The sequence below is a fragment of the Stenotrophomonas sp. YJH_SMC_36 genome, assembly GCF_059369935.1.
On the sequence record NZ_JCAFTD010000003.1, the window covers coordinates 1 to 56,906 of the forward strand.

47 protein-coding genes, 1 rRNA gene and 1 riboswitch (1 of these 49 running past the window's edge) are annotated in these 56,906 nt (G+C 67.4%); of the genes, 35 read left to right on the forward strand and 13 right to left on the reverse strand.

Annotated features, from left to right (window positions below; genetic code table 11):
* Positions 1-15 precede the first annotated feature (15 nt).
* A 5S ribosomal RNA gene (gene rrf, locus AC5P76_RS06600) occupies positions 16-130 on the forward strand.
* A gap of 67 nt (positions 131-197) precedes the next feature.
* Here rrf and AC5P76_RS06605 read toward each other — a convergent pair.
* Together AC5P76_RS06605 and hemH are read right to left on the reverse strand one after the other, a co-directional pair.
* Positions 198-1,052 carry an alpha/beta fold hydrolase gene (locus tag AC5P76_RS06605; RefSeq protein WP_253119081.1) on the reverse strand — a complete coding sequence of 285 codons (855 nt, stop codon included), beginning with the start codon at positions 1,050-1,052 and terminating at the stop codon, positions 198-200.
* Positions 1,049-2,011, reverse strand: coding sequence for a ferrochelatase (gene hemH, locus AC5P76_RS06610; RefSeq protein WP_253119083.1), 963 nt, complete (start codon positions 2,009-2,011; stop codon positions 1,049-1,051). The genes AC5P76_RS06605 and hemH overlap by 4 nt, the downstream gene beginning before the upstream one ends.
* A gap of 166 nt (positions 2,012-2,177) precedes the next feature.
* Here hemH and AC5P76_RS06615 point away from each other — a divergent pair, with 166 nt between their 5' ends.
* The 4 genes from AC5P76_RS06615 (at position 2,178) to tatC (ending at position 4,621) form a co-directional block, all read left to right on the forward strand.
* The gene (locus AC5P76_RS06615; RefSeq protein WP_053517681.1) at positions 2,178-3,071 is read left to right on the forward strand and encodes a lipid-binding SYLF domain-containing protein; all 894 of its coding nucleotides are present in this window, start codon (positions 2,178-2,180) and stop codon (positions 3,069-3,071) included.
* 75 nt (positions 3,072-3,146) lie between these two features.
* Entirely contained in the window at positions 3,147-3,374 is a 228-nt protein-coding gene (gene tatA / locus AC5P76_RS06620) for a Sec-independent protein translocase subunit TatA (RefSeq protein ID WP_053517682.1), read from the forward strand.
* 15 nt (positions 3,375-3,389) lie between these two features.
* On the forward strand, positions 3,390-3,875 hold the full coding sequence (gene tatB / locus AC5P76_RS06625) for a Sec-independent protein translocase protein TatB (RefSeq protein ID WP_065181400.1): 486 nt from the start codon (positions 3,390-3,392) through the stop codon (positions 3,873-3,875).
* On the forward strand, positions 3,872-4,621 hold the full coding sequence (gene tatC / locus AC5P76_RS06630; RefSeq protein ID WP_010482410.1) for a twin-arginine translocase subunit TatC: 750 nt from the start codon (positions 3,872-3,874) through the stop codon (positions 4,619-4,621). The genes tatB and tatC overlap by 4 nt, the downstream gene beginning before the upstream one ends.
* Before the next feature lie 43 nt (positions 4,622-4,664).
* Here tatC and AC5P76_RS06635 read toward each other — a convergent pair whose 3' ends face one another.
* The 3 genes from AC5P76_RS06635 to AC5P76_RS06645 are packed head-to-tail and all read right to left on the reverse strand — an operon-like array spanning position 4,665 to position 8,179.
* Positions 4,665-5,576, reverse strand: coding sequence for a BPSS1780 family membrane protein (locus AC5P76_RS06635; protein WP_053517685.1), 912 nt, complete (start codon positions 5,574-5,576; stop codon positions 4,665-4,667).
* Between the two features lie 49 nt (positions 5,577-5,625).
* A complete protein-coding gene (locus AC5P76_RS06640) occupies positions 5,626-6,372 on the reverse strand; it encodes a glutamine amidotransferase (protein ID WP_053517686.1) in 747 nt (248 codons plus the stop codon).
* The gene (locus tag AC5P76_RS06645) at positions 6,344-8,179 is read right to left on the reverse strand and encodes a GspE/PulE family protein (RefSeq protein ID WP_111187173.1); all 1,836 of its coding nucleotides are present in this window, start codon (positions 8,177-8,179) and stop codon (positions 6,344-6,346) included. Before AC5P76_RS06645 ends, AC5P76_RS06640 begins: the two co-directional genes overlap by 29 nt.
* 83 nt (positions 8,180-8,262) lie before the next feature.
* Here AC5P76_RS06645 and glyQ point away from each other — a divergent pair, with 83 nt between their 5' ends.
* The 8 genes from glyQ (at position 8,263) to AC5P76_RS06685 (ending at position 24,516) form a co-directional block, all read left to right on the forward strand.
* Positions 8,263-9,174 (forward strand): glycine--tRNA ligase subunit alpha, encoded by a 912-nt coding sequence (gene glyQ, locus AC5P76_RS06650; protein ID WP_053517689.1) that lies wholly within the window; start codon positions 8,263-8,265, stop codon positions 9,172-9,174.
* Between the two features lie 85 nt (positions 9,175-9,259).
* Entirely contained in the window at positions 9,260-11,335 is a 2,076-nt protein-coding gene (gene glyS / locus AC5P76_RS06655; RefSeq protein WP_065181403.1) for a glycine--tRNA ligase subunit beta, read from the forward strand.
* A 176-nt stretch (positions 11,336-11,511) separates the two neighbouring features.
* Complete coding sequence (locus AC5P76_RS06660) at positions 11,512-13,308, forward strand: autotransporter assembly complex protein TamA (RefSeq protein ID WP_053517726.1); 1,797 nt, start codon at positions 11,512-11,514, stop codon at positions 13,306-13,308.
* Positions 13,305-17,162 (forward strand): translocation/assembly module TamB domain-containing protein, encoded by a 3,858-nt coding sequence (locus tag AC5P76_RS06665; protein WP_253119084.1) that lies wholly within the window; start codon positions 13,305-13,307, stop codon positions 17,160-17,162. Before AC5P76_RS06660 ends, AC5P76_RS06665 begins: the two co-directional genes overlap by 4 nt.
* 115 nt (positions 17,163-17,277) lie before the next feature.
* Complete coding sequence (locus AC5P76_RS06670; RefSeq protein ID WP_253119086.1) at positions 17,278-19,425, forward strand: S46 family peptidase; 2,148 nt, start codon at positions 17,278-17,280, stop codon at positions 19,423-19,425.
* Between the two features lie 136 nt (positions 19,426-19,561).
* Positions 19,562-23,020, forward strand: a complete 3,459-nt coding sequence (locus AC5P76_RS06675) for a hybrid sensor histidine kinase/response regulator (protein WP_053517694.1) — start codon at positions 19,562-19,564, stop codon at positions 23,018-23,020.
* Between the two features lie 138 nt (positions 23,021-23,158).
* A riboswitch (yybP-ykoY riboswitch) is annotated at positions 23,159-23,248 on the forward strand.
* Between the two features lie 88 nt (positions 23,249-23,336).
* Positions 23,337-23,912 (forward strand): manganese efflux pump MntP, encoded by a 576-nt coding sequence (locus tag AC5P76_RS06680; protein WP_065174245.1) that lies wholly within the window; start codon positions 23,337-23,339, stop codon positions 23,910-23,912.
* A 148-nt stretch (positions 23,913-24,060) separates the two neighbouring features.
* Complete coding sequence (locus tag AC5P76_RS06685) at positions 24,061-24,516, forward strand: REP-associated tyrosine transposase (RefSeq protein ID WP_253119088.1); 456 nt, start codon at positions 24,061-24,063, stop codon at positions 24,514-24,516.
* An 89-nt stretch (positions 24,517-24,605) separates the two neighbouring features.
* Here AC5P76_RS06685 and AC5P76_RS06690 read toward each other — a convergent pair whose 3' ends face one another.
* Both AC5P76_RS06690 and acs read right to left on the reverse strand, forming a co-directional pair.
* Positions 24,606-25,271 (reverse strand): response regulator transcription factor, encoded by a 666-nt coding sequence (locus tag AC5P76_RS06690; protein ID WP_005411662.1) that lies wholly within the window; start codon positions 25,269-25,271, stop codon positions 24,606-24,608.
* 95 nt (positions 25,272-25,366) lie between these two features.
* A complete protein-coding gene (gene acs, locus AC5P76_RS06695) occupies positions 25,367-27,310 on the reverse strand; it encodes an acetate--CoA ligase (RefSeq protein WP_253119090.1) in 1,944 nt (647 codons plus the stop codon).
* A gap of 245 nt (positions 27,311-27,555) precedes the next feature.
* On the opposite strand from acs, the gene AC5P76_RS06700 reads away from it, so the two are divergent.
* The 4 genes from AC5P76_RS06700 to xth all read left to right on the forward strand — a co-directional run bounded on the left by AC5P76_RS06700 (position 27,556) and on the right by xth (position 33,131).
* Positions 27,556-28,977 (forward strand): DcaP family trimeric outer membrane transporter, encoded by a 1,422-nt coding sequence (locus tag AC5P76_RS06700; protein WP_197571679.1) that lies wholly within the window; start codon positions 27,556-27,558, stop codon positions 28,975-28,977.
* Between the two features lie 94 nt (positions 28,978-29,071).
* A complete protein-coding gene (locus AC5P76_RS06705; protein ID WP_053517700.1) occupies positions 29,072-30,736 on the forward strand; it encodes an MFS transporter in 1,665 nt (554 codons plus the stop codon).
* 140 nt (positions 30,737-30,876) lie between these two features.
* The gene (locus AC5P76_RS06710; protein WP_495222710.1) at positions 30,877-32,283 is read left to right on the forward strand and encodes a coniferyl aldehyde dehydrogenase; all 1,407 of its coding nucleotides are present in this window, start codon (positions 30,877-30,879) and stop codon (positions 32,281-32,283) included.
* Positions 32,284-32,363: 80 nt separating this feature from the next.
* Positions 32,364-33,131 carry an exodeoxyribonuclease III gene (xth, locus tag AC5P76_RS06715; RefSeq protein ID WP_065174252.1) on the forward strand — a complete coding sequence of 256 codons (768 nt, stop codon included), beginning with the start codon at positions 32,364-32,366 and terminating at the stop codon, positions 33,129-33,131.
* Positions 33,132-33,207: 76 nt separating this feature from the next.
* Here xth and AC5P76_RS06720 read toward each other — a convergent pair whose 3' ends face one another.
* Positions 33,208-33,459: a GlsB/YeaQ/YmgE family stress response membrane protein gene (locus AC5P76_RS06720; protein ID WP_005411656.1), complete on the reverse strand. Its 252-nt coding sequence runs from the start codon at positions 33,457-33,459 to the stop codon at positions 33,208-33,210.
* Positions 33,460-33,543: 84 nt separating this feature from the next.
* Here AC5P76_RS06720 and AC5P76_RS06725 point away from each other — a divergent pair, with 84 nt between their 5' ends.
* The 8 genes from AC5P76_RS06725 (at position 33,544) to AC5P76_RS06760 (ending at position 40,730) form a co-directional block, all read left to right on the forward strand.
* Positions 33,544-34,143, forward strand: coding sequence for a 4'-phosphopantetheinyl transferase family protein (locus tag AC5P76_RS06725; protein WP_253119093.1), 600 nt, complete (start codon positions 33,544-33,546; stop codon positions 34,141-34,143).
* Positions 34,144-34,182: 39 nt separating this feature from the next.
* A complete protein-coding gene (gene rsmG, locus AC5P76_RS06730; protein WP_253119095.1) occupies positions 34,183-34,821 on the forward strand; it encodes a 16S rRNA (guanine(527)-N(7))-methyltransferase RsmG in 639 nt (212 codons plus the stop codon).
* Positions 34,822-34,932: 111 nt separating this feature from the next.
* Positions 34,933-35,730: a ParA family protein gene (locus AC5P76_RS06735; protein ID WP_053517712.1), complete on the forward strand. Its 798-nt coding sequence runs from the start codon at positions 34,933-34,935 to the stop codon at positions 35,728-35,730.
* A complete protein-coding gene (locus AC5P76_RS06740) occupies positions 35,730-36,653 on the forward strand; it encodes a ParB/RepB/Spo0J family partition protein (protein ID WP_053517713.1) in 924 nt (307 codons plus the stop codon). The genes AC5P76_RS06735 and AC5P76_RS06740 overlap by 1 nt, the downstream gene beginning before the upstream one ends.
* A gap of 29 nt (positions 36,654-36,682) precedes the next feature.
* A complete protein-coding gene (locus AC5P76_RS06745; protein WP_180876449.1) occupies positions 36,683-37,648 on the forward strand; it encodes an NAD-dependent epimerase/dehydratase family protein in 966 nt (321 codons plus the stop codon).
* A gap of 89 nt (positions 37,649-37,737) precedes the next feature.
* Positions 37,738-38,460, forward strand: a complete 723-nt coding sequence (locus tag AC5P76_RS06750; RefSeq protein WP_053517716.1) for a glycosyltransferase family 2 protein — start codon at positions 37,738-37,740, stop codon at positions 38,458-38,460.
* Positions 38,460-38,801, forward strand: a complete 342-nt coding sequence (locus tag AC5P76_RS06755; RefSeq protein WP_053517717.1) for a lipid-A-disaccharide synthase N-terminal domain-containing protein — start codon at positions 38,460-38,462, stop codon at positions 38,799-38,801. Before AC5P76_RS06750 ends, AC5P76_RS06755 begins: the two co-directional genes overlap by 1 nt.
* A 156-nt stretch (positions 38,802-38,957) precedes the next feature.
* Positions 38,958-40,730, forward strand: a complete 1,773-nt coding sequence (locus AC5P76_RS06760; protein ID WP_065174509.1) for a DUF885 domain-containing protein — start codon at positions 38,958-38,960, stop codon at positions 40,728-40,730.
* Between the two features lie 123 nt (positions 40,731-40,853).
* Here AC5P76_RS06760 and AC5P76_RS06765 read toward each other — a convergent pair whose 3' ends face one another.
* The 4 genes from AC5P76_RS06765 to AC5P76_RS06780 are packed head-to-tail and all read right to left on the reverse strand — an operon-like array spanning position 40,854 to position 46,921.
* On the reverse strand, positions 40,854-44,063 hold the full coding sequence (locus tag AC5P76_RS06765; protein WP_495222711.1) for an efflux RND transporter permease subunit: 3,210 nt from the start codon (positions 44,061-44,063) through the stop codon (positions 40,854-40,856).
* 10 nt (positions 44,064-44,073) lie between these two features.
* The gene (locus AC5P76_RS06770) at positions 44,074-45,279 is read right to left on the reverse strand and encodes an efflux RND transporter periplasmic adaptor subunit (RefSeq protein ID WP_111187182.1); all 1,206 of its coding nucleotides are present in this window, start codon (positions 45,277-45,279) and stop codon (positions 44,074-44,076) included.
* Positions 45,276-46,529 carry a TolC family protein gene (locus tag AC5P76_RS06775; RefSeq protein ID WP_253119097.1) on the reverse strand — a complete coding sequence of 418 codons (1,254 nt, stop codon included), beginning with the start codon at positions 46,527-46,529 and terminating at the stop codon, positions 45,276-45,278. The genes AC5P76_RS06770 and AC5P76_RS06775 overlap by 4 nt, the downstream gene beginning before the upstream one ends.
* A gap of 56 nt (positions 46,530-46,585) precedes the next feature.
* A complete protein-coding gene (locus AC5P76_RS06780) occupies positions 46,586-46,921 on the reverse strand; it encodes a hypothetical protein (RefSeq protein ID WP_053517722.1) in 336 nt (111 codons plus the stop codon).
* A 142-nt stretch (positions 46,922-47,063) separates the two neighbouring features.
* Here AC5P76_RS06780 and AC5P76_RS06785 point away from each other — a divergent pair, with 142 nt between their 5' ends.
* Positions 47,064-47,750, forward strand: coding sequence for a hypothetical protein (locus AC5P76_RS06785; protein ID WP_253119099.1), 687 nt, complete (start codon positions 47,064-47,066; stop codon positions 47,748-47,750).
* A 34-nt stretch (positions 47,751-47,784) separates the two neighbouring features.
* Here the strand turns inward: AC5P76_RS06785 and AC5P76_RS06790 are convergent, their stop codons facing one another.
* Positions 47,785-48,174 carry a RidA family protein gene (locus AC5P76_RS06790; RefSeq protein WP_053517723.1) on the reverse strand — a complete coding sequence of 130 codons (390 nt, stop codon included), beginning with the start codon at positions 48,172-48,174 and terminating at the stop codon, positions 47,785-47,787.
* Between the two features lie 107 nt (positions 48,175-48,281).
* Between AC5P76_RS06790 and AC5P76_RS06795 the strand changes: the two genes are divergently transcribed.
* The 9 genes from AC5P76_RS06795 to AC5P76_RS06835 form a co-directional block, all read left to right on the forward strand.
* The gene (locus AC5P76_RS06795; protein ID WP_065181416.1) at positions 48,282-49,175 is read left to right on the forward strand and encodes a LysR family transcriptional regulator; all 894 of its coding nucleotides are present in this window, start codon (positions 48,282-48,284) and stop codon (positions 49,173-49,175) included.
* A gap of 242 nt (positions 49,176-49,417) precedes the next feature.
* On the forward strand, positions 49,418-49,654 hold the full coding sequence (gene rpmB, locus AC5P76_RS06800; protein WP_005411638.1) for a 50S ribosomal protein L28: 237 nt from the start codon (positions 49,418-49,420) through the stop codon (positions 49,652-49,654).
* 10 nt (positions 49,655-49,664) lie between these two features.
* Complete coding sequence (gene rpmG / locus AC5P76_RS06805; RefSeq protein ID WP_169411268.1) at positions 49,665-49,832, forward strand: 50S ribosomal protein L33; 168 nt, start codon at positions 49,665-49,667, stop codon at positions 49,830-49,832.
* Between the two features lie 477 nt (positions 49,833-50,309).
* On the forward strand, positions 50,310-50,558 hold the full coding sequence (locus AC5P76_RS06810; RefSeq protein WP_053519934.1) for a hypothetical protein: 249 nt from the start codon (positions 50,310-50,312) through the stop codon (positions 50,556-50,558).
* A 118-nt stretch (positions 50,559-50,676) separates the two neighbouring features.
* Positions 50,677-52,095, forward strand: a complete 1,419-nt coding sequence (gene cls, locus AC5P76_RS06815; RefSeq protein ID WP_053519935.1) for a cardiolipin synthase — start codon at positions 50,677-50,679, stop codon at positions 52,093-52,095.
* Positions 52,096-52,164: 69 nt separating this feature from the next.
* Entirely contained in the window at positions 52,165-53,586 is a 1,422-nt protein-coding gene (locus AC5P76_RS06820; RefSeq protein WP_253119101.1) for an FAD/NAD(P)-binding protein, read from the forward strand.
* Between the two features lie 9 nt (positions 53,587-53,595).
* A complete protein-coding gene (gene uvrD / locus AC5P76_RS06825) occupies positions 53,596-55,788 on the forward strand; it encodes a DNA helicase II (protein WP_053519932.1) in 2,193 nt (730 codons plus the stop codon).
* A 125-nt stretch (positions 55,789-55,913) separates the two neighbouring features.
* Positions 55,914-56,468 carry a hypothetical protein gene (locus AC5P76_RS06830; protein ID WP_049433087.1) on the forward strand — a complete coding sequence of 185 codons (555 nt, stop codon included), beginning with the start codon at positions 55,914-55,916 and terminating at the stop codon, positions 56,466-56,468.
* A 162-nt stretch (positions 56,469-56,630) separates the two neighbouring features.
* A protein-coding gene (locus tag AC5P76_RS06835; protein ID WP_053519931.1) for a universal stress protein crosses the window boundary here: on the forward strand, positions 56,631-56,906 show its 5' portion. 171 nt of this gene lie beyond the right edge of the window; 276 of the gene's 447 nt are visible here — the first part of the coding sequence; the start codon lies at positions 56,631-56,633; the stop codon falls past the right edge of the window.

Here is a 56,906-nt window from a genome sequence, read left to right on the forward strand (position 1 = left end):
CTCTCCAAAAGCCTCCCTGGTGAAATTAGCGCTGTGGAACCACCCGATCCCATCCCGAACTCGGAAGTGAAACGCAGCTGCGCCGATGGTAGTGTGGCTCAAGCCATGCGAGAGTAGGTCATCGCCAGGGTTTATACCCAAGAACCCCGCTGCCCACGCAGCGGGGTTTTTCTTTGTGCGTTTCAGCAGCCGATGTTTCAGCCGGCGTTGCCGTGTCCCAGGAACGGCTGGATCACTGCCGCGATCTGGGCGGGCGCTTCCATATGCAGGTGATGGTTGCCCGGAAACACGGCCAGGCGCCCGTCGCGCAGGTGCTGCAGTCGCTCGCTGCGCATCGGCTCGGGATAGTACGACTGCGCGGGAGTCGCGTAGATCACCTGCGTAGGGCAGGCGATGGCCTGCAGCAGGTTGTCGATCTGGCCCTCGCTGAGCCGGATGGCGGTGGGCAGCATCAGGCGCGGATCGCTGCACCAGCGATAGCCGCCCTCCACAGGCTCGACCCCGCGCTCGACCAGCAGGCGCGCGCAGCCTTCGCTGAGCTGGTTGGTCATCATCCGCGCGCGGATTGGCGCGGCAAGATCGGGGAAGACCCTGAGCTGCTTGCGCGATAGCGCGCGCGTGGCAGTCACATGCTCACGCAGCCGATCCGCGGTGTCCTCTTCCGGTCCCCGCAGGCCGCCCAGCGCTTCGATGGCGACCAGGCGTTCAATGCGGTCACTGACCGCCGCCGTCAGGCTGGCGATGCCCGCACCCATCGAATGGCCGAGCAGGCTGAAGCGCTCCCAGCCCAGCGCGTCGGCCACGTCAAGGACGTGGCAGATCGCGGCAGCGGTGGTGTAGCTGGCGCCGGCCGGGAGATGGGCGCTGTGGCCATGGCCAGGCAGGTCGATGGCCACCAGATCCAGATGGGGCAGATGCGGCGCGAGTGGCACGAAGCTGGCGGCGTTATCCAACCACCCATGCAGGGCCAGCACACGCGGGCCCTCTCCGTGATTGCGCAGGCCGGCCACGCGCGCGCCGCCGACCTCGAGTTCGAACCCCTGCAGGCTCATGCCAGCGAGGCCACGGCCAGCCGTGCCAAGGCACGCGCGTGCTCGGATCCATCGTTGAGGCAGGGGATGTAACGCATCCGTGCGCCGCGTTCGGCGAGGGTTTCAGTGAATCCCATCTCGACTTCTTCCAGCGTTTCCAGGCAGTCGGTGGCAAAGCCGGGGCAGACCACGTCGATCTGCTTCACGCCGGCGTCGGCCAGCGCCCACAGGCTGGGTTCGGCATACGGCTGCAACCAGCGCTCGCGCCCGAAACGCGACTGGTAGCCGAGCTGCCACTCGCTCCATTCCAGGCCCAGCGCATTGGCGATCGCCTGCGCACTGGCCTCGCAGCGCTGCGGATAGGGATCACCGCCATCGGCCAGGCGCTGTGGAATGCCGTGGAAGGAGAACATCAACCTCTGGCCACGGCCATGCGCCTGCCAGTAGCGCTGGATGGAGGCTGCCACGGCTGCGACCCAGTCCGGGTCGACCGAGTAGTCCTGTACCAGGCTGACCGTGATGCCCGGATTCCTGCGCTGCCAGGCATCGACACGATCCTCCACCGATGCGGTGGTGGTGGTCGAATACTGGGGATAGAGCGGCAGCACGACGATGCGCCGCACGCCTTCCGCCGCCAGCCGGTCCAGTTCCGCGGTCAATGCGGGTTCGCCATAGCGCATCGCATGGCGCACGCGCAGGGTCGGCAGCAGAGCTTGCATCGCCTGCGCCAGCCGCCGGGTATGGACCATCAGCGGCGAGCCCTCGGGCAGCCAGACCTGGGCGTACTTGGCGGCCGAGCGGCCGCTGCGCAATGGCAGGATCAGGCCGCGCAGCAGCGGCTGCCACAGCAGCGCCGGAATCGACACCACGCGCGGGTCGGACAGGAACTCAGCCAGGTAACGGCGTACGGCGGGGGCCGTCGGCGTCTCGGGCGTGCCTAGGTTGACCGCCAGCACGGCGGTATCGGGTGCGTCGAGCATGGGTCTCATTGTCGCCGATCTGCCGCTGTATCGGGATGCAGGATCTGCATCGCAGGCATAGTCATCTCCGATGCGGGACCGATGACGCTCATTGCCGATTCATCACAACACTACTAATTTCAGTCACTTGCTATATCTTCCTATGGACTGACTTCTGGAGCCTGCCATGCGTCGCCCGATCCAAGCCCTGCTGATCGCCGCCAGCCTGCTGTCCAGCCAGGCCATGGCCGGGCCGCAGGAAGACCAGCGCGCCCGCAACGCGGTGCGTGTGCTGGCTGAAATCCAGGAAATCCCTGAACAGGGGATTCCGGACAAACTGCTCGACGAAGGCCGCGCGGTCATCGTCATTCCCGACACGATCAAGGCAGGCCTGGTCATTGGTGGCCGCCGTGGCCATGGCCTGATGTCGGTCCGCATGCCGAACGGCGCTTGGTCCAACCCGGTCTTCGTCAAGCTCACCGGCGGCAGCATTGGCTTCCAGGCCGGCGTGCAGTCGTCGGACGTGGTGCTGGTGTTCCGCAACGACCGCAGCCTGGACAACCTGGTCAACGGCAAGTTCACCCTGGGCGCCGATGCCGGTGTGGCGGCCGGTCCGGTCGGCCGCAATGCGGCCGCGGCCACCGACGGCCAGCTCAAGGCCGAAATCTGGTCGTGGTCGCGTGCGCGTGGCCTGTTCGCCGGCGTCGCCCTGGACGGTGCGGTGCTGCAGATCGACGATGCCGCCAACCTTGACGCCTATGGCAGCAACACCACGCCGCGGATGATCTTCGAGGGCCGGGCAGCAGGTGCGCCGTCGATGGATGTGGTCGCCTTCCGTGATCGCCTGGAGGAGGCGACCTATGCCGCGCGCAACAACCGCGGTGGCAATGGTGGCACGGCCTCGCGCCCGGCTCCGGCGCCGACGGTCGCACCGCCGCCTGTTCAGGCAGCCCCGGCGGTCCCGGCGGAAGCCACCACCGCGCCCCTGCAGAACGTGCCGCAGAACCCGCCGCCACAGCAGCAGGGCTTCCAGCCGGTCAATGAAGGCGAAATCCGCACGGAGACGCTGGGCGGGAACTGACTTTCGTCACGCGCGCCGGCTAACGGCCGGTGCGCTATGCTCGACAGCCTGATCACTAACGTAACGAGCGTCTTTATGGGCAGTTTCAGCATCTGGCATTGGTTGGTCGTGCTGGCCATCGTCCTGCTGGTGTTCGGCACCAAGCGTCTGACCAGCGGCGCCAAGGACCTCGGTTCGGCGGTCAAGGAATTCAAGAAGGGCATGCGCGACGAGGACAAGCCGAACGCGCAGCTGGGCGATGAGACGCGCAGCCAGGACGCCTCGCGCACCGCGCAGGACGAGCACGACCGCAACGCACGCTGATCCGGAGCGGTCGCGGTGTTTGATATCGGCTTCAGCGAACTGCTGGTCATTGCGGTGGTCGCCCTGGTGGTGCTCGGTCCCGAGCGTCTGCCCAAGGCGGCCCGTTTTGCCGGCCTGTGGGTCCGTCGTGCCCGCAATCAGTGGGACTCGGTGAAACAGGAACTGGAGCGCGAACTGCAGGCCGAAGAGATCAAGCGGCAGATGCAGGACGTGCGGCAGGGCATGCAGGACACCGAGAACCAGTTGCGTGCCAGCGGCGAGGCGATCCGTCGCGAAGCCGCGCAGGCACAGCAGCAGGGTGATGCGCTGGCGCAGGAGACGCGGGCACCGGCGCCGGCGGACCTGCCGCCGCATGTCAGCCAGGCACAGCAGGCTGCACCTCCCGCGTCCATGGGCGACGGCACTGCGGCCGATGCCGGCGGGGCGTCCGCTGCATCCGCAGCGGATGTAGACGACACCCGTCCGGTGCCAGCGTCGCAGAGCGAGGAGCGCGGCCGATGAGCGAACAGGATTTCGGCGAGAGCTCGCTGGTTGAGCATCTGGTGGAGCTTCGCGGCCGCCTGGTGCGTGCGCTGCTGGGCCTGGGCGTGGTGCTGCTGGCACTGCTGCCCTTTACCCAGAAGTTGTACAACGCGCTGGCCGAACCGCTGGTCTCGCAGCTGCCGAACGGCCAGACGATGATCGCCACCAACCCGGCCGGCGCCTTCTTCGCTCCGTTGAAGCTGACCTTCTTCGTCGCGCTGTTCGTGGCGGTGCCGTGGCTGCTGTACCAGTTGTGGGCCTTCGTCGCGCCGGGACTGTATGCCCGCGAAAAACGCCTGGCGGTGCCCCTGCTGGTGTCGTCGGTGCTGCTTTTCTACACCGGTTGCGCCTTCGCGTATTTCCTGGTGTTGCCGGCGGTGTTCCACTTCCTCACCACCTTCAGCCCCGATGTGATCGCGATCACTCCGGATGCCAACGCCTACCTGGATTTCGTGCTGGCGATCTTCTTCGCCTTCGGTGGCAGCTTCGAGCTGCCGGTGGCGATGGTGATCCTGGTACTGCTGGGATGGGTGACGCCGCAGCAGTTCAAGGAGGGCCGTGGCTACGCGATCGTGGGCATCTTCGTGGTGGCGGCCGTGCTGACGCCGCCTGACGTGGTCTCGCAGCTGATGCTGGCGATCCCGATGTGCCTGCTGTACGAACTGGGCATCCATGCCGCGCGATGGCTGGTGCCGTCCTCGGTGGTGAAGAAGCCCGCCGCGTGATGCGGCAGCGCCGGGCATGGCCCGGCGCTACCGTTGGGCGTGCTCAGGCGTGGAAGACGTCGTTCGCCGGCGGCGTGGCCGGAACCGGCGGAGCGCCACGGCTGCCACGGTGCACGAACATCTGCTTCCAGGCGGCATACACCGCGCCGACGTACAGCGGCATCACCACGGTGGTCAGCAGCAGCTGTGCGATGAACACAGCCACCATCTGCCCCCCCAGCAGCATCGCGATCTGGATCACGATCACGAACAGGATGTAGCCGCAGAAGGCGGCGATCACGCCGAGCACAGCGAACACCGCCATCGCCGCGATGTTCTCGATGCAGCCCTGCAGGCTCAGGCGCAGCGCGTGCATGCCGCTCTGCTTGTCGAACACCACCAGCGCTGGCTGGGTGAACATCGCCAGGGTCAGGGCGATGGCGGTCACGAACACCAGCAGCATCCACAGTGCGATGCGCGTGGCCGGCAGCTGGGCGACCAGTTCGGCGGCGGCTTCGGGGCTGACCTGCTGGTTGCTGCGGGCGATCTCTTCCATCCGTGCCATGACGTCGCTGAAGGCGGCGAAGCCTTCGCGACCGATCATCAGGTACAGCAGCACGCCCAGCAGCAGGACCACCAGCACCTGGATCGCCAGCGGCACCAGCAGGTGGCTGACGCGGTGGTCACGGATCGGCTGCAGCAGGTGGGTGACCAGGCCGGGCCGGCCATCGTCGATCTCGCCCATGGCGTACAGCATGCCGCCGAACATGATCGGCGAGACGGCCAGGGTCATCAGCTGCACGGCCAGGCCCAGCGCGCCGGGCACCAGGGTGGACAGCAGGGTGACCACCCAGCTGACCAGCATCCAGGTCAGGCCGATCCGCGCCAGCTGCAGCGGTGCACGCCGGTACAGGGAGAACGTATCCAGCAACCACTGGGCGCCCGCCGAGGCCGGCAGCTTGCGAATCTCTTTCATGGACATCCGGAGAGGACAGAAGGGGAGCGGGCAGTACCCGCGCCGCCGATTATCCCTGTTTTGCCGCCGGCTGGGCTGAAGACTGCCGCGCCTGGCGGACGAAACGGCGCAGCAGCTGCCGGGCCAGGGGGGCGGCGCTGACCGCGCGCTCGATGCTGCGGGCGCAGCCACCGTGGCGGCCGATGCAGTCAGCCCGCGCACGCACGTAGCCGCGCATGTGGTGGGTGGCGAACTCGGGATGGAACTGCACGCCCCACGCCTGCCGGCCCCAGCGGAAGGCATGGCAGCCATCCTGCGGCGACCGTGCCAGCACGGCGGCCCCCTCGGGGGCACGCAGTACGGTCTGCAGATGGGTCGCGTGTGCCGCGAAATGCTGCGGCAGCCCCTGGAACAGGGGGTCCTGTGCTGCCTGCGGCTGCAGCTCCAGTTCAATGGTGCCCGACTCGCGTCCGGCCGGGTTGTAGGCCACTTCGCCGCCCAGCGCATGCGCCAGCAGCTGGTGCCCGTAGCAGATGCCGAACACCGGCACGTCATCGTGGGCGGCCTGCCGCAGCCACGCCGCGCTGCGCTCGCTCCAGTCGGCGTGGTCGGTGACGAAAGCGGCCGAGCCGGTCACCATCACCCCGGCGAACGCGCGCGGGTCGGGCAGGACGCCGCCGTGCTCGACATCGACCACCACCGTCTCGTGTTCTTCCAGGCCGGCGGCGACGCGGATCCAGTGCGGGAAACGCCCATAACGACGCAGCGAGGGCACTGGACGGCCGGTTTCAAGAATCAGGAAGGGCGCTGGGTTCATCCGGGGGCGGCAGGACAGACAGGACTTCCTCGATTGTAGTCAGCCCCTGCGCCACCTTTTCAAGCCCCGCCTGGCGTAGGGTCCGCAGGCCCTCGGCACGGGCGGCACGGCTGAAACCGGCCAGATCCATGTCGGCGCGGATCTGCGCGCGAAGCCGCGAACCCAATGGCAGCAACTCATACAGGCCGATGCGGCCGAGGAAACCGGTGCGCCGGCACTCCAGGCAACCGACCGGCCGACAGGGCGTGGCGGCATCTGGATATGCGGCATGGCTATCAGCCAGTACCGCCCAATCGGCGGCACCGAGCGTATGCGGCTGCTTGCAGTGCGGGCACAGGGTGCGCACCAGGCGCTGGGCGAGGATGCCGTTGACGGTGGAGGCCAGCAGGTAATGCGGCACGCCCAGGTCGAGCAGGCGGGTGATGGCCGAGGGGGCGTCGTTGGTGTGCAGGGTGGACAGCACCAGATGGCCCGTCAGCGACGCCTGTACCGCCATCTGCGCGGTTTCCAGGTCGCGGATCTCGCCGATCATGATGATGTCCGGATCCTGCCGCAGCAGGGTGCGTACGCCGCTGGCGAAGTCCAGGTCGATGTTGGTCTGCACCTGCATCTGGTTGAACTCCGGCGCGATCATCTCGATCGGATCCTCCACCGTGCACACGTTCACGTCCGGGGTGGCCAGGCGCTTGAGCGTGGAGTACAGGGTGGTGGTCTTGCCGGAGCCGGTCGGGCCGGTCACCAGCACGATGCCGTGCGGACGCTCGACCAGGGCGTTCCAGCCGGCAGCCTCCTGCGGGCTGAAACCCAGCTGGTCGATGCTCTTGAACGCCGCATCCGGGTCGAAGATGCGCATCACGCACTTCTCGCCGAACGCTGTGGGCATGGTCGACAGGCGCATTTCCACCTCGCGCCCACCCGGTGACCGGGTCTTGATGCGGCCATCCTGCGGCCGGCGACGCTCGGCCAGGTCCATGCGGCCCAGCACCTTGATGCGGCTGACCACGGCGGTCATCACCGCCGGTGGCACCTCGAACACCTTGTGCAGCACGCCATCGATGCGGAACCGCATGCGGCCCATGTCGCGGCGCGGCTCCAGGTGGATGTCCGACGCACGCTGCTCATAGGCGTACTGCAGCAGCCAGTCGACGATGTGCACGATGTGCTGGTCGTCGGCGTTGACGTCGCCGGTGCGGCCGAGCTCGACCAGCTGCTCGAAGCTGGGCAGGGCGGTGTTCACCTCGCCGCGCACGTCGCCGCGCGCGCCACGCACCGAGCGCGTGACGCCGTAGAACTCCATGGTGTAGCGGTGCAGGTCCAGCGGATTGACCACGGCCAGCTCGATGCGGCGGCGGGTCAGGTGCTGCAGGTCGCGGCGCCATTCCTGTACCAGCGGTTCGCTGGTGGCCACCAGCACGCGTTCGGCGTCCACCGCCAGTGGCAGGAAGCGATGGCGGCGCGCATAGGCGTGCGAAACCAGGGCCGTGACCGCCGCCACATCGACGCGGGTCGGGTCGATGCGCAGGTAGCGGGTGCCGGTGCGCCGCGCCAGCCACTCGGTGAGGCGTTCCAGGGTCAGTTCGCCGCCGTCGCTGGCGGCAAGCTTGAGGTTGGACAGCAGTACCAGCGGATGGACTTCACTGGCGTTGCGGGCGCCCTGCGCGGAAAACCGCACGCGCTCGCGGTCCTGCCCGGCCACCAGGCCATCGGCCAGCAGTGCGGCCGAGACCTGTTCAAACAGCAGGCGGCCCCACGGCAGCGGTACCGCGCCAGGCTCGCCGGGCGTGCCCGCCGGCAGCCGATGTTCCATCTGCCTGCTCCTCCCGGGTACGGAATGCCCCGCAGGTCGGCCGTTATACTAGCGCACCCCCTTGCCGGCCAAGAATCGTCCGCATGTCCGCGACCCCGACCGTTCCGATCACCTTCCAGGGCCTGATCCAGACCCTGAACCAGTTCTGGGCCCAGCAGGGCTGCGTGCTCATCCAGCCGCTCGACCTGGAGGTGGGCGCCGGTACGTTCCACCCGGCGACCTTCCTGCGTGCGATCGGTCCGGAAGGCTGGAACGCGGCCTACGTGCAGCCCTCGCGCCGTCCCACCGACGGCCGTTACGGCGAGAACCCGAACCGCCTGCAGCGCTATTACCAGTACCAGGTGGCGATGAAGCCGGCGCCGGACAACATCCAGCAGCTGTACCTGGATTCGCTGCAGGCGCTGGGCATCGACCCGCTGGTGCACGACCTGCGCTTCGTCGAGGACAACTGGGAGTCGCCGACCCTGGGTGCCTGGGGCCTGGGCTGGGAGGTCTGGCTCAACGGCATGGAAGTGACCCAGTTCACCTACTTCCAGCAGGCCGGTGGCCTGGAGTGCCGCCCGGTGCTGGGCGAGATCACCTACGGTCTCGAGCGCCTGTGCATGTACCTGCAGAACTGCGACAACGTTTACGACCTGGTGTGGACCTACGGGCCGGACGGACAGCCGGTGACCTACGGTGACGTCTATCACCAGAACGAGGTGGAGCAGAGCACCTACAACTTCGAGCATGCCGACGTGGAAGAAATGTTCCACCGCTTCGACGCCTGCGAGCGCGAGGCGCAGAAGCTGGTCGAAGTGGGCCTGCCGCTGCCGGCCTACGAGCAGGTGATGAAGGCCAGCCACACGTTCAACCTGCTGGATGCGCGCCGCGCCATCAGCGTGACCGAACGCCAACGCTACATCCTGCGCGTGCGTGCGCTGGCCCAGGCGGTGGCCCGGGCCTACTACGAGCAGCGCGAGAAGCTGGGCTTCCCGGGCGCGAAGAAAGCCTGACGGCCGCTCTCCCACCCTGCTTTTCATCACACCCCGGGGCGCCGGACGCGTTGCGCGCTGCGCCCCCCACCACAGGATCGAACCGATGAGCCAATTGTCCCCCCTGCTGATCGAACTGGGCACCGAGGAGTTGCCGGTCAAGGCGCTGCCGGGCCTGGCCCAGGCGTTTTTCGACGGTGTTGTCGAAGGCCTGCGCAAGCGCGGCATTGCCCTGGACACGGGCGATGCACGTCCGCTGTCCACCCCGCGCCGGTTGGCCGTGCTGCTGCCGGGCGTCGGCCTGGAACAGCCGGAGCAGCACAGCGAAGTGCTGGGCCCGTACCTGAACATCGCGCTGGATGCAGAAGGCCAGCCGACCAAGGCGTTGCAGGGCTTCGCCGCCAAGGCCGGCATCGACTGGACCGCGCTGGAGAAGACCACCGACAACAAGGGCGAGCGTTTCGTGCATCGCGCGGTGACGCCGGGCGCGAGCACCGCCGATCTGCTGCCTGAGATCCTGCGCGAGGCCATCGCCGCCATGCCGATCCCCAAGCCGATGCGCTGGGGCGACCACCCGTGGGGCTTCGCGCGGCCGGTGCATTGGCTGGTGCTGCTGCACGGCAAGGACGTGGTCGCGGCCGAGCTGTTCGGCCTCAAGGCCGACCGCATGAGCCGTGGCCATCGCTTCCACCATGACAAGACCGTGTGGCTGACCCAGCCGCAGGACTACGTCGAATCGCTGCGCGCGGCCCATGTGCTGGTCGACCCGGCCGAGCGCCGCGCGCGCATCGTCGCCGAGGTCGAAGCCGCCGCCGGCAAGGCTGGCGGCAGTGCGCGCATCACCGAGGACAATCTTGAGCAGGTGGTGAACCTGGTCGAGTGGCCCTCGGCAGTGCTGTGCAGCTTCGAGCGCGCCTTCCTGGCCGTGCCGCAGGAAGCGTTGATCGAAACGATGGAGATCAACCAGAAGTTCTTCCCGGTGCTGGATGACGCGGGCACGCTGACCGAGAAGTTCATCGGCATCGCCAACATCGAGTCGAAGGATGTGGCCGAAGTGGCCAAGGGCTACGAACGCGTGATCCGCCCGCGCTTCGCCGATGCCAAGTTCTTCTTCGATGAAGACCTGAAGCAGGGGCTGGCCGCGATGGGCGAGGGCCTGAAGACCGTGACCTACCAGGCCAAGCTGGGCAGCGTGGCGGACAAGGTCGCGCGCGTGGCGGCGCTGGCCGAAGCGGTTGCCGTGCAGGTGGGTGCCGATCCGGTGCAGGCCCGCCGCAGCGCGGAGCTGGCCAAGAACGACCTGCAGTCGCGCATGGTCAACGAGTTCCCGGAACTGCAGGGCATCGCCGGCCGCCATTACGCGGTGGCGGGCGGAGAATCGCCGGACGTGGCGCTGGCCCTCGACGAGGCGTACCAGCCGCGCTTCGGTGGCGATGACATCGCGCTGTCGCCGTTGGGCAAGGTGCTGGCCATCGCCGAGCGTGTGGACACACTGGCCGGCGGGTTCGCGGCGGGCCTGAAGCCGACCGGCAACAAGGATCCCTTTGCCCTGCGCCGCAACGCACTGGGCCTGGCCCGTACGATCATCGAGAGTGGCTTCGAGCTGGACCTGCGCGCGCTGCTGGCCAGCGCCAACCAAGGCCTGGCCGCGCGTGGCGTGCAGGCCGATGTGGGTGAGCTGTACGACTTCATCCTGGATCGCCTGAAGGGCTATTACGCCGACAAGGGCGTGCCGGCCACCCACTTCAACGCGGTCGCCGAACTGAAGCCGGCGTCGCTGTACGACTTCGATCGCCGCCTCGACGCGATCGGCACGTTTGCAGCGCTGCCCGAGGCCGAGGCCCTGGCCGCCGCGAACAAGCGCATCCGCAACATCCTCCGTAAGGCTGAAGGCGACATTCCGGGCCAGATCGACCCGTCGCTGCTGCAGGAGGAGGCCGAGCGCGCGCTGGCCGAAGCCGTCACCGCCGCCATCGACGACACGGGCGCCAGCCTGCATCAGAAGGACTACGTGGCCGTGCTGGCCCGCCTGGCCCGCCTGCGCCCGCAGGTCGATGCATTCTTCGATGGTGTGATGGTCAATGCCGAAGACCCCGCGCTGCGCGGCAATCGCCTGGCGCTGCTGACCCTGCTGGGCGAGCGACTGGGCAAGGTCGCCGCGATCGAGCATCTGTCGAGCTGAGTGGTCGCGCCGGGCCACGCCCGGCGAACGCGCGGTGTGGTGCTGGAAGAAGCCGCCGGGCATGGCCCGGCGTTACCGACATCATGCGGATGATGTCGGTAACGCGTATTTTGACCGCCACTTAACAACCGATGCCTGAAGGCGTGATGCATTTCGCATCGTCACGTTGGGTCGGTATGCTGTGCCGCATGCAGCCAAAGAAATACGCCCTGCCGCTGATGGTCCTGTCGCTGGTCGCCACCCCCGTGGCCCACGCGCGCGGCACCATCGACAAGGTGGACATCAAGGGATTGGACAAGGGCGACGACGCCGCGATCATCGAGAACATCCAGGAATCGCTCACGCTGTACGACACGATCGGCAAGGAGCAGGGTGAATCGCGGCTGGAGTACCTGCTGTCACAGGCCGAGCGGCAGACCCGGCAGGCGTTGGAGCCGTTCGGGTACTACAACCCGGTGATCACGGTGGAGGCGCCGCGCCAGGACGAGCATGTGCAGGTGCTGATCCACGTCGACAAGGGCACGCCGGTGACGGTGCGGCGCGAGCACATCGACATCACCGGCCCGGCCATGTATGACCAGTACCTGCAGGATGACCTGACCGCCTTCAAGCCACGCAAGGGCCAGCGTTTCGAACATACCCAGTACGAAGCCAGCAAGATCACCATCACCCGCCGCCTGGCCGAGCGTGGCTACTTCGATGCCGATTACACCCAGCGCCAGGTACAGATCACCCGCGCCGACAACGCCGCGGACATCGACCTGACCTGGGACAGCGGCCGCCGCTACAACATGGGCCCGGTCCGGTTCGAGCAGGATTACTTCGTCGACAAGCTGTTCGATCCGCTGGTGTACTGGGAACAGGGCAGCTACTACCACGAAGGCAAGCTGGACCGGCTGCGCGAGTCGCTGACCAAGCTCGACTACTTCAGCGTGATCGACATCCAGCCGCGGCCGGACCAGGCCGACGACAATGGTGAGGTGCCTGTCGACGTCAAGCTGACCCGTGCCAAGCGCACGATCTACACCGCGGGCCTGAGCTACGGCAGCGAGAGTGGTCCCGGTGTACGCGGCGGTGTCGAGCGGCGGTTCCTCAACAACCGCGGCCACAAGATGAACACCCAGCTGGACTATGCGCAGAAGCGCAAGAGCCTGGTGACCAGCTACCGGATTCCCGCGTTCGCCTGGCTTGATGGCTGGTATACCTTCGCCGCCAGCGCCTACGACGAGCAGACCGACTACATCGACCTGCGCAACTTCAAGCTGATCGCCAGCCGCAGCGGCGAGATCAACGAATACTGGACCGCGATCGCGTCGGTCAACGCGCTGCGCGAGCGCTGGCGCTATGCATCGGGTACCGAGTTCACCGACGCGGTCTACAACACCTCCACGCTGGTCTATCCGCAGCTGGTGGCCGACTACGTCAATGTCGATGACGAGATGTTCCCGCGCAAAGGCATCAGCGGCACGGCCACCGTGCGCGCGGGCGTTGAAGGCGCCGGCTCCGATACCAGCTTCGTGCAGGCCAATGCCGTGCTTCGCTGGTACGTTCCGGTGGGCGAAAGCAACCGCCTGATCCTGCGTGGCGAGGGGGGCACCACCTGGACCAGCGATCTGGTGGCGATGCCACCCAGCCTGCGCTACTTCGCTGGCGGTGACCGCAGCATCCGTGGCTATGCCTACCGCGAGGTGGGCCCGCGCACGCCCGCGCCGGACAAGTACGCGCTGGGTGCCAAGAACCTGGTGATCGGCTCGGCCGAGTACGAGCACTACTTCAACGGTGGCCCCTGGGGTGCGGCGGTATTCGTCGACACCGGCAGTGCCTTCGACAACACCATCGACCTGCATACCGGTGTGGGCTTCGGCGTGCGCTGGAAGTCGCCGGTGGGCCCGGTGCGCATCGACGTGGCCCACGGCCTGAACAACCCGGATTCGCAGTTCCAGCTGTATCTGAACATCGGAGCGGACCTGTGAGCACGCCCGCACAGACCCCGGGAACACCGCCGCCGCGCGTGCGCTTCTATCGCCGCCGCCGCTTCTGGGCATGGTCTGGCGTGGGCGTGCTGGGCCTGGTCCTGCTCGGCCTGCTGCTGCTGTACTGGCTGCTGCAGACCGTGGCCGGCCGTGACGTGCTGCTGGCGCAGGTGGTCGCGCGCCTGCCGGTGGGTGCCAGCTTCACCTGGGACAAGGTGGACGGACCGGTGGCCGGCCCGCTGACGCTCTACAACGTCGACTTCCGCTATGACGACATCCACTTCCATGCCGAGCGCGCGTACCTGGAGCCGGACCTGCGCCCGCTGCTGGGCCGCAAACTGCTGCTCGACAGGCTGGAACTGACCAATGCCTCGCTGAACCTGGCCAAGAGCGAGGAGCCGTTCAAGCTGCCGTCGTGGCCGGACTCGCTGCCGCAGATCGAGATGCCGCTGGCCATCCAGGCCGACGCCATCGCCATCGACGGTTTCCGGGTGACCCAGGCCGGTGAACCGGTGATCGACATCAGCCGCGTGCGCGGCGGCGTGGAAATCGCCAACGGCGAATTCCAGGCGCGCGCGCTGGTCGTGGACAGCGATATGGGCAACTTCACCGCCCAGGGCCGCTACATCCCGGCCAAGGACTACGACACCGACGTGACCGTCACCGCGGTGCTGCCGGCGCCGCGTGGGCGCACGGCCGCCACGCTCGGCCTGGTTGCACGGGGCAATCTGGCGCACATGGAAGTGGCCGTGGCCGGGCGCGCGCCCAAACCGCTGCATGCGATGCTGGTGTTTGACGGGCGGACCGATCCGAGCTGGAGCGCGACCGTGCGCAGCGACGAACTGGACCCGGCTCTGCTGTCGCCAGCGCTCGCGGGTTCGGCCATCGCGCCACTCGCGCTGGATTTCAGCGCCACCGGCAAGGGCGGCAACGCCCAGCTGCGCGGCACGGTGAAGCAGGGCGAGCAGGCGCTGGAGCTGGCGCCCTCGGTCATCTCGCTGCAGGACCAGGTGCTGAAGGTCTCGCCGCTGGTGGTGAAGGGACTGGGGGGCGAGGCACGCCTGGAAGGTACCGCTGATTTCAGCCAGGAAGACCAGCAGAAACTCGATTTCTCGGTCATCGCCCATGATCTGACCTGGGTGCCGGCGGAGGATCCGAACACCGCCGGTGGTCCGCCCGTACCGGTGACACTGAAGGAAGCCCGCTTCGGCCTGGCAGGGACGCTGAAGGCATGGGCTGCGATCGGTCGTGCCGACGTGGAGCGTGAGCAGCAGAAGGCGCAGCTGCGTTTCGACGTGCGCGGCAACGACCAGGCGGCCTCGATCCGCGAGCTGCAGGCGCAGACGCCCGGCGGGCAGTTGCAGGTGGAGGGCCAGGTGGCATGGGCCCCGCAGCTGGACTGGGATGCCAAGGCCACATTGAAGGACTTCGATCCGGGCTATTTCGTGCCTGGATGGAATGGCCGGCTGTCGGGCAATTTGGCGTCCAAGGGCCGCCAGCTGCCGCCGCCGGCAAATGCCCCGCCGGGTACTGCCGGCACGCTGGAAGCCACGGTCGATCTGCCGTCGCTGAAGGGCGTGCTGCGTCAGCGCAACCTCGATGCGCAGGGCAAGTTCGCGCTGCAGGGCGAACAGGGCCAGGGCGAGCTGAAGCTGGCCGTCGGCAGCAGCCGGGTCACCGCCTCGGGCAAGGTGGGCGACCGCCTGGACATCGACGCACGTTTCGAACCGCTGCAGCTGAGCGACCTGCTGCCTGGCGCCGATGGCGGCCTGCGCGGGCAGGTACAGGTGACCGGCCCGCGTGACGCACCGGACATCACCGCGGACCTGGTCGGCAACAACCTCAACTGGGATGGCTATGGCGCCGGGAGCCTGAGCATCAAGGGGCGGCTGCCGTGGCGTGGCGACAGCGGCACGCTGGCCGTGCAGGGACAGCAGGTCAACGCGGGCATGCTGCTGGAACGGTTGAACATCGATGCGCAGGGCAGCGTGTCGAACCTGCGCCTGGCGGCACAGACCCGCAACGAACTGGGCGCGATCGACCTGCAGGGCAGCCTGCGCCAGCAGGGCCAGCAATGGCGGGGCGAACTGGCTTCGCTGCGTATCGCACCGGTGAAGGGCGATGCCTGGGCGCTGCGCGCGCCGGCCGCCTTCGCCATCAACAATGGCAGCTACACGCTGGCCGAGGCCTGCCTGGCTGCCGCCAGCAGCGGGGCGCTCTGTGCGCAGGCGAACTGGCCGCGCGAGGGCCTGGTGGTGCGCGGCGATGCGTTGCCGCTGGCACTGGTGCAGCCGTGGCTGCCGCCGCAGTCCGGACGTCGCATCTACCTGCGCGGCGAGCTCGGTCTGGATGCGCAGATCCGGCCGCGCGGCAATGCGTGGGAAGGACACGTCGAAGTGCGTTCGCTGGAGGGCGGGGTGCGCCTGGGCGAGAACCGCAACGTCGGTGGCGACAGCACCCGGGGCGAACTGGTGCGTTATGACCAGTTCTCGCTGAAGCTGGACATGACCCCGGCCAGCATCAAGGGCTATCTGGGCATGGGCTTCCAGGGCAACGGCTTCGTCGATGCCAGGATGCAGACCGGCTGGGAAGCCAGCGCGCCGTTGAACGGTGAGCTCTACCTCAACATGTCGCGGCTGTACTGGCTGGAGCTGTTCTCGCCGGACATCGTGCGCCCGACCGGCCTGATCGAGGGCCACGTGAGCCTGCGCGGTACCCGTGGCCAGCCATCGCTGGGCGGCGACGCGCAGCTGAGCAATTTCAAGGGCGAATTCCCCGCGCTGGGGCTGACGTTCGACCAGGGCAAGGGCAGCTTCGTCGCCCAGCCCGACGGCTCGGCCAAGATCACCGCGCAGGCCAACTCGGGCCAGGGCACGCTGTATGTCGATGGCGGCCTGTCCTGGTTCGGTGATGCGCAGCCGCTGCAGCTGAAGATCCACGGCGAGAACGTGCTGCTGTCCAATACCAGCGAACTGCGCATCGTCGCCAACCCCAATCTGGACTTCACCCTGGCCAAGGCCGCGATGGAGCTGCGTGGCACCGTGCATGTGCCGGAGGCGGACATCGATCTTGAGCGGCTGGATCGCGGGACGTCGGTTTCCGAGGACGTGGTGGTGCTGGACCCGGCCGATCCGGAGGAATCGCGCACCTCGCCGCTGGACATGGACCTGACCGTCAGCCTGGGCGACAAGGTGAAGATGACCGGCTTCGGCCTGAAGGGCGCGCTGACCGGCAAGATGCAGGTCTGGGCCAAGCCCGGTCGCGAGATGACCGCCAATGGCGGGCTGGAGGTCAGTGGCCGCTACAAGGCCTATGGCCAGGACCTGACCATCACCCGCGGCAACCTCAACTGGAACTACAACGCCGTATCCGACCCGCGCATCAACATCCGTGCCGAGCGCCGGATCGGTGATGTCACCGCTGGCATCGACGTGACCGGCCGTGCACAGCAGCCGCGTGCGGACGTGTGGTCCGACCCGGCGATGTCGCAGTCCGAAGCGCTGGCCTATCTGGTGCTGGGCCGCAGCCTCACCGGTGCCAGCAGCGACCAGGCCCAGCAGGTCAATGCAGCCTCGGCCGCACTGTCGGCCGGCAGCGGCCTGCTGGCATCGCAGCTGGGGGCCAAGCTGGGCCTGGACGATGCGGGCGTGAGCCAGTCGCGCGCGCTGGGCGGATCGGTGATCGGCGTGGGCAAGTACATCTCGCCCAAGCTGTATGTGGGCTATGGCGTATCGCTGGTCGGCGCCGGTTCGGTGATCACCCTGAAGTATCTGCTGCGCCGCGGTTTCGACGTGGAAGTGGAGTCGAGCACGGTGGAAAACCGCGGCTCGATCAACTGGCGGCGGGAGAAGTAACCCGCCGCCATCGACCGGTAGCGCCGGGCCGCGCCCGGCCCCCAACCATCGGCCGTTGCCCCTGCCGGCCCCAGCGGCTATGGTCCCGGGCTGTTCTGTCGTACCGGATCGCCTCATGTCGCCACGCAAAACCCTTCCTGCCGCCCTGGCCCTGGGCCTCACCCTCGCTGCGGGCGCCCATGCCGATGAAGGCATGTGGATGCCGACCCAGCTGCCGGAGCTGGCCAAGCCGCTGCGCGCAGCGGGCTTCAAGGGCGATCCGGCCGACCTTGCCAACGTCACCGCACCGCCGCTGAGCGCCGTGGTGCGGGCCGGCGGCGGCACCGGTTCGTTCGTTTCCGCCGACGGACTGCTGCTGACCAACCACCATGTGGCGATGGGCGTGATCCAGTACAACAGTTCGCCCGAGCACAACCTGATCGACAACGGCTTCATCGCCCAGGGGCGCGCCGACGAGCGGCCGGCCAATCCGGACTTCCGCGTGCTGGTCACCGTTGGTTTCGACAAGGTGACCGATCAGGTGCTGGCCAATGCCCGCGGCAAGACCGGCCGTGCGTACTTCGATGCGGTCGATGCGGCCAGCAAGCAGATCGTGGCGGAGTGCGAGAAGGACGGCAGCGTGCGCTGCTCGGTGGCCAACATGTACTACGGCACCGATTTCTACCGCATCGCCCAGCTGGAACTGAGCGATGTGCGCCTGGTCTACGCGCCGCCGCGTGCGATCGGCAACTATGGCGACGAGATCGACAATTTCATGTGGCCGCGCCATACCGGCGATTTCACTCTGCTGCGTGCCTATGTCGGCAAGGATGGCAAGCCGGCCGCGTACAGCAAGGACAACGTGCCCTATCAGCCACCGGCGCACCTGAAGATGTCCGTTGAAGGTCCGAAGGAGGGCGATTACGCGATGCTGGCCGGTTACCCGGGCATCACCTACCGCCACCGAACCGCGGCCGAGTTCGCCAGCCAGGTCGATGCGGTGTTGCCGCGCCGGGTATCGGTGTTCCAGCAGATGATCGACACCATCGAGGTGGCAACTGCCAAGGACGCGCAGGCGCGTACCCGTTACGCTTCGCAGCTGCAGTCGCTGAAGAACAACCGCAAGCGCGCCGCCGGTGAGCTGGAAGGCCTGCTGCGCAGCGATGCCAAGGCGCAGCGCGCTGCCGACGAGTCGGCCATGCTGGCGGCCACCGACCGCCGGTACCGGAGTGACATCCAGGCGTTGCTGGCCAATCTCTCGCAGGGTGCGGCGGTGGGTGAGCGCGACCTGCTGCTGGAGCAGATGGCCAACCAGAGCCAGCTGCTGCGCTCGGCGCTGCTGCTGGAACGCCTGCGCATCGAGTCGGCCAAGCCGGATGCACAGCGCGAAAGCGGTTACCAGCAGCGCGACCAGGCGATGATCGAGGGCGTACTCAAGCAGGTGCAGCGTCGGTATGCAGCGGAGGTCGAAAAGGCGCTGCTGACCACCCTGCTTACGCGATACCAGCAGTTGCCGGACGCGCAGCGCGTGGCCGAGTTCGATGCCGCCTTCGGCCGCACCCCGGCGCAACTGGCGCAGGCGCTGGACACGCTTTACGCCAGCACCCGGCTGGGCGACGAGGCGCAGCGTCTCTCGCGCTTCGCCGCTGCGCGCGAAGGCAAGGCCCTGGCACCCGATCCGCTGATCGCAGTGGCCGCGCCGCTGGTGGCGGCGCAGCTGCGCATCGAGAACGAGAGCAAGACCCGCGAAGGCGAGCAGCTGCGCCTGCGCCCGGCCTACATGCAGGCGCTGTTCGCCTGGCGTGCCAAGCAGGGCCGCGCGGTGTACCCGGATGCCAACCGTACCCTGCGCATCAGCTACGGCAAGGTCGAGGCACTGCACCCGCGTGACGGCGTGACCTACTCGCCGGTGACCACGGTGGCCGGTATCATCGAGAAGAACACCAACGCCTATCCCTTCGATGCGCCGGCTCCGCTGCTGGCCGCCATCGCCAAGGGTGATTTCGGCAGCACGGCCGATCCGGCCCTGAAGACACAGACCGTCAACTTCCTGACCAACCTCGATACCACCGGCGGCAACTCGGGATCGCCCGTGCTCAATGCCAAGGGTGAACTGATTGGCCTGAACTTCGACAGCAACTGGGAATCGGTCAGTGCCAGCTGGTGGTTCGATCCGCGCTACAAGCGCGCCGTGCACGTGGACATGCGCTATCTGCGCTGGCTGCTGGCCAAGGTCTACCCGGCGCCGGAACTGTTGAAGGAAATGGGCGTTCCGGCCCAGTAAGACGCCGGCCACGACTCCGGTCGTGGCCCGCACCGCGTAGGCCCCCCACGCCGGTGGGGGGGTGTTGCCCCCAACGAGCCCGTACGTCTGGCCGCCTCTGGCCTACACTGCGGGTTCCTCTGACGGAAACGCGCGCGTGGTCTCCAGCTGGATCCTGCTGCTGGTCTCGGTTGCCTATGCCGCACTGCTGTTCGGCGTGGCATGGTGGGGCGACCGTCGGCCGATGTACCCGGACCGGCCCTGGCTGCGGCCGGTGGTCTACAGCCTGGCGCTGGCCGTGTACTGCTCGTCCTGGACCTTCTATGGCGCGGTGGGCACCGCCGTGCGCAACGGTATCGGCTACCTGCCGATCTACATCGGGCCGCTGCTGCTGCTGCTGTTCGGCTGGCGCATCATCGAGCGCCTGGCCCTGATCGCCCGCAGCCAGAACGTGGTGTCCATCGCCGATTTCATCTCCTCGCGCTTCGGCCGCTCGCGGCGCCTGGCTGCGCTGGTGGCGATCATCGCCCTGATCGGCATCGTTCCCTACCTGGCCCTGCAGTACAAAGCGGTGGCGATGAGCCTGCAGGTGCTGACCGGCAACACCGGCCCGACCGGCTTCTTCAGCGATCCCGCACTGTATGTCGCCCTGCTGATGGCCCTGTTCGCCACGCTGTTCGGCACGCGCCAGGTGGATGCCACCGAGCATCACCACGGCATGATGCTGGCGATCGCCCTGGAATCGGTGATCAAGCTGCTGGCGATGCTCGCCGTTGGCGTATTCGCCTATGTGTGGCTGACCGACCGCACCGATGCGGTGGTCGAGTCGGTGCATACGCTGTTCACCGGATTGCCGCCGGTGGGATTCATTTCGCAGACCCTGCTCAGTTTCCTCGCCATCGTCTGCCTGCCGCGCCAGTTCCATGTCGCGGTGGTGGAATGTGGCGATGTACGCGACGTGCGCCGTGCACGCTGGATGTTCGGTGGTTACCTGGTGCTGATCTCGGCGATGGTGCTGCCCATCGCCACCGCGGGCGTCACATTGTTCGGCACCGGCGGCAGCGTCGCCGACGATGCGATGGTGCTGGCGCTGCCGCTGGCCGAGGGCCGCAACGCGCTGGCGCTGGTCGCCTATGTGGGTGGCTTCTCTGCCGCCACCGGCATGGTCATCGTCTCGTCCATCGCGCTGGCCACCATGGTCAGCAATGATCTGGTGATGCCGGTGCTGCTGCGCCGCAGTGGCGATCACCAGGAAGCAGCCGACGTGGCTTCACGCGTGCTGTGGATCCGCCGCCTGGCGATCCTGCTGCTCGCGTTGATGGCGTACAGCTACTACCGCAGCAGCAGCAACGACAGCACCCTGGCGTCCTACGGCCTGATGGCGTTCGCCGCAGTAGCGCAGTTCGCACCGGGCCTGATCGGCGGCCTGTATTGGCGTGGCGCCAGCCGCCGCGGCGTGGAAACCGGCATGCTGCTCGGCTTCGCCACCTGGCTCTATACCCTGTTGCTGCCGGCGATGACCATGGCGGGATGGGTCGACGCCGGCTGGGTCCAGCAGGGTCCGTTCGGCATCGAATGGCTGCGCCCGCAGCAGCTGTTCGGCATGACCGGCTGGGATCCGCTGACCCACGGTACCTTCTGGTCGTTGCTGGTCAATGCAGCAACGATGATGCTGGTGTCCGCACGCTGGCGGCCGGGGGTGGACGAGCGACTGCGTGCTGCGCCCTTCCTCGATCCGTACGCCGAGCGCCCCTCGGTCGCCGGCGGTTGGCCGGGCCACGTGCATGTGGGCGACCTGCTGGCGCTGGCCTCGCGCGTGGTGGGCGAGCGCCATGCGCGGCGTTCGTTCTTCGAGCAGGCGCAGTCGCTGGGCCGCGAACTGCAGTCTTCCGCGCCGGCCGACCGGCCCTGGGTGCAGTTCACCGAGCGCCTGCTGGCCGCGTCGATCGGTGCCGCCTCCGCGCGCCTGCTCCTGACCAGCCTGCTGCGCGGTTCCGGCATGGACCTGGGTGAGGTGGTGGCGGTGTTGGACGAAGCCGGGCAGGAACTGCGCTTCAACCGCGAGATCCTGTCCACCACGCTGGAGAACATCAGTGCAGGTGTCAGCGTGGTCGATCCGGACATGCGCCTGACGGCGTGGAACCGCCGCTACCAGGACATGTTCGGCTACCCCGACGGCATGCTGTACGTGGGCCGCCCGGTGGCCGACCTGATCCGCTACAACGCCGAACGGGGCGAGCTGGGCGAGGGCGACATCGAGGTGCAGATCAACCGCCGCATCGGCTACATGCGCGCCGGTTCACCGCATGTGTTCGAGCGCACGCGCAGCGATGGCAAGGTGATCGAGATGCGTGGCCAGGCCTTGCCTGGCGGCGGCTATGTGACCAGCTACAACGACATCACCGATTACAAGCACGCCGAGAAGGCGCTGCTGGAAGCCAATGAAACGCTGGAACAGCGCGTCGCCGAGCGCTCCCACGAAGCTGAAGCCGCCCAGCAGTCGAAGACCCGCTTCCTGGCCGCGATCAGCCATGACGTGCTGCAGCCGCTCAATGCCGCGCGCCTGTTCGCTTCGGCGCTGCGTGACAGCGTTCATGTGAGCGACGAGCAGAAGCATCTGGCCGAGCGCGTGGATGCCTCGCTGCGCGCGGCCGAGGAGCTGCTGGATGGCCTGCTGGACGTATCGCGGCTGGATGCAGGTGGGTTGCATCCGGTCATCGGCGAGTTCGACGTCAGCGCGCTGATGCGCGAGCTGGCCGCACAGTACACGCCGGTTGCCGCCGGCCGTGGCCTGCGCCTGGATCTGTTCGCGCGCCCGGCATGGGTGCGCAGCGACCGGCGCCTGCTGCGACGTGTGCTGCAGAACTTCCTGGCCAACGCGCTGCGCTATACACGGCAGGGCCGCATCGTGCTGGCCGTGCGCCACCGGGGCGAGGAAGTGGAACTGCAGGTGTGGGATACCGGCCCCGGCATCCCGGAGCATCACATGCGGCAGATCTTCGATGAGTTCCATCGCTACCAGCAGCCCTTCGACTGGGGCGAGCAGGGCCTGGGCCTGGGCCTGTCGATCTGCCAGCGCATCTCGCGCCTGCTGGACCATCGGCTCAACGCACGCAGCCGCGTCGGCAGCGGGTCGATGTTCTCGATCATCCTGCCTCGCGTGGCGCCTCTGCCGGGCTACACCGAGCCTGCCACGGCGGTCCAGGTGGCCGCCACGCCGGTGCGCAGCGATTCGCTGGCCGGCCTGCGCGTGCTGTGCGTGGACAATGACGAGGAAATCCTCGACGGCATGCGTGCGCTGCTGGGTCGCTGGCAGGTGCAGGTGATCACCGCCGCCACCGTCGATCAGGCGCTGGAAAAGATTGCCGAGCGCCCGCAGGTGATGCTGGTGGATTACCACCTGCATGACCGCATGGATGGCCTGGACGCGCTGGTGGCACTGCGCGAGGCGGCAGGATATCCGCTGCCCGGTGCCCTGCTCACTGCCGATGGTCGCGATGAGCTGAAGCGGATGGCGCGCGAGCGGGGTTATCGGGTGCTGACCAAGCCGATCAAGCCGGCCTCGCTGCGCGCCTTCCTCGGCGCGCTGCGCGACGCCGGCAGCAACGAAGCCTGATGGCAACTGTAGAGCCGAGCCCATGCTCGGCTCCGCGCGCAGTGCGGTGCTGATATAGCCATCGCTATACAAACCAGCCCTGCCTGCGCGTTTCACCAGAAATGTGCCAGGCGCGAATCGCGATGCTAAGCTTCGCGTCCCCTTGGGGAGTAGCCGGATTCCTACGCAGGAATCGTCCACGTCAACATACTCGGCCAGTGCGCCGTGGCGTGGACAACCATGATGGTTGGCGAGACCAGCGGCCCGCGCGCGCAACGTCAGGTTGGGCGCGAGCGCAGGCCGTGCGTCCGTCCAAGCCCGACCTCAGCAAGCACACATGTCCCCCATTTCGATCCTCCTGATCGGCTTTGCCATGTCCACCGATGCCTTCGCCGCGGCGATCGGCAAGGGCGCGGCGATGCGCAAGCCGGTGTTCCGCGATGCACTGCGTGCCGGCATCATCTTCGGCGTCATCGAGGCGATCACGCCCATCATCGGCTGGTTGCTCGGCCGTGCCGCCCTGCAGTACGTCGAAGCCTTCGATCATTGGATCGCCTTCGGCCTGCTCGGCGCGCTGGGCATCCACATGATCTACAACGGCCTGCGTACGGATGATGGTGAAGAAGATGAAGACCCTTCGCAGCACCACGGCTTCTGGAAGCTGGCGCTGACGGGATTCGCCACCAGCATCGATGCGATGGCGGTGGGTATCGGCCTGGCGTTCATGGATGTCCATATCGGCGTGATGGCGGCGGTCATCGGCCTGTGCACGCTCACAATGGTCACCGTCGGCATCATGCTCGGCCGCGTGCTGGGCAGCATGGTTGGCAAGCGTGCCGAGATCATCGGCGGCGCGATCCTGGTGATCATCGGCGCGACGATCCTGTACGAACACCTGCGCGGCGTGGGCTGAGCAGGGGCTACCTGTAGAGCCGAGCCCGTGCTCGGCGGGCGTATGAAGCAGCCGAGCACGGGCTCGGCTCTACGTCAGGGTGTTGGCTGACAGGCATTGCGGTGTTGCACTGATGGAGAGGCTGTCATGCGTGCCATAGCCTCTTCGCATGGCCAGTCCCGCACTTCGTTATGGTCGTTGGTCGCATACCGGCAATGTCTATGCGCTTACCACGGTAACGCATGCGCGTCGTCCCTGGTTCATAGACAAGGCCAACGTTGAGCTGCTGATCGAAGCCCTGCGCACGGTAGAGCGGACCGGTCGTACCTTCTCCCTGGGCTGGGTGATCATGCCCGACCACCTGCATTGGTTGATGGAGTTGCGTACCGGCACGCTGGCCGGCTGCATGCAGATCCTGAAGTCCAGGAGTGGAAGATCCATCGCCACGCGCGTTGATGCGAGCGTGCCGATCTGGCAGCCGGGGTACTACGACCATGCGTTGCGCAGTGATGAATGCCTGCACACGCAGGCGAGATACGTTGCGGCCAATCCCGTGCGTGCAGGGTTGGCTACCCGTATCGCGGAGTACCCCTATGCCTGGAGTCGATGGCCGCTTGAGGCATGATTGGCATTGAGGCGAAGAGCAGCCGAGCATGGGCTCGGCTCTACGAGGGCATCACGAAACCCCGTGCTCGGCTCCGCAGCCCGGCACGATCAGTCTTCTTCCGGCGGCAGCACGATCGCGTCGTCGTCGATGGCCAGCTTGCCGGCCATCAGCACCGCCTGGGTGCGGTTGGTCACGCCCAGCTTGCGCAGGATCGCGGTCACATGTGCCTTGATCGTCGCTTCGGAGACGTTGAGGTCGTAGGCGATCTGCTTGTTCAGGCGGCCGGCGCCCAGCATCTGCAGCACGCGGAACTGCTGCGGCGTCAGCTCGCGCAGGCGCTGGCCGACCTCGCGTTCCTCGCGCTCGGTGGGTGGCACGTTGTGTGCCTCCGGCGGGGCCCACGTCTCGCCGTCGAGGATGGTGCCCAGCGCATGACCGATGGTGTCCGAGTCGGCGGACTTGGGGATGAAGCCCAACGCACCGTGATCGAGTGCACGGCGCATCACCGTGGCCTCCTCCCGCGCGGAGACGACTACCACCGGCAGGTGAGGATGCAGCGAGCGCATGTGCACCAGTGCGTTGAAACCCTGTGCACCCGGCATGTTGAGGTCCATCAGGACCAGGTCGGCATCGTTGTGCTGGTCGGCCAGCGCATACAGCGCTTCCACGCTGTCAGCCTCGAACAGCTGCACGCCGGGGATGACCCGCTGTACGGCCCCACGCAGGGCTTCGCGGAACAGCGGGTGGTCATCTGCAATCAGGAGGGTGGTCATGGTCGGGGGGGAACCGTGGGGAAACTGTTCGGGGGCCAGGCCCCTGGGGTCAGAGCCCTTTCCCTGCGGAAAGGGGTCCGACCCCGGGTCGTACGTCAGCGTACCTTGCGTTCGTCCACCAGTGACGCCACCACCGACGGATCGGCCAGGGTCGAGGTGTCGCCGAGCTGGTCCGGCGCGTTTTCAGCAATCTTGCGCAGGATGCGGCGCATGATCTTGCCCGAGCGGGTCTTGGGCAGGCCCGGTGCCCACTGCAGGTGGTCCGGGGTGGCGATCGGCCCGATTTCCTTGCGCACCCATGCGATCAGCTCCTTGTGCAGCTCTTCGCTCGGCGCTTCCTCGGCCACCAGGGTGACGTAGGCATAGATGCCCTGGCCCTTCACGTCGTGCGGGAAGCCGACGACGGCGGCTTCTGCCACCTTCGGGTGTGAGACCAGCGCGCTTTCGACCTCGGCGGTGCCGATGCGGTGGCCGGACACGTTGATCACATCGTCCACGCGGCCGGTGATCCAGTAGTAGCCGTCTTCGTCGCGGCGGCAACCGTCGCCGGTGAAGTAGCTGCCCGGATACGTGCGGAAATAGGTGTCGATGAAGCGCTGGTGGTCGCCGTACACCGTGCGCATCTGGCCCGGCCAGGAATCACGGATGATCAGATTGCCTTCGGTCGGGCCGTCCTGGATCTCGCCATCGGCATTCACCAGCGCCGGCTGTACGCCGAAGAAGGGCAGGGTGGCCGACCCCGGCTTGAGGTCCATCGCACCGGCCAGCGGCGAAATCAGGATGCCGCCGGTCTCGGTCTGCCACCAGGTATCGACGATCGGGCAGCGGCTGTCGCCGACCACCTCGTAGTACCAGCGCCAGGCCTCGGGATTGATCGGCTCGCCGACGCTGCCGAGCAGGCGCAGCGAGGCGCGCGAGGTCTTCTTCACCGGCTCCTCGCCTTCGCGCATCAGTGCACGGATGGCGGTCGGGGCGGTGTAGAAGATCGACACCTTGTGCTTATCGATGACGTTCCAGAAACGCGAGGTGTCCGGGTAGTTCGGCACGCCCTCGAACATCAGCGAGGTCGCGCCGTTGGCCAGCGGGCCGTACACGATGTAGCTGTGGCCGGTGACCCAGCCGACGTCGGCGGTGCACCAGTAGATGTCGTCCTCGCGCAGGTCGAACACCGCTTCGTGGGTGTATGCCGCGTACAGCAGATAACCGCCGGTGGTGTGGAGCACGCCCTTCGGCTTGCCGGTGGAACCGGACGTGTAGAGGATGAACAGCGGATCCTCGGCGTTCATGCGCTCCGGCTCGCAGGTGGAGGGCTGGCTGTCCACGACGTCATGGAACCAGCGGTCGCGCGGGGCCTGCATGTCCACCGCGCCGCCGGTGTGGCGCACCACCAGCACGGTCTCCACGGTGTTGGTGCCCGGCAGTCTCAGCGCTGCATCGACGTTGGCCTTCAGCGGAACCTTGCGGCCACCGCGCAGGCCCTCGTCGGCGGTGATGATGAGCTTGCTCTGGCAGTCGCTGACACGATCGGCGATCGAGTTCGGCGCGAAGCCACCGAACACCACCGAGTGGATCGCACCGATGCGCGCGCAGGCCAGCATGGCCACGGCAGCATCGACGATCATCGGCAGGTAGATGGTGACCCGGTCACCCTTGCCGACGCCCAGGTTGCGCAGCGCATTGCCGAGCCGGCAGGTGCGCTCGTACAGCTCGCGATAGGTCACGTGCTGGGCCGGTGCGTCCGGGCTGTCCGGCTCGAACAGCAGGGCGGTCTTGTCGCCACGGCTGTCCAGCTGGCGGTCAAGGCAGTTGACGCTGGCGTTGAGCTCGCCGTCCTCGAACCACTTGATGTGGAAGTCGGCCAGGTCGTAGCTGACGTTCTTGATCTTCGTCGGCGTGCGCATCCATTGCAGGCGCTCGGCGGCCTTGCCCCAGAAACCCTCCGGGTCGGTCACAGAAGCCTGGTACTGCTGTTGGTAGGACGTCTTGTCGATGCGTGCCTTGGCGGCGAACTGCGGATCGACGGGGTAGATATCAGCCATGGCACCCTCACTTGCACGTTGACTTTGTATGTGCGGTCGCAGCATCGCAACGACCGATCCCCCTCAGTTTGCCCCATCCACCCCCGGCCGCGTCACCACTGTGCTTAGACCATGGTCGAAAGTGAGCGCCCTGCGGGCCCGGCTTCGACCAATGGCGAATAGCCGGTGCGCGCATGTGCCCCGCAGTCTCGGCTCGACCGTGCCCCACGCGCGGCATCACCTTGCCACTTGGGAGAGAGGGCAACATGAGCCACCGTACGTTGAAAGCCGTGCGCACACCTTTGGCGGCCTGCCTGCTGGTCGCCCTGGTCGCACCGGGCATGGCGTTCGCAGAGACCGCCAAAGAGAAAGCACTCGAATCACGCATCGCCGAACTGGAGCGCCAGGTCCAGCTGCTGCTGTCTTCGCAGCAACAGCAGCAGACCCAGATCGCCCAGACCCAGCAGGCGGTGACCGAAGTCCGCACCGTGCAGTCCGAGCAGAAGCCGGCGGTGCCGGCCGGCAAGCAGCCGATCCAGGTCACCACCATCACTCCGGGTGCCGCACCGGGTACCACGGTCAAGATCGGTGGCTTCATCAAGGCTGACTTCCTGGCGACCCAGACCAGCGACGGCCAGCTGGCCGACGATGCCACCGGCCGTTCGCTGTACCTGCCGGGCCAGACCCCGGTGGAAGGCGCCGGCGGAAACGGCAGGCGTTCGGGCACCGACTACAACGCCCACGCAAAGTTCTCGCGCTTCAACCTGGGCATCGACAACGTGAGCGAGTCCGGCAACAAGGCCGGCGCGTTCTTCGAGATGGACTTCTTCGGCAACTCGCTCGGCAACCAGACCGCCACCAACACCTACGGCGTCACCCTGCGCCATGCCTACATGTACTGGAACAACTGGCTCGCCGGCCAGACCTGGTCCAACTTCATGGACGCGGCCGCATTGCCGGAAGCGGTCGACTTCGTCGGCCCGACCGACGGTGTGATCTTCGTACGCCAGGCACAGGTGCGTTACACCAGCGGCGGCTTCAGCGTTGCCCTGGAAAACCCGGAAACCACCACGCTTACCGGTACCCGCAATCCGGTCACCGGCGCCTGGACCAACGCCAGCGCCAACTCCGATCGCGGCAGCCTGCCTGATCTGACGATGCGTTACGGCTGGAAGGGCGACTGGGGCACCTTCGGCGTCGGCGGCATCGTCCGCCAGCTGAAGGTCGACAACCAGACCACCGGCGCCAAGGCCGACAAGGTTGCCGGCGGCCTGACCCTGGGCGGCAAGTGGGTGATGGGCGACAGCGATTCGCTGCATTACCAGTTCACCGGAGGCGAGGGCATCGCGCGTTACATCGGCCTGGGCATCACCGCCGACTCGGCCTATGACATCGCCCGCGACGAGCTCAATCCGACCGGCGTTCTGGCCGGCTACGTGGGCTGGCGCCATGCGTTCTCGCCGAAGCTGCGCACCAACCTGATCTATGCGCGCAGCGACTACGACAACGACAGCGTGCTGGGCCCGCTGGTCACCAAGAGCGTGCAGAGCATCCGCGGCAACATCTTCTATTCACCGTTGCCCAAGGTCGATGTCGGCGCCGAGCTGATGTATGGCCGCCGCGAGATCGAGAACGGCAACAAGGGTGACATCACCCGGCTGCAGTTCACCACGAAGTACAGCTTCTGACGGCGCGCCGACCCAGGTCGGCCGCTACCGATACTGAGTGCCGACCCACGGTCGGCACCTACCAACAACGATTGCTTCGGAGGGGAAGCGTCTCATGTCCAGCACACCCAGCACCGCGCACAATCCCGCGGGCACCCTAACCAAGGGCCACAAGAAAGTCATCTTCGCTTCGAGCCTGGGTACGGTCTTCGAGTGGTATGACTTCTTCCTGTACGGCTCGCTCGCCGCCATCATCGCCAAGCAGTTCTTCAGCGGTGTCAATGAAACCACGGGCATGATCTTCGCCCTGCTGGCGTTCGCCGCCGGCTTCTTCGTGCGACCGTTCGGCGCGGCCTTCTTCGGCAGCCTCGGCGACCGCATCGGCCGCAAGTACACCTTCCTGGTCACCATCCTGATCATGGGCATCTCGACCTTCCTGGTCGGTGTGCTGCCCAACTACGCTTCGATCGGCTTTGCCGCGCCGGTGATCCTGATCATCCTGCGCCTGGCCCAGGGCCTGGCGATGGGTGGCGAATACGGCGGCGCGGCGACCTACGTGGCCGAGCATGCCCCGGACGACAAGCGTGGCCTGTACACCAGCTTCATCCAGTGCACCGCCACGCTGGGCCTGTTCATGTCGCTGCTGATCATCCTGGCCTGCCGCTACTTCCTGGGCAATGAAGCATTTGAAGCCTGGGGCTGGCGCATTCCGTTCCTGGTGTCCATCGTGCTGCTGGGCATCTCGGTGTGGATCCGCCTGCAGCTGAGTGAGTCGCCGCTGTTCCAGCAGATGAAGTCGGAAGGCAAGGGCTCCAAGACGCCGTTCCGTGACAGCCTGAAGGGCGGCAACCTGAAGCTGATGCTGCTGGTCCTGCTCGGCGCAGCGGCCGGCCAGGCCGTGGTCTGGTACGGCGGCCAGTTCTATGCGCTGTTCTTCCTCAGCAGCATGCTGAAGGTCGACGCCACCACCTCCTACCTGCTGATCGCAGCCGCACTGGCGCTGGGTGTGCCGTTCTTCATCTTCTTCGGCTGGCTGTCCGACCGTATTGGCCGCAAGAAGATCATCCTCGCCGGCTGCCTGCTGGCTGCCGTGACCTACATCCCGATCTTCAAGGGCCTGACCCACTTCGCCAACCCGGCCATCGAAGAGGCCCGCAGCAGCTCGCCGGCCCTGGTCGTGGCCGATCCGTCCACCTGCTCGTTCCAGTTCGATCCGGTCGGCCTGCGCAAGTTCACCAGCTCCTGTGACGTGGCCACCGCCGCGTTGACCAAGGCGGGCGTGCCGTACGACGTGCAGCCGGCAGCGGCGGGTTCGCTGGCGATCGTCAACGTCGGCAGCGCCAGCGTCACCTCGTATGAAGCGGCGGGACTGAGCAAGGACGAAGGCAAGGCCAAGGCCGACGCGTTCGGTGCCGAACTGAAGACCGCCCTGACCACCGCCGGCTATCCGGCCAAGGCGGACAGCGCGCGCATCAACATTGCGGGCACGATCTTCATGCTGTGGCTGCTGGTGCTGTACGTGACCATGGTCTACGGCCCGATCGCCGCCTACCTGGTCGAGCTGTTCCCGACCCGCATCCGCTACACCTCGATGTCGCTGCCGTATCACATCGGCAACGGCTGGTTCGGTGGCTTCCTGCCGGCGATCTCCTTCGCGCTGGTGGCCGGTACCGGCAACCTGTACTACGGCCTGTGGTATCCGATCGCGATCGCGCTGATGTCGGTGGTGATCGGTGGCCTGTTCCTGCGTGAAACCAAGGACGTGGATATCACCAAGTAGGAATGATGTTCACCGGATGAAGGAGAGGCCGTGGTGCAGACCACGGCCTTTTCGTTTCCTGGCGTCCGGGGTCAGATCCCTTTCGCGCGCGAAAGGGATCTGACCCCGTCGGACAGTGCCGCACGCCGTATAGTCGGCCCATGACCACCACCCCAGCCGACCTTCCCGCCCTCCTGCACACCCTTCGCAGCGCCTGGCAGTCGCAGCGGCCCACGCTGGACCAGCGCGAAGCCGACCTGCGCCGCCTGCGCGAGGCGCTGAAGCCGCGTCTGGATGAAATGGCCCAGGCCATCGCCGAGGACTTCGGCCACCGCGCCCACGTTGAATCGAAGCTGGCCGACGGCATGAGCGTGCTGTCGGCCATTGACCACCTGCGCCGCCACCTGCGGCGCTGGTCGAAGCCGCAGCGGGCATCGGCGGGATGGAAGTTGTGGCCGGCGCGCGCGCAGCTGCGGCCGACGCCGCTGGGCGTGGTCGGGGTGATCTCGCCGTGGAACTACCCGGTTACGCTGGCCCTGGTGCCGCTGGCGACCGCTATCGCCGCTGGCAACCACGTGCTGCTGAAGCCGTCCGAACACACGCCGCGCACCAGCGCGTTCCTGGCCGATCTGCTGGCCAGTGTGTTCCCACCCGATCGGGTGGCGGTGGTGCAGGGCGGGGCCGACGTAGCCGCAGCGGTCTCCTCTTTGCCACTGGACCATCTGCTGTTCACCGGTTCCACCGCCGTGGGCCGCAAGGTGATGGCAGCGGCAGCCGAGCATCTGGTACCGGTTACCTTGGAACTGGGCGGCAAGTCGCCGGCCATCGTCTGCCGCGATTTCCCGCTGGACAAAGCCGCCGCACGGCTGGCCACCGGCAAGTGGTTCAACGCGGGCCAGACCTGCATCGCGCCGGATTACGTGCTGATCGATAGCGCGCGTCAGCGCGAGTTCGTGCAGGCGCTGCAGCAGCAGGTACGCGAGCGCTATGGTGACTTCAGCGAGGCCGGCGACTACACGCGCATCATCAACGAAGGCCAGTACCAGCGCCTGCAGGGCTATCTGGCACAGGCGCGGCAACGCGGGGTGTCGGTGATCCCGCTGGCGCACGTGGATGAGGCTCGCGCCGACCGCGAGCGCCTGCTGGTGCCGACCGTGGTGCTGGACCCGCCGGACGATCTGGACCTGATGCGCGAGGAGATCTTCGGGCCGATCCTGCCGGTGCGCGCCTACCCGGATCTGGATGCGGCGCTGGTCGACGTTCTCTCCCGCGACCGGCCGCTGGCGCTGTATCCCTTCAGCCACGACCGCGCCACCGTGGAGCGCATTCTCGCCAACGTGGTGGCCGGGGGAGTGACGGTCAACGACACGCTGCTGCACTTCGCCGCCGATGGCCTACCGTTCGGCGGGGTGGGCGCCAGCGGCATGGGCGCGTACCACGGCCGCGCCGGGTTCGATGCGATGAGCAAGCGGTTGCCGGTGCTGTGGCAGTCGCGCTGGGCGGCCAGCGACAGGCTGCGGCCGCCGTATTCGAAGATTGCGGGGATGTTGAAGCTGCTGCTGCGGTGAAGCCACACATGGCGTGGCTCTACTGGTAGGCGCCAACCAAGTTCGGCGCCTACCAAAGCAGGCCCGGGTAGAATGCCCCCATGAAGATCGCCTCGTGGAACGTCAATTCGCTCAACGTCCGCCTGCCGCACCTGGAGCAGTGGCTCAAGGAGTTCGGCCCGGACATCGTCGGTATCCAGGAAACCAAGCTGGAGGACCACAAGTTCCCGGATGCGGCGCTGATCGGCGCCGGCTACCGCAGCGTATTCGCCGGCCAGAAGACCTACAACGGCGTGGCCCTGCTGTCACGCGAGCCGGCGCAGGACGTGCAGATCGGCATTCCGGGTTTCGAGGACGAGCAGAAGCGCGTCATCGCCGGCACCTTTGGCGACCTGCGGGTGATCAACCTGTATGTGGTCAACGGCCAGGACGTCGGCACCGACAAGTATGCGTACAAGCTGCGCTGGCTGGAGGCCGTGCACGCCTGGATCGGCGAGGAACTGCAGCGGCACCCGAAGCTGGTGGTGCTGGGTGACTTCAACATCGCCCCGGACGCCCGCGACGTGCATGATCCGGAGGTGTGGAACGAGAACCACATCCTCACCTCCACCGCCGAGCGCGGCGCGCTGAACAAGCTGCTGCAGCTGGGCCTGCACGACGGTTTCCGGCTGCACAACGAGGAAGCCGGCACGTTCAGCTGGTGGGATTACCGCGCGGCGGGCTTCCGCCGCAATCTGGGCCTGCGCATCGACCTCACCCTGGTCTCCGATGCGCTCAAGGGCGGCGCCGTGGCGTCCGGCATCGACCGCGAGCCACGTACCTGGGAGCGCCCCAGCGACCACGCGCCGGCATGGGTGCAGTTGGGGTGAGGTAGCGCCGGGCCGTGCCCGGCGAGCGCAGCCGTCGGTGGCAGTCGCCGGGCCAAGCCCGGCGCTGCCCGTCGGATCAACGTATGCTCTTGCGGGTGAACAGGTTGACGATCGCCAGCAGGATCACCGCACCGATCAGCGAGAACAGGAAGGTGCGGATGGTGATCGCTTCGTTGATGCCGCCGCCGAACAGCCAGCCGGAAATCAGCGCGCCGACGATGCCGACCACGATGTTGAGAATGATGCCCTGCTGCGCATCGCGCTTCATGATGATGCTTGCCAGCCAGCCCACGATGCCGCCGACGATCAGCCAGATGATGATGCCCATGATCGAACCTCCGGTGGAAAACCGTGACCAGTTGACGCGCATGGCTGTGAACCCGTCGTGCAATAGCGTGACGGTTGCGTGCGGATGAGCTTGCCAGCCACCCTGGATGGCCCCTGGCGCTTCGGGCCCGTAACGGTCTGGCGGCGGCCACATGTGCCGGGCCAGCGCGGTGAGCCGCAGGCCCGGCAGGTGCTGGCACAGGCGCTGGATCTCGCGCCGGAGGCACTGCCGCTGGTCCGCGACGACAAGGGCCGACCCGAGCTGACCGGTGCGCTGGCCGACCACGGCACGGGCTGGAGCCACAGTGGCAACGTGCTGCTGGTGGCGCTGGGTGAAGGTGTACGGCTCGGCGTGGACCTGGAACTGCTGCGCCCGCGCCCACGCCTGCTGGAGATCGTGCAGCGCTTCTTCCATCCGGAAGAGGTGGCCTGGCTGCAGGGCCTGGACGCCACGGAACGCGAACACTGGTTCTTCCGTGTCTGGTGCGCCAAGGAGGCGCTGCTGAAGGCACACGGGCAGGGCATTTCGTTCGGCCTGCATCGCCTGCAGCTGGCGCCAGGTGTCGACGGCGCCCTGCACCTGCGCTGGTGCGACCCTGCGCTGGGTGATGCCCGGCAGTGGCATCTGCACGAATGGCAGGCCAGCGGCCAGTTCCGTGCCGCATTGGCCTGGTATCCGCAATGAAGCGGCGAATCAGCCCGGGAAACGGGCGATAATGGCGGCATGAGCGAACACGAACTCCCCGCCGGCGTCACCGCCACGCTGGAGCAGGGCCTGGCCGGCATGGGCCTGGACGCCGCACTGGCGCCGCCGCTGCTGCGCTACCTGGGCCTGCTGCACCGCTGGAACGGCACCTACAACCTCACCGCCATCCGCGACCCGCAGGAGATGGTCACCCGTCACCTGCTCGATTCGCTGGCCATGCAGCCGTTCGTGGCCGATGGCCGCCTGGCCGACCTCGGTACCGGTCCTGGACTGCCCGGTATCCCGCTGGCGATCGCCTGCCCGGGTCTGCAGGTCACCCTGGTCGAGAGCAACGGCAAGAAGGCCCGCTTCATGCGCGAGGCCGTGCGCCAGCTCGGCCTGGGCAATGCCCGCGTGGCCGAGTCGCGCGCCGAAGCGCTGGACGAGGCCAGCCACTACGACCAGTTGACCGCCCGCGCGATGGACACGCTGGCCGGCATCATCCGCGTCGGTGGCCACCTGCTGCGTCCTGGCGGCGTGCTGCTGGCGATGAAGGGCGTCTACCCGCATGAAGAGATCGCCGCACTGCCGGCAGGCTGGCAGGTGCGCGACGTGGCCCCGTTGAGCGTGCCCGGCCTGGCGGGCGAGCGCCACCTGGTCACCGTTACAGGCCCCTGATCCCGCCGCCAACCCTTTGCGCGACAAGGGGTTGGCGATCCACGATTTCCGCCCGGGCCCGGTTGTACGCATAATGACCGGTCCCAGCATCCGTCGACGAGGCACACCCGCATGGCCCGCATCATCGCCATCGCCAACCAGAAGGGTGGCGTCGGCAAGACCACGACCGCCGTCAACCTGGCCGCTTCCCTGGCCAACGCACCCAAGCGCGTGCTGTTGGTCGACCTGGATTCGCAGGGCAACGCGACCATGGGCAGTGGTGTGGACAAGCGTGAGCTGGCGGCGTCCACCTGCGACCTGCTGCTGGGCGAGAACACCGCCGCCGACGTGCGTGTGCAGACCGCGGAAGGCTACGACCTGCTGCCCGGCAACATCGACCTGACCGCAGCCGAAATCCAGCTGATGGCGCAGGGCGAGCGCGAGCAGCGCCTGAAGCGCGCGCTGGCGCCGATCCGCGACGAGTACGACTACATCCTGATCGACTGCCCGCCGGCGCTTTCACTGCTGACGCTCAACGCACTGGCCGCCGCCGATTCGGTGATCGTGCCGATGCAGTGCGAGTACTACGCGCTGGAAGGCCTGAGTGCTCTGGTGGAAACCATCGAGGCGCTGCGCGCCAGCCTGAACCCGGCGCTGGAGATCGAGGGCGTGCTGCGTACCATGTTCGATGTGCGCAACAACCTGGCCAACGCCGTATCGGCCGAACTGACCGAACACTTCGGCGACCGCGTGTTCCGTACCATCGTGCCGCGCAACGTGCGCCTGGCTGAAGCGCCCAGCCACGGCCAGAGCATCGTCGGCTACGACCGCGCCTCGCGCGGCGGCGTGGCTTACCTGGGCCTGGCCGGCGAGATCATCCGTCGCAACAACGAACGCAACAAGGCCACCAAGGCCGTGGAGACCGTCTGATGACCAGCAGCAAGCCGGCAGCCAAGAAGCGAGGCCTCGGCCGTGGCCTGGATGCGCTGCTCGGTCCGAAGGGAGCGGTCAGCCAGGTGCAGGCCACCACCGCGGTGATCGAACCGTTGCCGGGTGAGGTGCTGCGCAAGCTGCCGGTCGGCCAGCTGCAGCCGGGCAAGTACCAGCCGCGTCGCGAAATGGACGAGGGCAAGCTGTCCGAACTGGCGGACTCGATCCGGTCGCAGGGCGTGATCCAGCCGATCCTGGTGCGTCAGCTGCCGGCGGGCAACTTCGAGATCGTCGCCGGCGAACGCCGCTGGCGCGCCTCGCAGCTGGCCGGTCTGGACGAAGTGCCGGTGGTGGTGCGCGAACTGGAAGACCGCACCGTCATCGCGATGGCGCTGATCGAGAACATCCAGCGCGAAGACCTCAACCCGCTGGAAGAAGCCGAGGCGCTGCAGCGCCTGATCAGCGAGTTCACCCTGACCCATGCCGAGGCGGCCGAGGCCGTCGGCCGCTCGCGCGCGGCGGTGTCCAACCTGCTGCGCCTGCTGGAACTGCCGGTGGCCATCCGCCTGCTGCTGGAAACCCGCCGCCTGGAAATGGGCCACGCCCGCGCGCTGCTGACCCTGGCCCCGGAACTGGCCGGCAAGCTGGCGCAGGAAGCGGCCGATGAAGGCTGGTCGGTGCGTGAAGTGGAGCGCCGCGCACAGGCCTTCGCCGCCGGCAAGGTGCCGAGCAACCGCCCGGCGGCCACGCCGAAGGTGCAGCAGGCCGACATCGCCTCGCTGGAAACCGAACTGTCCGAGTCGCTGGGGACCAAGGTGGCGATCAGCCACGGCCGCGGCGGCAAGGGCAAGCTGATCATCCACTACACCGATCTGGATACCCTCGACGGCGTGCTGGAAAAGCTGCGGACCCGCCAGGGCTGAGTCGCTCGGCACGTGGACAGAGACCTGCAATGACCATCCTGCTCACCGGCGCTGCCGGCTTCATCGGTGCCTACACCGCCCGCGCGCTGCTGGAGGCGGGCCAGCCGGTGGTGGGCCTGGACAACTTCAACGACTACTACGACCCGCAGATCAAGCGGGACCGCGTGGCCGCGCTGTGCCCCACGCTGGATCTGCGCACGCTTGACCTGACCGACCGTGAAGGCCTGGCCGCGCTGTTCGACGAACTGCAGCCGAGCGCGGTGATCCATCTGGCCGCGCAGGCCGGGGTGCGCTACTCGCTGGAGAATCCGCAGGCCTACGTCGACAGCAACCTGGTCGGCTTCGTCAATATCCTGGAACTGTGCCGCCACCGCGGCGTGCAGCATCTGGTCTACGCCTCCAGCAGTTCGGTGTACGGCGATTCGGCCACGCCGCCGTTCTCCGAGGACCAGCGCGTGGACCAGCCGCGCTCGCTGTACGCGGCCACCAAGGCTGCCAACGAGCTGATGGCGCACACCTACGCGCAGCTGTATGGCCTGCGTGCCACCGGCCTGCGCTTCTTCACCGTGTACGGCGCGTGGGGACGGCCGGACATGGCGCCGCTGCTGTTTTCGCGTGCCGTCCTGGCCGGGCGCCCGATCGAGGTGTTCAACCAGGGGCGCATGCAGCGCGATTTCACACATGTCTCCGACATCGTGTCGGGTATCCTCGGCGCGCTCGCGCACCCGGCCGACGGTCCGGTACCGCATCGGGTATTCAACCTCGGCAACCATACGCCGGTCGAGCTGGAGCGCTTCATCAGCGTCATCGAGCAGGCCGCCGGCCGCCCTGCGCAGAAGGTCTACAAGCCGATGCAGCCGGGCGACATGGTCCGCACGATGGCCGACACCCGCCGCGCACATGACGCATTCGGCTTCGATGCGGTGACCCCGATCGAGCAGGGGCTGCCGCCCGTCGTCCAGTGGTGCCGCGAGTATTTCGGCGATCGCGCCTGAGGAGCAATCCTCACACAGCCGGATTCATCTTCGGATAACCTCGGCTTCGGAGAATGCGCGGTCTTTGTCCCCTCTTGGCCGAGTGACCCATGAGCCAACCCGAGCTTTCCGTTGTCGTCCCCGTATTCAACGAGCGCGACAATGTCGCGCCCCTGATCGCCGAAATCGTCGCGGCACTGCGGGGCCGGTTGCCCTTCGAGATCGTCTATGTCGACGATCACTCCCGCGATGACAGCCTGGCGGTGCTGCAGGGCCTGAAAGCCACCACGCCGGAGCTGCGGGTGCTGCACCACGTCGAGCAGAGCGGGCAGAGCACAGCGGTGCGCACCGGTGTCAAGCATGCCCGTGCGCCGTGGATCGCCACCCTGGATGGTGATGGCCAGAACGATCCGGCCGACATCCCCAAGCTGCTGGCGGCCCGCAATGCTGCCGACGGGCAGGTGAAGCTGTTTGCCGGCTGGCGCGTCAACCGCCAGGACAGCGGCAGCAAGCGCTGGGCCAGTCGCTGGGCCAACCGCATCCGGGCGCGCATGCTGCGCGACGATACGCCCGACACCGGCTGCGGCATCAAGCTGTTCGAGCGCGAAGCCTTCCTCGACCTGCCGTATTTCGACCACATGCACCGCTATCTGCCGGCGCTGATGCAGCGTGCCGGTTGGAAGACCACCAGCGTGCCGGTCAACCATCGCCACCGTACCGCTGGCGTCTCCAAGTACAACAACCTCGGCCGTGCGCTGGTCGGCATCCGCGACCTGCGGGGCGTTGCCTGGCTGATCACCCGCAGCAGGCGTACTGCGGTGGAAGAACGATGATGGCGCTGCACTGGCTCGACCAGCCGCTGACCTGGTTGTTCTGGACCGGCCTGCATGTGACGGGCTGGAAGCTGATCGGCTATACCGGCGCACTGATGTTCGGCGGCCGCTGGCTGGTCCAGTTCATCGCCTCCCGGCGTGCCGGCAAGCCGGTCATCCCGCGCCTGTTCTGGTACATGAGCGTGATCGGCAGCCTGATGACGCTGAGCTACTTCCTGTTCTCGGCCAAGCAGGATTCGGTGGGCGTGCTGCAGAACCTGTTCCCGGCGTTCACCGCGCTGTACAGCCTGCACCTGGACATCCGGCACCGCGGCTGGAAGCGGGACAAAGCCAGCCATTGAGGTAGCGCCGGAGCGGAATCGATAGCGCCGGGCCATGCCCGGCGAAGGTGTCCGTTCTCCGCTACTGGTCCTGCAGCGCAGGCAGGACTTTTGAACCATGCCCCGGCTGTCCGGCGGTGCCATGATCGGCGTCTGCCTTCCCGGGAACCTGTGCTCGTGAAAACCCGTCTTGCCGTTGCCCTGCTCATCGCCCTGTCCGCTCCGGCTGCCGTCGTGGCGGCTCCGCCCGCGCTCGCGGCGTCCGCCCCTGCGACCACCGAATCGGCGGCCGATGCCGCCTTCCGCGCGCTGTACGAAAAGGAATGGAAGTGGCGCCAGGCCGGGGGCGGTGAAGCCAGCGAGGATGGCGACGCGCCGGCCAACGCCACGCGGCTGCCCGATGTGGGCGCGGCCGCGCAGCAGGCGCGCCTGAAGGTCTGGGACCAGACCCTGGCCGAGCTGAAGAAGATCGACCCGAAGACACTCAGCGCCGACAACCAGGTGAACTACGCGATCTACCGCGACCAGGTGTTCAACCTCGCCGAGGAGGTGCGTCTGCGGGCCTACGAGATGCCGTTCAACTCCGATTCCTCGTTCTGGTCCAATCTCTCGTTCATGGCCCGGCGCGAGATGAAGACCGCGCAGGACTTCCGTAACTACATCGCACGCCTGGACGATGTGCCGCGCTATTTCGGCCAGCAGACCGAGAACATGCGCGCCGGACTCAAGCGGGGTTTCAGCGTGCCCCGCGCGGTGCTTGACGGGCGCGAGGTCTCCATTGCCACCGTCGCCGAGCTGAAGGACCCCACCGAGTCGCCGCTGTACGCGCCGTTCAAGAAGCTGCCGGCCAGCATTCCGGCGGCCGAGCAGGCGCAGCTGCAGGCGCAGGCCCGTGCGGCGATCAGCGGCAAGGTGGTGCCGGCCTTCCAGCAGCTGCGTACCTTCTTCGTCAATGAGTACGTGCCGCAGGCGCGTACCACCCTGGCGGCCGAAGCGATGCCGGAGGGCAAGGCGTTCTACAGGCAGCAGATCCACGAATACACCACGCTGGACCTGTCGCCGGATGAGATCCATCGCATCGGCCTGGGCGAAGTCGCGCGCATCCAGAAGGAGATGAACGACATCATCCAGCAGGTCGGCTTCAAGGGCAGCTTCGGCGAATTCCTGACCTTCCTGCGCACCGATCCGCAGTTCTACGCCAAGACCCCGAACGAGCTGCTGTATCGGGCGGCGTGGATCTCCAAGCGCATCGATGGTGTCATCGGCAAGTACATGACGCTGCCGCGCGCGCGCTTCACCATCGTGCCGGTGCCGCCGGACATCGCGCCGTTCTGGACCGCAGGCCGCGGTGGCATGGGCACCTATTGGCTCAACACCTACAACCTGCCGGCGCGGCCGCTGTACAACCTGCCAGCGCTGACCCTGCACGAGTCCGATCCCGGTCATGCCCTGCAGGGCGCGCTCGCTGCCGAACAGGGCGAACAGCCCGAGTTCCGCCGCAACGCCTACATCTCCGCCTACGGCGAAGGCTGGGGCCTGTACAGCGAGAAGCTGGGCGTGGAGATGGGCATCTATGAAACCCCCTACGAGGATTTCGGTCGCCTCACCTACGAGATGTGGCGCGCGGCACGCCTGGTGATCGATACCGGGGTGCACAGCAAGGGCTGGACCCGGGAACAGGCCATCGCCTACCTGCGTGACCATACCGCGCTGAGCGAGCACGAAGTGACCACCGAAGTGGATCGCTACATCTCCTGGCCGGGCCAGGCGTTGAGCTACAAGCTCGGCGAGATCGCCATCGTGCGCCTGCGCGCGCAGGCCGAGAAGGAGCTGGGCGACAAGTTCGACGTCAAGGGTTTCCATGACGCCGTGCTCAAGCAGGGGTCGGTGCCGCTGCCGGTACTGGAACAGCAGATCCAGGCCTATATCGCGCAGCGCAAGCAGGCCTGATCCGAAATGCCGCCGGGCATGGCCCGGCGCTACCAGAATGCGCGGTGGTAGCGCCGGGCCACGCCCGACGAGCGCGAAGCGCGGCAGACGGGGCCGGATCACATGATCCTGCCCCGTCGTATTTCAGCGCACCGGCCGCGGTCTGGCCACGCGCGCCGCGAAGGTCGGCAGCACCAGCAGGGTCAGCGCGGTCGCCGTGATCAGGCCACCGATCACCACCGTCGCCAGCGGTTTCTGCACCTCCGCACCGGAGCCACTGGCGATCGCCATCGGAATGAAGCCGACAATCGCCACCAGTGCCGTGGTCAGCACCGCGCGGATCCGGCTGGCGGCACCGTTGATTGCCGCCTGCAGGGGCAGGTCACCGGCATCGAGCCGCTCGCGGACGGCCTGCATCAACACCAGGCCGTTCAGCGTGGCCACGCCGGACACGGCGATGAAGCCGACCGCCGCCGATACCGAGAAGGGCATGCCACGCAGCAGCAGGGCGAGAATGCCGCCGACCAGCGCCAGCGGCACGCAGCTGAACACCAGCACGGCTTCCTTGCCACTGCGCAGGGCCATGAACAGCAGGCTGCCGATCAGCAGGAACACGACCGGTACCACCGTTGCCAGGCGCTTTTCCGCGCGCTGCAGGTTCTCGAACTGGCCACCCCAGGTGAGATAGGCGCCCGGCGGCAGCGCCACGTCGGCCACCGCTGCCTGCGCTTCGCCGACGAAGCCGCCCAGGTCGCGGCCGCGCACATTGGCCTGCACCACCACCCGGCGGCTGCCATTGTTGCGGCTGATCTGGTTCGGTCCCTCGCTGACCGTGATGCGGGCCACCGAGGACAGCGGAATGACCAGTCCGGCCGGTGTGGCAATCGGCAGCGATGACAGCTGGTCCGGATCGTTGCGCGCGGCATCGTCCAGCCGCACCACCACGTCGAAGCGTCGGTCGCCCTCGAAGATCTTGCCTGCCGCCGTGCCACCGATGCCGGTGGCCAGTGCATCGCTTACGTCCGCAGCGGTCAGCCCGTACTGCGCGGCGGCGACATGGTCGATCTTCACGTTCAGGGTCGGCAGGCCGGAAATCTGCTCCACCCGCACGTCAGCCGCACCGTCCACCGCACGCAGCTTCAACGCGACCTGGTCGGCCACCTTCTGCAGCTGGCTGAAGTCATCGCCGAAGATCATCACCGCCAGGTCGGTGCGCACGCCGGAGATCAGCTCGTTGAAGCGCAGCTCGATCGGCTGGCTGAACTCGAAGCTGTTGCCCAGCTGCTGCCCGGCCAGCGCCTCGAAGCGCGCCACCAGCGCCTCCTTGTCCAGCGTCGGATCGGGCCACTCCTTGCGCGGCTTCAGCACGATCACGCTGTCGGAGATGTTGGTCGGCATCGGGTCGATCGCGGCTTCAGCGGTACCGGTGCGCGAAAACACGGTTTCCACTTCCGGTTGCCCGGCAATCGCCTTTTCCAGCGCCAGCTGCATCGCCAGCGACTGCTCCAGCGAGGTCGACGGTACGCGCAACGCCTGCATCGCCACATTGCCCTCATCCAGCGTCGGCATGAATTCGCGGCCCAGCAGCGAGAACGAACCGATGCCCACCACCACCATCATCACCGCGCCGGCCAGCACCGAGCGCGGGTGGTCCACCGCCTTGCGGATCACCGGTTCGATGCGTGCGCGCAGCACGCGGATCAGGCGTGTTTCGTGTTCGCCGTCATCGGCGTGCGCCCCGCTTTCCTTCAGCTTCGGCTCGCGCACCAGCAGCGCAGCCATGGCCGGCACGAAGGTGAAGGAGAACAGGAAGGCACCCACCAGAGCCAGCATGAATGTGGCGGCCATCGGATGAAACGTTTTTCCTTCCACGCCTTCCAGGGTCAGGATCGGCGCAAACACCAGCAGGATGATCAACTGGCCGAACGCCGCTGGACGCGCCATCTTCCGCGCCGACTCCGCCGCCACGCGCAGACGTTCCATCGCGGTCAGCGCACGGCCCAGTTCGGCGCGGCGCTGGCCCAGCATCAGCAGCGTCGACTCGATCACGATCACTGCACCGTCCACCAGGATGCCGAAATCCAGCGCACCCAGGCTCATCAGATTGCCGCTGATGCCGAAGCGGTTCATGCCGATCACGGCGAACAGGAACGACAGCGGAATCACCAGCGCAGTGATGGTTGCCGCGCGCAGGTTGCCCAGCAGCAGGAACAGCACCACCACCACCAGCAGCGCACCTTCGGTGAGGTTCTTTGCCACGGTTCTGATGGTGGAGTTCACCAGCACGCTGCGGTCCAGCACCGGCACGGCCACGATGTCGGCCGGCAACGACCTGTTGACCTGCTCCAGGCGCGCCGCTGCCGCCTGCGCGACGGTGCGGCTGTTGCCGCCGGCGATCATCAGGGCGGTACCGAGCACGGCCTCGTGACCATTGCGGCTGGCCGCGCCCAGGCGCGGTGCACGGCTGAGATCGACATCGGCCACGTCGGCCACGCGCACCACCACGCCGTTGCGGGTCGCAACGGGGGCCTGCGCCAGATCATCAGTGGTCAGTGCCAGGCCGTCCGCACGTACCACCAGGCCTTCGCCGGCACGCTGCACGAAACCGGCACCCGCCTGCACGTTGGCGCGCTGCAGTGCCGTGACCAGGTCGGCCAGGCCCAGGCCATGCGCAGCCAGCCTGGCAGTGTCCGGGTGCACGCCGTACTCCTTCACGTACCCGCCGACCGTATCGACGCCGGCCAATCCCGGGCTGGAGCGCATCTGCGGCGCGATGATCCAGTCCTGCACCGTACGCAGGTAGGTGGCGCGTTCTTCCGGCGTGCGCAGCAGGCTGCCCTCCGGCGTCCGGTAGACCTCGCCGGCCTGCCAGCCCGCATCCCCCGGTCTGGCCAGCCGGGCGGGATCGAACGGGGTGAAGTCCACCGTCCACATCAGCACCTCGCCCAGGCCGGTGGTGACCGGCGACAGCAGCGGCGACGCGCCATCGGGCAGATCTTCCGCCGCTTCACGCATGCGCTCGGCCACCTGCTGGCGGGCGAAGTAGATGTCGGTCGCGTCGGTGAAGATCGCGGTGACCTGGGAGAAGCCGTTGCGCGACAGCGAACGGGTGGTGGTCAGGCCGGGAATGCCGGCCAGCGCGGTTTCCAGCGGGTAGGTCACCTGCCGCTCGATCTGTTCCGGTGTCAGCGCAGGTGCCACCGTGTTGATCTGTACCTGGCGGTTGGTGATGTCCGGCACGGCGTCGATCGGCAGCTTGCCCAGCTGGAACAGGCCCCAGGCCGCGATCAGCGCCGCCAGGAACACCACCAGCCAGCGGAAGCGCACCGCTGATTCAATGATGAGCTTGAACATGGTCGCCTCCTCAGTGGCCGTGCTCGGCTTCGCCCTTGGCCAGTTCGGCCTTGAGCAGGAAGGCATTGGTGCCGACGATGCGCTCGTTGCCGCTCAGTCCACCGAGGATCTCGATGCGATCACCGGCACGACGGCCGGCCAGCACCGGCTGTGCCTTGAAACCGCCTTCCACGGCGACGAACACGGCGCTGCTGCCGTCGACGTTCTGCACGGCATCGGCTGGCACGCTCAGTGCACCGTCCCGGCCTTCGGTGACCACCCTGGCCGACACCGGCGAACCGGCCGGCGGCAAAGCCGCCTCCACCGGCGTCGCGCGGATGACCGCCACGCCGCCCTGCTGGCGCACGTCGGCCGCAGAGCCGGTGACCGTGGCGGTGAAGCTGCCGCCCGGCACCGTGACGTCCAGCGTCATGCCCGGGGTGACCTGCGCGGCCAGCGCAGGCGGTGCGGTGAACACCAGTTCGTTCATCGCCGGATCGGCGACATCGGCCACCGCGCTGCCTGCGGCGACCACGCCGCCTGGAGTGACCTGGACGTTGCCGACGATGCCGGTCACCGGGCTGGTGATGCGCACGCGGCCACTGGCATCGGGCGCACCGTTGGCCGCGGCCTGCGCCTGTGCGGCAGTCGCCTGCGCCTGTGCGGCCAGCGAACGGGCGCGCGATGCTTCCAGCTCCTGGCGGGCGACCACGCCCTGTTCGACCAGCGCCTTGTCGCGGCCGTAGGCCAGGCGTGCCGCCTCGGCTTCGGCCGATGCGGCCAGAGCGTTGGCGCGGAACACGGCGGCTTCGCCGCTGACCACGATCGCCAGGGCCTGGTTCTGCTTCACCGCTGTGCCTGGTGCCACCAGCACACGTTCGACGCGACCGCTCACGGTGGACGCCACCGAGGCACGTGCGCCCACCGATGGTTCGACACGGCCCGACAGGCGGGTGGAGCCGCCACCACCGCGTCCGACGGCCACCACTTCGATACCGGACGCCTTGATCTGTTCCGGCGTCAGCTGCACCACGCCTTCGTCGGCGTCGGCCGGTGCCTTGGTAGCCTCGGCCTTGGCGTCCGGGCTGTCGGCCGCGTGGCCGTGGCCGTCATCGCTGCCGGCTTTGGCTGCAGTGGCATCGGCTGTTTCCGGTGTCTGTGCGTTGCCGGCGCAGCCGGCGAGGAGAACGGCCAGCACGACGCCGCCAAGCAGGGGAAAGGAACGGGACAGTGTCATGGGGCCTCCATAAAGGGTGCGCGCCCCTCGAGGCGGGCAAGATCGATTTCCGCGGCGACGCGCGACAGGCGTGCATCCACCGCGGTGCCGCGGGCGGCAATGAGCGCGCTGCGCGTGCTGCGCAGTTCCAGCTGCGAGATGCGTCCGGCATCGAAGCCGACGCGGGCCAGCCGATAGGCTTCCTCGGCCGCCACCACGCTTTCATCGGCGGCGCGGGTGCGGCTGCTGGCAGCCTTCAGCCCGGCAATGGCCGACAGCCGTCCGGCCTCGCTGTCGCGGCGTTGCTGGTCCAGGCGGGCTTCGGCCGCGCGCTGGTCGGCACTGGCGGCACGGATGCCGCCCCGGTTGCGGTCGAACAACGGCACGGTCAGGCTGACGCCGAGCGTGTAAGCGCGTTCGCCGCCTTCGCGGAAGCGGGTCTGTCCGGCGGTCAGGCTCAGGTCGGGCAGCGCCCGTTTGCGCTCGACGTCCACCAGCCGGCCGGCCGCATCGGCTTCGGCTTCGGCGATACGCACCGCGAGTGCGGCATCGGTGGCGCCGCGTGGCAGCGGAGGTGCGCGGTCGAGCAGGCTGCTGTCGATCGACTGCACCGGCGAATCCAGCAGCGCGGCGCCGGCCAGGCGCGCCAGCGCGGCGTCGCGGAAGGCCTGCGCCTCGTCCAGCGCGGCGCTGGCATTGGCCACCTCGCTCTGCGCCTGCACCGCACGCAGTTGCGGTTCACGCCCTTGCCTGACCATGGCATTGACGGCCTTGGCATCGTCGCGGGTCAGGGCCAGCGCCTCTTCGGCCAGGGTGTAGCGGCGCAATGCGCTCTCTGCCTGTGCGTAGGCCGCGGCCAGCTGGCCGGCAACATCACTGCGGCTTTGCGCGCCACGCAGATTGGCGGCCTGGGCCTCGGCACGGGCGGCACGTACGCGCGCGCCGCGCTGGCCCCAGACCTCCAGCGGCTGGGACAGGCTGAGCACACTGTCGGCCTTGCCCATGCCGCCGTAGGAGCCGGTGCCCCACGCGTTCTCGGCCGACCAGGAAAGGGAAGGATTGGGCAGCGCACGGGCCTGGTCGGCGCGGGCGTCGGCAGCCTCGGCCAGCGCCGAGCCCACACGGGCGCCGGGCAGCTGGTCCAGTCGTTCAAGCAGGGTGTCGTAGGAAGGAGCAGCTTGCGCCATCACCGATGCCGCCGGGGTCAGGCCCAGCAACACGGCGACGACCAGCCCGGCCGCACGCGGCGACCGTGGTGTCAGGATCGACATAGGGGGATTCCGGTTGTGAGTGAAACGGGAGCCCGCAGCAGCGGGACGCGCTCAGCTCACGCCCGGGGGGGACGCGTCAGTTCATCCTGGGCGACGGCGTAGGCCGTCGCATCGCCGGCCGTCATCCAGCGCGCCGGCAGCGGCGCATCGAAGGCGGCGAAGGTGTTCGCCGGCAGGCTGGAGGTGGAATGGTGGCAGTGGTTATGCGTGCAGGCACCGGTGTGCTTGCTGTCACTGTCGCCTGCGGTGTCATCGGCCGCCGACTCCACATGTGCCACGCTGGCATGCGGTTCCACCGCACACGCCAGCGCGTCGGCCACCGGCACGACCACGAATGCTGCCATCAGCAGCATCAGCAGGTACGAGCGTAGGTGGCGGGCGATCCGGCGCATGGAGGGGAGGCTAGCAAGCGGTTTTCGCCGGATACAATATCAATGGCCACTTCGGGAATTCGTCGGAATCTCCCGTTCAGCTGGGGGTGATTGCGCTGTTCCACCCCCGCCCCGCATCGAGTCCCGTCACCGAGGCAGGAAGATGAACGCACGCATTGCCACCGCAGGCCTGGTGCTGCTTCTGGCCATCCCGGCCGCCCGCGCAGCCGACGACGTCTATGTGGAATTCCTGTGGTCGCCGACGCCGGCCGATGCGCTGGCGCGCTCGCAGACGCAGCTGTTCATTGCCGATGGACAGCATGACCATCGCATCTGCGTGGCCGCCGATCTCGACGACACCGACGTGGGTGGGCTGCAGATCGAGATCCGCGATGCCAAGGGTGGACGGGTCTCGCGCACGGCCCATGAGGATTACCGTGGCCGCAAGAAATGCTACGAGGCCAATCTGGGCACTGCCGGTGCCGCAGGGATGTGGACCGTCGACGCCGTGCTGGGCGATGGGCGCCGTGGCAGTGCGCAGATCCGCGTGGACCACCGGCTCGAGACGTCGCCCCTGTACCTGCGGCACGACCAGCCGTACGTGGCTGGGAGGCCGAACTACGACGCGTCCATTCCGCCGGCCGAGTGGGTGGGCACGCTGGTCTGGGCGATGGATGTGGATGCGGAGGGCAATGTGACCCACGTTGAGGTGGAGCATGCCGAGGGCGTGGGTGAGCGCCTGCGCGAGCGTGCGCTTGCTGCAGGCTGGTTGAGCCGGTTCGGCCCCGACCCGGCCCGCCAGGCGAAGCCGTTGCGCTGGCGCCGCACGCTGCAGTTCGCATCCGAGTAGCCCTGGCAGCCGGTGCGGGCCGGCGGCGTTCCGCTCACGGCAGTTTCGCGATCACCTTGATCTCGAACTGGAAGCCGTACAGCCAGGTCACGCCGATACCGGTCAGGGTGGGGTGGGGCGCCTCTCCCCAGTACTCGGGCACGATCGCCCAGGCCTTCTCGAAGTTCTTCTCCGGATCGACCAGGAACACGGTCACGTCGATCACGTCATCGAACGTGCAGCCTGCGGCGGCCAGCACCGCATTGAGATTGTCGAAGGCGCGACGGACCTGCGCCTCGAAGTCCGGTTCGGGCGAGCCATCCTCGCGGCTGCCGACCTGCCCGGAGACGAACAGGAAGCCATTGGACCGGATCGCCGGAGAGTAGCGGTTGCGGTCATACAGGGCCTGGCGGCCAACGGGGAAAACGACATCGCGGTGTGACATGGGAAGGGCCTGATGGGAAGAACCGCCATCCTGCTCGCGATTGTTGTCTGGATATACCGCGATGATCGGACTAGATTGATTGCACAACCCAAACAATCGGATCGCCGATGGACCGCTTCGAGGCCATGCGCGCCTTTGCCCGTGTGGTGGAGACCGGCAGCTTCACCCGTGCCGCGACGACCCTGCAGATCAGTCGCACCACGGTGACCCAGCTGGTGCAGCAGCTGGAAGCGCACCTGCGTCTGCGCCTGCTCAACCGCACCACGCGGCGGGTCAGCGTCACCGCCGATGGTGCGGCCTACTACCCCCGCATTGCCCGCCTGCTGGCCGAGCTGGAAGAGGTCGAGGGTGGCCTGGGCGATGCCGCCGTGCAGCCGCGCGGCCGCCTGCGCATCGACGTGCCCGGGCCCTATGCGCGGCTGCGGCTGGTGCCGGCACTGCCGGACTTCCAGGCGCGCTACCCCGAGATCCAGCTGGACATCGGCGTCAGCGACCGCGAGGTCGACGTCATCGCCGACAACGTCGACTGCGTGATCCGTGGCGGCACCCCGGCCGACCCGGCCCTGGTGGCACGGCCGCTGGGCGAGCTGCCGATCGGCTTCCACGCCAGCCCGGACTACGTGCAGCGCTTTGGTCTGCCGGAGCATCCGCGCGCGCTGGAGGGACCGCAGCACCACATGGTTGGGCTGCTCAGCCCACGCAGCGGGCGGGCGCGGGTCTTCGCCGCGCGGCGCGGCGATGAGACCGTCCAGGTGCAGGGCCGCCATTCGGTCGGCTTCGATGACGGCAATGCCTACCTCGCCGCCGGCCTGGCCGGGCTGGGCGTGGTCGCCCTGCCCAGCTACATGGCCGAGCCGCACGTGGCACGCGGTGAACTGCTGCCGCTGCTGCAGGCCTGGCAGCTGCCGTCGATGCCGATGCACATCATGTTTGCGCCGAACCGGCACATGAGCCAGCGCCTGCGGGTATTCATCGACTGGGTGGTGGAAGCGCTGGGGTGATGGACCCGCAGGGCCGAGCCCACGCCCGGCCGCTCCTGTGGGTAACTTGCGCAAGGCCTTGATTGCATGCATAATGCGCGGCTCGCTGTGTCCGGTTTCGTGCCGGGCGGCGCCCCCGGGAGCACGTCCCCGGCCGCCCAACGCCAGCGTAACCCTTTGATTCTCTTGACGTGTGGTGGGCAACCACCGAGGCCGCCGTCTCCCGGGCTACGGGCTGACAACAACTACTATCGAGGTGCGCAATGTCCCGCGTATGCCAGGTTTCCGGCAAGCGAGTGCAGACGGGTAACAACGTCTCGCACGCCAACAACAAGACCCGTCGTCGTTTCCTGCCGAATCTGCACGAGCGCCGTTTCTGGGTGGCCAGCGAGAACCGCTGGGTCAAGCTTCGTGTTTCCGCGCATGCACTGCGCACCATCGACAAGAACGGCATCGATTCCGTTCTGGCTGAGCTGCGTGCGCGCGGCGAAAAGGTCTGAGGAGTAAAGCATCATGGCAGGCAAGCGCGATAAGGTCCGTATGATTTCCTCGGCCGGTACCGGCCACTTCTACACCACGGACAAGAACAAGAAGAACACCCCGGGGAAGATGGAATTCCTGAAGTACGATCCGGTCGTGCGCAAGCACGTCCTGTACAAGGAAGGCAAGATCAAGTAATCCGCACGGATTGCTGGTCCCCGCGAAGAAACCCGCCCTTGTGGCGGGTTTTTTCATGCCTGTCATCTGGTCTGGTGGGTGCCGACCGTTGGTCGGCCCTGCCGTACTCCCTGCGCAGGCTGTCGCCTATGGCGCAGTGCGCGGAATCATGGGCCGAATGCGATAAGTGATTCTTCCTACCGGTTCCGGCAGTTCGCGCGATCCAAATCAATTGGAATCACTGGCTTCGCTGTGTCCATGATGGCAAGCCGCTGCATCTGCAGCGGCCGGGCTTGCAATCCCGAGGAATCGAGTAACGGTAAATTCGCCAGCCGCTGCCCCTGCTTTTGCAGCGGCTGGCGACCCGCTCTGCCTTCTGGCGGGCGGTGCGTGGGGGCCGTGTGCCCGCCGGTTTGTTCCCGTTGCTTGTTCCCCGGTATTGCAACCACGCATCGTCCGCCACCTTCACCGGTGGCCAGATCCGTTGAAGGAGGGTGCATGAACACCCCATCACACCGGCAGGACCTGGAACTGGGCTGGCTGCGCCTGCAGCGCATGCTGGAAGGCATCGAAGGCATGGCGCTGCTGCTGTGCGACCACCATCTGGCGCTGAGCAAGGGTACCTCCTCGCCGCTGCCGGATGCACAGCTGGAGCGGGCGGCGCAGGCCATTGCCTGCATGGCGCTCAACGGCCGCCGCCACGCCGAATCGGTTCGCCAGCTGAGCGAGGTGCCGGTGCGGCATTGAGGCCCGCCCTCCCTTGTAGAGCCGAGCCCGTGCCCGGCTGCGCTGAGGCAGTCGAGCAAGCTCGACTCTACACACCCTGCTGGGCAGAATGGCCCATCACCTGCCGACGGACGACGCGATGCTGGTTGAGTGGTTGCTGGGATCGTATCTGCTGCTGATCGACTGGCTGATCCGGCTGGTCGCGCTGTGCTGGATTCCGACCCGCACCACGCCGGGCGCGGCCCGCAGCTGGCTGCTGCTGGTCGGTTTCGTGCCGCTGCTGGGCCTGCCGCTGTATCTGCTGTTCGGCCACCCGTGGCTGTCGCGCGAGCGCATCCGCCGCCAGGCCGAGGCCTCGCAGGTCATCCGCGAAGAGCAGGCGCTGCAGCGCCGCCTGCGCTGGAAGCCGGAACCGGATACGGCCAGTGCGGAAATCGTGCCGCTGGTGCAGCGCCAGGGCGATTTCATGCCGGTGCACGGCAACGCCGTCGATCTGCTCACCGATTACGACGAATCGCTGCACACGCTCATCGCCGACATCGACCAGGCCGAAGACCGCGTGCACCTGCTGTACTACCTGATGTTCGACGATTCGGTGGGCGAGGCCATCGTCGAGGCGCTGCAGCGTGCCGCCGCCCGCGGCGTGCAGTGCAGGGTGCTGCTGGACGCGGTGGGCGCCAAGCGCGGCCTGCGCGCCTACCGCAAGCGCCTGCAGGCGCGCGATATCGAAGTGCGGGCGATGCTGCCCGGCGGGCTGCGCTGGCGCCGCAGCGGCCGCATGGACCTGCGCAACCATCGCAAGATTGCGGTGATCGACAACGAAGTGGGTTACATCGGTTCTCAGAACCTGGCACGGCCGGAGTTCGTGCCAGGCCATCCCAACCGCGAGCTGGTGGCGCGTGTGCGCGGCCCGGCGGTGGCACACCTGGAAGCCGTGTTCGCCAGCGACTGGTACATCGAGACCGGCCAGCGCCTGGACGTCATTGCCGACGTACCCGAGTGCAGCGACGATGTTGCCACCCAGCTGCTGCCCAGCGGGCCGGCCTATCCGTACAGCAACGCGCGTGATGCCGTCGCCGCACTGATCCATCTGGCCCGCCGGCGGCTGGTGATGGTCACCCCGTACTTCGTGCCGGACGAAGCGACCCTGAGCGCGCTGCGCATCGCCGCGCTGTCCGGGGTGCAGGTGCAGCTGATCCTGTCGGCCAGCAACAACCAGCGGCTGACCGCCTGGGCGCAGGAGGCCTACTACGACGAGCTGCTGCGCTGTGGCGTGCGCATTGCCCTGTACGAGCCGCAGTTCCTGCACGCCAAGCACATGAGCGTGGATGAAGACATCGCGGTGCTCGGCTCGATCAACATGGATATCCGCTCGTTCGCGCTGAATGCCGAGATCGGTCTGGTCTGCTACGACCGCGTGCTGGTGACGCAGCTGTGTGCCATTGAAGACGATTACCTGCGCCAGTCGCGCCAGCTCGATCTGCAGCAGTGGCGCAAGCGTCCTGCCTGGCGCCGCAGCCGCGAAGGCATCGCACGCCTGGCCGACGCGTTGATGTGAACCGGTGCGCCGGAGCTCGAGCGGTCTCGATCATTGCGCACGCGGCGGCACTCCGGCCCGTCATGGCCGATGGCCTACAATCGGCACATGACTGATTCACCGTGTAATGGCGAACTGGACCTGGCGATCATCGGTGGTGGTGCGGCCGGGGTGCTGGTGGCGATCCAGGTGCTGCGCCAGGCCCGGTCGCCACTGGCGCTGGCCATCTTCGAACCCGCCTCGCAGCTGGCCCAGGGCATCGCCTATGCCACGCCGTGGCCGGAGCACCTGCTGAATGTGCCGGCGGCGAAAATGAGTGCGTTCGCCGAGCAGCCGGCTGACTTCCTCGATTACCTGATGGCCGTCAACGCCTACCCGGGCGAGACGCGCAAGGTGCTGGGCGAGCGTTATGTCGGCCGCCATCATTTCGCCGCGTACCTGCAGCAGCGTCTGCAGGAGGCGGTTGCGGCCAGCCCGGCGCAGCTGCAGGTGATCGCGCAGCCGGTGCGGGGCCTCACCCCGGATGACTCCGGTTACCGCCTGCAGCTGGGCGATGGCCACACATGGCATGCCGCGCAGGGGGTGCTCGCCACCGGCAACAGCATGCGTCCGCTGCCGGTGGCCGGTGCCGATGGACTGCCTGCCGACACCGTGGTCGAAGCCTGGGACTACGACGGCGTGCGCGCGTTGGCAGGCGCGCACGCGCTGGCCATCGTCGGTTCCGGTCTGAGCATGGCTGATACGGTGCTGGCGCTGGTCGCGGCCAGTCACACCGGCCCGCTGCATGTGATTTCCCGTCACGGCCTGCTGCCGCTGCCGCATGCGCACGCGGGCCTGCCGGATTTCGACCCCGCCCCCCTGCTGCCGATGACGCTGCGCCAGCGCCTGCGCACGCTGCGCCGGCAGGTGCGCCGGGCCGAGGCGGATGGCCTGCCCTGGCAGGGCGTGATGGACCGCCTCCGTCCGCATGGACAGGCGCTGTGGTGCAGCCTCGACGAGGCCGACCAGCGGCGGTTCCTGCGCCATGTGGTGCGCTACTGGGATGTACATCGCCATCGCATCGCCGAAGAGGTCGATGCACAGTTGCGCGCATTGCAGGCCAGCGGTCAGCTGCGCGTGCATCGCGCACGCCTGGATCGGGTCTGGCGTGAGGGCGATGCGCTGCAGCTGTCGGGCCACGATGCGGCCGGACACCCGCAGCAGTGGACGATCGGTGGTGTGATCAACGCCACCGGTGTGGAGACCCGCGCCACCGCGTTGCGCAATCCGTTGCTGCAGCAGCTTCAGGCCGATGGTCTGGCCCGTCCCGGGCCGCATGGGCTGGGCCTGGACAGCACGGTGCCCGGCGACCGCGTGCGCAGCGCCGGCGGCCAGCCGCAGGCGCGGCTGGGCGTACTTGGCAGCCTGCGCATCGGCAGCCTGTGGGAAAGCCTGGCGGTGCCTGAACTGCGCCAGCAGGCGCAGGCACTGGCCACCCAGGTGGTCGCAGGAGCCGCGACGGCGATGCCGTAAAATGGGGGCATGGATGTCTCCCACCTGCTTGATGGCCTGAACCCGGCCCAGCGCGAAGCCGTCTCCGCTCCCCCCGGCCACCACCTGGTGCTGGCCGGTGCCGGTTCCGGCAAGACCCGCGTACTTACCCACCGCATCGCCTGGCTGCATGAAGTCGAAGGCGTGCCGACCCATGGCATCTTTGCGGTGACCTTCACCAACAAGGCCGCCGGCGAGATGCGCCACCGCATTGACGCACAGCTGCCGCATGGCAGCCGTGGCATGTGGATCGGTACCTTCCACGGCCTGGCCAACCGCCTGCTGCGCCTGCACTGGCAGGACGCGAAGCTGCCCGAAGGTTTCCAGGTGATGGATTCGGACGACCAGCTGCGGCTGGTCAAGCGCGTGGTGCAGGCACTGGAGATCGACGACGGCAAGCATCCGCCCAAGCAGATCGCGTGGTGGATCAACGAACAGAAGGATGAAGGCCGCCGCCCGCAGCACATCCAGCCCGAGCCGCACGATGCGTGGCTGGAAACCATGCGCCAGGCCTACATCGAGTACCAGGCGCGCTGCGACCGTGCCGGCCTGGTCGACTTCGCCGAACTGCTGCTGCGCGCGCATGAGCTGCTGCGTGACAATCCCGGCCTGCTGGCGCACTACCGCGCCCGCTTCCGCGAGATCCTGGTGGACGAGTTCCAGGACACCAATGCCATCCAGTACGCCTTCGTGCGCGTGCTGGCCGGGGAGTCCGGTCATGTGTTCGTGGTCGGCGACGACGACCAGGCCATCTACGGCTGGCGCGGTGCCAAGGTGGAGAACGTGCAGGGCTTCCTGCGTGATTTCCCGGGCGCGCAGACCATCCGCCTGGAACAGAACTACCGCTCCACGGCCAACATCCTCGGTGCTGCCAACGCGGTGATCGCGCACAACCCCGATCGCATCGGCAAGCAGCTGTGGACCGACAGCGGTGACGGCGAGCCGATCGACCTGTACGCGGCGTACAACGAGATGGACGAGGCCCGCTACATCGTCGAACGTGCCCGCCAGTGGGTGCGCGATGGTGGCAGCTACACCGAAGTGGCCGTGCTCTACCGCAGCAATGCGCAGTCGCGTGCGCTGGAAGAAGCCCTGCTGAGCGAGCAGGTGCCGTACCGCGTGTACGGCGGCATGCGCTTCTTCGAACGCGCCGAGATCAAGGACGCGCTGGCCTACCTGCGCCTGCTCTCCAACCGCAACGACGATGCCGCCTTCGAGCGCGCGGTGAACACGCCGACCCGCGGCATCGGTGAACGCACCCTCGACGAAGTGCGGCGCGAAGCACGAGCGCAGGGCATTTCGCTGTGGGAAGCCACCATGCTGGTCACCCAGGGCAATGCGCTGGCCGCGCGTGCGCGCAACGCACTGGCAGGCTTCCTGGTGCTGGTCAACGAACTGCAGGCGCAGACCCGGGACATGACCCTGGCCGAGCGCGTGGACCACGTGCTCTCGCGCTCGCAGCTGCGTGAGCACTGGAGCAAGGAAAGCCGCAATTCGCTCGACTCCGAATCGCGCACCGACAACCTCGACGAACTGGTCTCGGTCGCCTCGCGCTTCGTGCGGCGGGCCGATGACATCGAGGAAGTGGGCGAGGACATGGACGAGCTGGTGGCGTTCCTGGCCTACGCTGCGCTGGAGGCCGGCGAGGGCCAGGCGCAGGCCGGCGAGGACGGCGTGCAGCTGATGACCCTGCATTCGGCGAAGGGCCTGGAATTCCCCCTGGTGTTCCTGGCCGGCATGGAGGATGGCCTGTTCCCGAGCGCGCGTTCGCTGGAAGAAAGCGGCCGGCTGGAGGAAGAGCGGCGCTTGGCGTATGTGGGCATCACCCGGGCGCGGCAGAAGCTGGTGCTGTGCTACGCCGAATCACGCCGCATCCATGGCCAGGACAACTACAGCCTGCCTTCGCGATTCCTGCGTGAGATTCCACGCGGGCTGCTGCATGAAGTGCGGCCGAAGGTGCAGGTCTCGCGTCCCGCGTCGCTGGGCAGCAGCCGGGTGATGGGGCATGCCGCCATCGAGCTGCCGCCGATCAAGCTCGGCGCGCTGGTCAGCCATCCCAAGTTCGGCGAAGGCATGGTGACCGATTACGAAGGCAACGGCGCCCACGCCCGCGTGCAGGTCGAGTTCGCCGACGCCGGCAGCAAGTGGCTGGTGATGGCCTACGCCAACCTGACGGTGATCTGATTCCCGTCGAGGGGTCGCTGGGATACCTGTAGAGCCGAGCCCATGCTCGGCTGCTTCTGGTGGGAAAAGCAGCCGAGCATGGGCTCGGCTCTACAATAGGCGGCATCTCTTCCAGGAATGCCCCCATGACCGAGCCCACGCTGCATGTCACCGTGACCTTGAACGCCAGGCTGCAGCCTGAGCATCGCCACGAGCTGTTCGAGGATCCGCTCGACGCGCTGCTGCAGGCCGCCGAAGTGGGCGAAATCACCGGCGGCGGGACCGCCCTCTCCGATGACGGCGAGGTCGAGTACGGCGACATCGAGGTGGCGCTTCATGACGCGGCAGGTGTGCCGAAGTTGATCGATCTGCTGGAGCAGCTGGGCGCGCCGAAGGGATCGAAGGTGCAGGGCGCCGGGGACGGCGACCGCGGTTTCGGCGTCACCGAAGGCCTGGGCATCTATCTGGATGGCCAGAACCTGCCGGACGAGGTCTACGAACAATGCGATTCCAACCATGTGTTCGAACAGCTGTCCGAACGCATCGATGGCCTGGGTGAGATCTGCAGCTGGTGGCAGGGCCCGACCGAGACCGCGCTGTACATGTACGGCCAGTCGTTCGAGGCGATGCGTGATGCGATCGCCGGGTTCGTGGCCAGCTACCCGCTGTGCCAGAACGCACGCGTGGTGCAGATCGCCTGAGAGGGCCACCTGTAGAGCCGAGCCCACGCTCGGCTCATCCATCCGGAGCCGAGCATGGGCTCGGCTCTACAGGCGCCGGATTGATCCTGCTCAAAGCGCCACGTGCACATCGGGTGTGCAATGGTGGCGTTCCCATCCGGCGGATTGCCACGGAGCCCCACCATGTACACGCGCATCCTGATCGCCACCGACGGGTCCGAGCTGGCCGACAAGGGCCTGGCCAAGGGCCTGGAGCTGGCGAAGGACCTCAATGCAGAGGTCGACATCGTCACCGTTTCCGAGCCGTGGGCTGTCGGCATGTACGACGCCATGGGATGGAGCGTGGGCTACATGAACAGCCCCGAGTACAAGGCCGACCGCGAGGAAGGCGCGCAGAAGGTGCTGCAGCCGGCGCTGGCCAAGGCCGCCGAACAGGGCATTACCGCCAACCCGGTGCAC

Excerpts from the sequence above, each read along its gene's own strand:
- AC5P76_RS06605 (WP_253119081.1), bottom strand. The coding sequence starts at position 1,052 with ATGAGCCTGCAGGGGTTCGAACTCGAGGTCGGCGGCGCGCGCGTGGCC.
- hemH (WP_253119083.1), bottom strand. The coding sequence starts at position 2,011 with ATGCTCGACGCACCCGATACCGCCGTGCTGGCGGTCAACCTAGGCACG.
- AC5P76_RS06615 (WP_053517681.1), top strand. The coding sequence starts at position 2,178 with ATGCGTCGCCCGATCCAAGCCCTGCTGATCGCCGCCAGCCTGCTGTCC.
- tatA (WP_053517682.1), top strand. The coding sequence starts at position 3,147 with ATGGGCAGTTTCAGCATCTGGCATTGGTTGGTCGTGCTGGCCATCGTC.
- tatC (WP_010482410.1), top strand. The coding sequence starts at position 3,872 with ATGAGCGAACAGGATTTCGGCGAGAGCTCGCTGGTTGAGCATCTGGTG.
- AC5P76_RS06635 (WP_053517685.1), bottom strand. The coding sequence starts at position 5,576 with ATGAAAGAGATTCGCAAGCTGCCGGCCTCGGCGGGCGCCCAGTGGTTG.
- AC5P76_RS06640 (WP_053517686.1), bottom strand. The coding sequence starts at position 6,372 with ATGAACCCAGCGCCCTTCCTGATTCTTGAAACCGGCCGTCCAGTGCCC.
- AC5P76_RS06645 (WP_111187173.1), bottom strand. The coding sequence starts at position 8,179 with ATGGAACATCGGCTGCCGGCGGGCACGCCCGGCGAGCCTGGCGCGGTA.
- glyQ (WP_053517689.1), top strand. The coding sequence starts at position 8,263 with ATGTCCGCGACCCCGACCGTTCCGATCACCTTCCAGGGCCTGATCCAG.
- glyS (WP_065181403.1), top strand. The coding sequence starts at position 9,260 with ATGAGCCAATTGTCCCCCCTGCTGATCGAACTGGGCACCGAGGAGTTG.
- AC5P76_RS06660 (WP_053517726.1), top strand. The coding sequence starts at position 11,512 with ATGCTGTGCCGCATGCAGCCAAAGAAATACGCCCTGCCGCTGATGGTC.
- AC5P76_RS06670 (WP_253119086.1), top strand. The coding sequence starts at position 17,278 with ATGTCGCCACGCAAAACCCTTCCTGCCGCCCTGGCCCTGGGCCTCACC.
- AC5P76_RS06680 (WP_065174245.1), top strand. The coding sequence starts at position 23,337 with ATGTCCCCCATTTCGATCCTCCTGATCGGCTTTGCCATGTCCACCGAT.
- AC5P76_RS06685 (WP_253119088.1), top strand. The coding sequence starts at position 24,061 with ATGGCCAGTCCCGCACTTCGTTATGGTCGTTGGTCGCATACCGGCAAT.
- AC5P76_RS06690 (WP_005411662.1), bottom strand. The coding sequence starts at position 25,271 with ATGACCACCCTCCTGATTGCAGATGACCACCCGCTGTTCCGCGAAGCC.
- acs (WP_253119090.1), bottom strand. The coding sequence starts at position 27,310 with ATGGCTGATATCTACCCCGTCGATCCGCAGTTCGCCGCCAAGGCACGC.
- AC5P76_RS06700 (WP_197571679.1), top strand. The coding sequence starts at position 27,556 with ATGAGCCACCGTACGTTGAAAGCCGTGCGCACACCTTTGGCGGCCTGC.
- AC5P76_RS06705 (WP_053517700.1), top strand. The coding sequence starts at position 29,072 with ATGTCCAGCACACCCAGCACCGCGCACAATCCCGCGGGCACCCTAACC.
- AC5P76_RS06710 (WP_495222710.1), top strand. The coding sequence starts at position 30,877 with ATGACCACCACCCCAGCCGACCTTCCCGCCCTCCTGCACACCCTTCGC.
- xth (WP_065174252.1), top strand. The coding sequence starts at position 32,364 with ATGAAGATCGCCTCGTGGAACGTCAATTCGCTCAACGTCCGCCTGCCG.
- AC5P76_RS06720 (WP_005411656.1), bottom strand. The coding sequence starts at position 33,459 with ATGGGCATCATCATCTGGCTGATCGTCGGCGGCATCGTGGGCTGGCTG.
- AC5P76_RS06725 (WP_253119093.1), top strand. The coding sequence starts at position 33,544 with ATGAGCTTGCCAGCCACCCTGGATGGCCCCTGGCGCTTCGGGCCCGTA.
- rsmG (WP_253119095.1), top strand. The coding sequence starts at position 34,183 with ATGAGCGAACACGAACTCCCCGCCGGCGTCACCGCCACGCTGGAGCAG.
- AC5P76_RS06735 (WP_053517712.1), top strand. The coding sequence starts at position 34,933 with ATGGCCCGCATCATCGCCATCGCCAACCAGAAGGGTGGCGTCGGCAAG.
- AC5P76_RS06740 (WP_053517713.1), top strand. The coding sequence starts at position 35,730 with ATGACCAGCAGCAAGCCGGCAGCCAAGAAGCGAGGCCTCGGCCGTGGC.
- AC5P76_RS06745 (WP_180876449.1), top strand. The coding sequence starts at position 36,683 with ATGACCATCCTGCTCACCGGCGCTGCCGGCTTCATCGGTGCCTACACC.
- AC5P76_RS06750 (WP_053517716.1), top strand. The coding sequence starts at position 37,738 with ATGAGCCAACCCGAGCTTTCCGTTGTCGTCCCCGTATTCAACGAGCGC.
- AC5P76_RS06755 (WP_053517717.1), top strand. The coding sequence starts at position 38,460 with ATGGCGCTGCACTGGCTCGACCAGCCGCTGACCTGGTTGTTCTGGACC.
- AC5P76_RS06765 (WP_495222711.1), bottom strand. The coding sequence starts at position 44,063 with ATGTTCAAGCTCATCATTGAATCAGCGGTGCGCTTCCGCTGGCTGGTG.
- AC5P76_RS06770 (WP_111187182.1), bottom strand. The coding sequence starts at position 45,279 with ATGACACTGTCCCGTTCCTTTCCCCTGCTTGGCGGCGTCGTGCTGGCC.
- AC5P76_RS06775 (WP_253119097.1), bottom strand. The coding sequence starts at position 46,529 with ATGTCGATCCTGACACCACGGTCGCCGCGTGCGGCCGGGCTGGTCGTC.
- AC5P76_RS06780 (WP_053517722.1), bottom strand. The coding sequence starts at position 46,921 with ATGCGCCGGATCGCCCGCCACCTACGCTCGTACCTGCTGATGCTGCTG.
- AC5P76_RS06785 (WP_253119099.1), top strand. The coding sequence starts at position 47,064 with ATGAACGCACGCATTGCCACCGCAGGCCTGGTGCTGCTTCTGGCCATC.
- AC5P76_RS06790 (WP_053517723.1), bottom strand. The coding sequence starts at position 48,174 with ATGTCACACCGCGATGTCGTTTTCCCCGTTGGCCGCCAGGCCCTGTAT.
- AC5P76_RS06795 (WP_065181416.1), top strand. The coding sequence starts at position 48,282 with ATGGACCGCTTCGAGGCCATGCGCGCCTTTGCCCGTGTGGTGGAGACC.
- rpmB (WP_005411638.1), top strand. The coding sequence starts at position 49,418 with ATGTCCCGCGTATGCCAGGTTTCCGGCAAGCGAGTGCAGACGGGTAAC.
- AC5P76_RS06810 (WP_053519934.1), top strand. The coding sequence starts at position 50,310 with ATGAACACCCCATCACACCGGCAGGACCTGGAACTGGGCTGGCTGCGC.
- cls (WP_053519935.1), top strand. The coding sequence starts at position 50,677 with ATGCTGGTTGAGTGGTTGCTGGGATCGTATCTGCTGCTGATCGACTGG.
- AC5P76_RS06820 (WP_253119101.1), top strand. The coding sequence starts at position 52,165 with ATGGCCTACAATCGGCACATGACTGATTCACCGTGTAATGGCGAACTG.
- uvrD (WP_053519932.1), top strand. The coding sequence starts at position 53,596 with ATGGATGTCTCCCACCTGCTTGATGGCCTGAACCCGGCCCAGCGCGAA.
- AC5P76_RS06830 (WP_049433087.1), top strand. The coding sequence starts at position 55,914 with ATGACCGAGCCCACGCTGCATGTCACCGTGACCTTGAACGCCAGGCTG.